The 56,202-nt window shown below is 72.4% G+C and carries 50 protein-coding genes (2 of these 50 cut by a window edge); 30 read left to right on the top strand and 20 right to left on the bottom strand.

All coding sequences use genetic code 11. The features are described 5' to 3' along the window. Positions 1-735 carry the 3' portion of an FtsK/SpoIIIE domain-containing protein gene (locus ACIQOE_RS18870; protein ID WP_401412448.1) on the top strand. It extends 3,666 nt beyond the left edge of the window, so only the last 735 of its 4,401 coding nucleotides appear in the window; its start codon lies beyond the left edge, outside the window; it ends in the stop codon at positions 733-735. Positions 736-800: 65 nt separating this feature from the next. Here the strand turns inward: ACIQOE_RS18870 and ACIQOE_RS18865 are convergent, their stop codons facing one another. Together ACIQOE_RS18865 and ACIQOE_RS18860 are read right to left on the bottom strand one after the other, a co-directional pair. Beyond that, positions 801-1,421, bottom strand: a complete 621-nt coding sequence (locus ACIQOE_RS18865; RefSeq protein ID WP_351322083.1) for a hypothetical protein — start codon at positions 1,419-1,421, stop codon at positions 801-803. A 31-nt stretch (positions 1,422-1,452) separates the two neighbouring features. Continuing rightward, on the bottom strand, positions 1,453-1,740 hold the full coding sequence (locus tag ACIQOE_RS18860; RefSeq protein ID WP_365556381.1) for a hypothetical protein: 288 nt from the start codon (positions 1,738-1,740) through the stop codon (positions 1,453-1,455). A 145-nt stretch (positions 1,741-1,885) separates the two neighbouring features. On the opposite strand from ACIQOE_RS18860, the gene ACIQOE_RS18855 reads away from it, so the two are divergent. From ACIQOE_RS18855 to ACIQOE_RS18845, 3 genes are all read left to right on the top strand, one after another. After that, entirely contained in the window at positions 1,886-2,566 is a 681-nt protein-coding gene (locus tag ACIQOE_RS18855) for a hypothetical protein (RefSeq protein WP_351322079.1), read from the top strand. A 245-nt stretch (positions 2,567-2,811) separates the two neighbouring features. Continuing rightward, positions 2,812-4,386, top strand: a complete 1,575-nt coding sequence (locus ACIQOE_RS18850; RefSeq protein ID WP_365556383.1) for an ABC transporter substrate-binding protein — start codon at positions 2,812-2,814, stop codon at positions 4,384-4,386. 689 nt (positions 4,387-5,075) lie between these two features. Continuing rightward, positions 5,076-5,723, top strand: coding sequence for a response regulator transcription factor (locus tag ACIQOE_RS18845; protein WP_351322075.1), 648 nt, complete (start codon positions 5,076-5,078; stop codon positions 5,721-5,723). 101 nt (positions 5,724-5,824) lie between these two features. On the opposite strand, the gene ACIQOE_RS18840 is transcribed toward ACIQOE_RS18845, so the two are convergent. After that, the gene (locus ACIQOE_RS18840) at positions 5,825-6,700 is read right to left on the bottom strand and encodes a hypothetical protein (RefSeq protein ID WP_401412445.1); all 876 of its coding nucleotides are present in this window, start codon (positions 6,698-6,700) and stop codon (positions 5,825-5,827) included. A 454-nt stretch (positions 6,701-7,154) separates the two neighbouring features. Here ACIQOE_RS18840 and ACIQOE_RS18835 point away from each other — a divergent pair, with 454 nt between their 5' ends. Then, positions 7,155-9,827, top strand: coding sequence for a SpoIIE family protein phosphatase (locus ACIQOE_RS18835; RefSeq protein ID WP_401412443.1), 2,673 nt, complete (start codon positions 7,155-7,157; stop codon positions 9,825-9,827). A 47-nt stretch (positions 9,828-9,874) separates the two neighbouring features. Here ACIQOE_RS18835 and ACIQOE_RS18830 read toward each other — a convergent pair whose 3' ends face one another. The 3 genes from ACIQOE_RS18830 to ACIQOE_RS18820 form a co-directional block, all read right to left on the bottom strand. Beyond that, entirely contained in the window at positions 9,875-12,190 is a 2,316-nt protein-coding gene (locus ACIQOE_RS18830; RefSeq protein WP_401412441.1) for an FtsX-like permease family protein, read from the bottom strand. Positions 12,191-12,265: 75 nt separating this feature from the next. After that, positions 12,266-13,015 carry an ABC transporter ATP-binding protein gene (locus ACIQOE_RS18825; RefSeq protein ID WP_351322067.1) on the bottom strand — a complete coding sequence of 250 codons (750 nt, stop codon included), beginning with the start codon at positions 13,013-13,015 and terminating at the stop codon, positions 12,266-12,268. Next, positions 13,012-13,527, bottom strand: a complete 516-nt coding sequence (locus ACIQOE_RS18820; RefSeq protein WP_351322065.1) for a PadR family transcriptional regulator — start codon at positions 13,525-13,527, stop codon at positions 13,012-13,014. The genes ACIQOE_RS18825 and ACIQOE_RS18820 overlap by 4 nt, the downstream gene beginning before the upstream one ends. 133 nt (positions 13,528-13,660) lie before the next feature. Between ACIQOE_RS18820 and ACIQOE_RS18815 the strand changes: the two genes are divergently transcribed. The 8 genes from ACIQOE_RS18815 to ACIQOE_RS18780 all read left to right on the top strand — a co-directional run bounded on the left by ACIQOE_RS18815 (position 13,661) and on the right by ACIQOE_RS18780 (position 25,801). Then, positions 13,661-14,938, top strand: a complete 1,278-nt coding sequence (locus tag ACIQOE_RS18815) for an ABC transporter substrate-binding protein (protein WP_401412438.1) — start codon at positions 13,661-13,663, stop codon at positions 14,936-14,938. Between the two features lie 196 nt (positions 14,939-15,134). Beyond that, positions 15,135-16,751, top strand: a complete 1,617-nt coding sequence (locus ACIQOE_RS18810) for a glycoside hydrolase family 13 protein (RefSeq protein WP_365556395.1) — start codon at positions 15,135-15,137, stop codon at positions 16,749-16,751. Positions 16,752-16,790: 39 nt separating this feature from the next. Further along, positions 16,791-18,119 (top strand): ABC transporter substrate-binding protein, encoded by a 1,329-nt coding sequence (locus ACIQOE_RS18805; protein WP_365556397.1) that lies wholly within the window; start codon positions 16,791-16,793, stop codon positions 18,117-18,119. 6 nt (positions 18,120-18,125) lie between these two features. Continuing rightward, on the top strand, positions 18,126-19,490 hold the full coding sequence (locus ACIQOE_RS18800) for a sugar ABC transporter permease (RefSeq protein ID WP_351322056.1): 1,365 nt from the start codon (positions 18,126-18,128) through the stop codon (positions 19,488-19,490). Then, positions 19,487-20,326, top strand: a complete 840-nt coding sequence (locus ACIQOE_RS18795) for a carbohydrate ABC transporter permease (protein WP_351322054.1) — start codon at positions 19,487-19,489, stop codon at positions 20,324-20,326. The genes ACIQOE_RS18800 and ACIQOE_RS18795 overlap by 4 nt, the downstream gene beginning before the upstream one ends. Positions 20,327-21,056: 730 nt before the next feature. Beyond that, the gene (gene wrbA / locus ACIQOE_RS18790; protein WP_351322052.1) at positions 21,057-21,674 is read left to right on the top strand and encodes an NAD(P)H:quinone oxidoreductase; all 618 of its coding nucleotides are present in this window, start codon (positions 21,057-21,059) and stop codon (positions 21,672-21,674) included. A gap of 261 nt (positions 21,675-21,935) precedes the next feature. After that, positions 21,936-24,959 carry an AfsR/SARP family transcriptional regulator gene (locus tag ACIQOE_RS18785; RefSeq protein WP_401412434.1) on the top strand — a complete coding sequence of 1,008 codons (3,024 nt, stop codon included), beginning with the start codon at positions 21,936-21,938 and terminating at the stop codon, positions 24,957-24,959. 278 nt (positions 24,960-25,237) lie between these two features. Beyond that, complete coding sequence (locus tag ACIQOE_RS18780) at positions 25,238-25,801, top strand: sigma-70 family RNA polymerase sigma factor (protein WP_351322048.1); 564 nt, start codon at positions 25,238-25,240, stop codon at positions 25,799-25,801. A 4-nt stretch (positions 25,802-25,805) separates the two neighbouring features. Here the strand turns inward: ACIQOE_RS18780 and ACIQOE_RS18775 are convergent, their stop codons facing one another. Both ACIQOE_RS18775 and ACIQOE_RS18770 read right to left on the bottom strand, forming a co-directional pair. Next, the gene (locus ACIQOE_RS18775) at positions 25,806-26,432 is read right to left on the bottom strand and encodes a response regulator transcription factor (RefSeq protein WP_351322046.1); all 627 of its coding nucleotides are present in this window, start codon (positions 26,430-26,432) and stop codon (positions 25,806-25,808) included. 178 nt (positions 26,433-26,610) lie between these two features. Beyond that, the gene (locus tag ACIQOE_RS18770; RefSeq protein WP_401412431.1) at positions 26,611-27,405 is read right to left on the bottom strand and encodes an SDR family NAD(P)-dependent oxidoreductase; all 795 of its coding nucleotides are present in this window, start codon (positions 27,403-27,405) and stop codon (positions 26,611-26,613) included. Between the two features lie 251 nt (positions 27,406-27,656). Here ACIQOE_RS18770 and ACIQOE_RS18765 point away from each other — a divergent pair, with 251 nt between their 5' ends. From ACIQOE_RS18765 to ACIQOE_RS18755, 3 genes are all read left to right on the top strand, one after another. Further along, positions 27,657-28,070 (top strand): hypothetical protein, encoded by a 414-nt coding sequence (locus tag ACIQOE_RS18765; protein ID WP_351322041.1) that lies wholly within the window; start codon positions 27,657-27,659, stop codon positions 28,068-28,070. Then, positions 28,021-28,458, top strand: a complete 438-nt coding sequence (locus ACIQOE_RS18760) for a hypothetical protein (protein ID WP_351322039.1) — start codon at positions 28,021-28,023, stop codon at positions 28,456-28,458. Before ACIQOE_RS18765 ends, ACIQOE_RS18760 begins: the two co-directional genes overlap by 50 nt. A 128-nt stretch (positions 28,459-28,586) precedes the next feature. Then, positions 28,587-28,949, top strand: coding sequence for a hypothetical protein (locus ACIQOE_RS18755; RefSeq protein ID WP_401412429.1), 363 nt, complete (start codon positions 28,587-28,589; stop codon positions 28,947-28,949). A gap of 67 nt (positions 28,950-29,016) precedes the next feature. Here ACIQOE_RS18755 and ACIQOE_RS18750 read toward each other — a convergent pair whose 3' ends face one another. From ACIQOE_RS18750 to ACIQOE_RS18735, 4 genes are all read right to left on the bottom strand, one after another. Beyond that, a complete protein-coding gene (locus ACIQOE_RS18750; protein WP_362645352.1) occupies positions 29,017-30,717 on the bottom strand; it encodes a methylmalonyl-CoA mutase family protein in 1,701 nt (566 codons plus the stop codon). Between the two features lie 75 nt (positions 30,718-30,792). Next, on the bottom strand, positions 30,793-31,131 hold the full coding sequence (locus tag ACIQOE_RS18745; RefSeq protein WP_351322033.1) for a DUF3817 domain-containing protein: 339 nt from the start codon (positions 31,129-31,131) through the stop codon (positions 30,793-30,795). A 43-nt stretch (positions 31,132-31,174) separates the two neighbouring features. Beyond that, on the bottom strand, positions 31,175-31,681 hold the full coding sequence (locus ACIQOE_RS18740) for a MarR family transcriptional regulator (RefSeq protein WP_351322031.1): 507 nt from the start codon (positions 31,679-31,681) through the stop codon (positions 31,175-31,177). 116 nt (positions 31,682-31,797) lie between these two features. Then, positions 31,798-33,000 (bottom strand): MFS transporter, encoded by a 1,203-nt coding sequence (locus ACIQOE_RS18735; RefSeq protein WP_351322029.1) that lies wholly within the window; start codon positions 32,998-33,000, stop codon positions 31,798-31,800. A gap of 103 nt (positions 33,001-33,103) precedes the next feature. Here ACIQOE_RS18735 and ACIQOE_RS18730 point away from each other — a divergent pair, with 103 nt between their 5' ends. After that, on the top strand, positions 33,104-34,093 hold the full coding sequence (locus ACIQOE_RS18730) for a DUF5937 family protein (RefSeq protein WP_351322027.1): 990 nt from the start codon (positions 33,104-33,106) through the stop codon (positions 34,091-34,093). 16 nt (positions 34,094-34,109) lie between these two features. Here the strand turns inward: ACIQOE_RS18730 and ACIQOE_RS18725 are convergent, their stop codons facing one another. Together ACIQOE_RS18725 and ACIQOE_RS18720 are read right to left on the bottom strand one after the other, a co-directional pair. Beyond that, positions 34,110-34,403 (bottom strand): MTH1187 family thiamine-binding protein, encoded by a 294-nt coding sequence (locus ACIQOE_RS18725; protein WP_399012838.1) that lies wholly within the window; start codon positions 34,401-34,403, stop codon positions 34,110-34,112. Continuing rightward, a complete protein-coding gene (locus ACIQOE_RS18720) occupies positions 34,400-34,744 on the bottom strand; it encodes a DUF3817 domain-containing protein (RefSeq protein ID WP_351322022.1) in 345 nt (114 codons plus the stop codon). Before ACIQOE_RS18720 ends, ACIQOE_RS18725 begins: the two co-directional genes overlap by 4 nt. A gap of 219 nt (positions 34,745-34,963) precedes the next feature. Here ACIQOE_RS18720 and ACIQOE_RS18715 point away from each other — a divergent pair, with 219 nt between their 5' ends. The 4 genes from ACIQOE_RS18715 to ACIQOE_RS18700 all read left to right on the top strand — a co-directional run bounded on the left by ACIQOE_RS18715 (position 34,964) and on the right by ACIQOE_RS18700 (position 37,611). Beyond that, positions 34,964-35,596 (top strand): AIM24 family protein, encoded by a 633-nt coding sequence (locus tag ACIQOE_RS18715; RefSeq protein WP_401412554.1) that lies wholly within the window; start codon positions 34,964-34,966, stop codon positions 35,594-35,596. Position 35,597: 1 nt separating this feature from the next. After that, on the top strand, positions 35,598-36,248 hold the full coding sequence (locus ACIQOE_RS18710) for an AIM24 family protein (RefSeq protein WP_351322018.1): 651 nt from the start codon (positions 35,598-35,600) through the stop codon (positions 36,246-36,248). Next, complete coding sequence (locus tag ACIQOE_RS18705; RefSeq protein ID WP_401412424.1) at positions 36,245-37,042, top strand: AIM24 family protein; 798 nt, start codon at positions 36,245-36,247, stop codon at positions 37,040-37,042. Before ACIQOE_RS18710 ends, ACIQOE_RS18705 begins: the two co-directional genes overlap by 4 nt. Before the next feature lie 92 nt (positions 37,043-37,134). After that, positions 37,135-37,611 carry a MarR family transcriptional regulator gene (locus ACIQOE_RS18700; RefSeq protein ID WP_351322014.1) on the top strand — a complete coding sequence of 159 codons (477 nt, stop codon included), beginning with the start codon at positions 37,135-37,137 and terminating at the stop codon, positions 37,609-37,611. A 66-nt stretch (positions 37,612-37,677) separates the two neighbouring features. On the opposite strand, the gene ACIQOE_RS18695 is transcribed toward ACIQOE_RS18700, so the two are convergent. The 3 genes from ACIQOE_RS18695 to ACIQOE_RS18685 form a co-directional block, all read right to left on the bottom strand. Further along, complete coding sequence (locus ACIQOE_RS18695; protein ID WP_401412422.1) at positions 37,678-38,880, bottom strand: MFS transporter; 1,203 nt, start codon at positions 38,878-38,880, stop codon at positions 37,678-37,680. Between the two features lie 153 nt (positions 38,881-39,033). Then, on the bottom strand, positions 39,034-39,990 hold the full coding sequence (meaB, locus tag ACIQOE_RS18690; RefSeq protein ID WP_401412420.1) for a methylmalonyl Co-A mutase-associated GTPase MeaB: 957 nt from the start codon (positions 39,988-39,990) through the stop codon (positions 39,034-39,036). A gap of 39 nt (positions 39,991-40,029) precedes the next feature. Beyond that, a complete protein-coding gene (locus tag ACIQOE_RS18685; RefSeq protein WP_362175727.1) occupies positions 40,030-41,235 on the bottom strand; it encodes an acetyl-CoA C-acetyltransferase in 1,206 nt (401 codons plus the stop codon). 149 nt (positions 41,236-41,384) lie between these two features. On the opposite strand from ACIQOE_RS18685, the gene mce reads away from it, so the two are divergent. From mce to ACIQOE_RS18650, 7 genes are all read left to right on the top strand, one after another. Beyond that, a complete protein-coding gene (gene mce, locus ACIQOE_RS18680; protein ID WP_401412417.1) occupies positions 41,385-41,825 on the top strand; it encodes a methylmalonyl-CoA epimerase in 441 nt (146 codons plus the stop codon). A 222-nt stretch (positions 41,826-42,047) separates the two neighbouring features. Next, the gene (scy, locus tag ACIQOE_RS18675) at positions 42,048-45,896 is read left to right on the top strand and encodes a polarized growth protein Scy (RefSeq protein ID WP_401412415.1); all 3,849 of its coding nucleotides are present in this window, start codon (positions 42,048-42,050) and stop codon (positions 45,894-45,896) included. A gap of 195 nt (positions 45,897-46,091) precedes the next feature. Next, complete coding sequence (locus tag ACIQOE_RS18670; RefSeq protein ID WP_351322001.1) at positions 46,092-47,027, top strand: cellulose-binding protein; 936 nt, start codon at positions 46,092-46,094, stop codon at positions 47,025-47,027. 174 nt (positions 47,028-47,201) lie between these two features. Next, a complete protein-coding gene (locus ACIQOE_RS18665) occupies positions 47,202-48,158 on the top strand; it encodes an ABC transporter ATP-binding protein (RefSeq protein WP_401412412.1) in 957 nt (318 codons plus the stop codon). Next, positions 48,158-48,934 carry an ABC transporter permease gene (locus ACIQOE_RS18660; protein ID WP_351936877.1) on the top strand — a complete coding sequence of 259 codons (777 nt, stop codon included), beginning with the start codon at positions 48,158-48,160 and terminating at the stop codon, positions 48,932-48,934. The genes ACIQOE_RS18665 and ACIQOE_RS18660 overlap by 1 nt, the downstream gene beginning before the upstream one ends. Before the next feature lie 120 nt (positions 48,935-49,054). Further along, the gene (locus ACIQOE_RS18655) at positions 49,055-50,275 is read left to right on the top strand and encodes an ABC transporter ATP-binding protein (protein WP_365556422.1); all 1,221 of its coding nucleotides are present in this window, start codon (positions 49,055-49,057) and stop codon (positions 50,273-50,275) included. Beyond that, positions 50,272-51,153: an ABC transporter permease gene (locus ACIQOE_RS18650; protein WP_351321993.1), complete on the top strand. Its 882-nt coding sequence runs from the start codon at positions 50,272-50,274 to the stop codon at positions 51,151-51,153. Before ACIQOE_RS18655 ends, ACIQOE_RS18650 begins: the two co-directional genes overlap by 4 nt. A gap of 13 nt (positions 51,154-51,166) precedes the next feature. Here the strand turns inward: ACIQOE_RS18650 and ACIQOE_RS18645 are convergent, their stop codons facing one another. After that, positions 51,167-51,508 (bottom strand): ATP/GTP-binding protein, encoded by a 342-nt coding sequence (locus ACIQOE_RS18645; protein WP_362645317.1) that lies wholly within the window; start codon positions 51,506-51,508, stop codon positions 51,167-51,169. Positions 51,509-51,730: 222 nt separating this feature from the next. On the opposite strand from ACIQOE_RS18645, the gene ACIQOE_RS18640 reads away from it, so the two are divergent. Next, on the top strand, positions 51,731-52,759 hold the full coding sequence (locus ACIQOE_RS18640; protein ID WP_365556425.1) for an LLM class flavin-dependent oxidoreductase: 1,029 nt from the start codon (positions 51,731-51,733) through the stop codon (positions 52,757-52,759). Between the two features lie 106 nt (positions 52,760-52,865). Here ACIQOE_RS18640 and ACIQOE_RS18635 read toward each other — a convergent pair whose 3' ends face one another. After that, on the bottom strand, positions 52,866-53,258 hold the full coding sequence (locus tag ACIQOE_RS18635) for an SCO5389 family protein (protein WP_351321987.1): 393 nt from the start codon (positions 53,256-53,258) through the stop codon (positions 52,866-52,868). Positions 53,259-53,596: 338 nt separating this feature from the next. Here ACIQOE_RS18635 and nucS point away from each other — a divergent pair, with 338 nt between their 5' ends. Further along, a complete protein-coding gene (gene nucS, locus ACIQOE_RS18630) occupies positions 53,597-54,268 on the top strand; it encodes an endonuclease NucS (protein WP_351321985.1) in 672 nt (223 codons plus the stop codon). A gap of 81 nt (positions 54,269-54,349) precedes the next feature. Here the strand turns inward: nucS and ACIQOE_RS18625 are convergent, their stop codons facing one another. Then, positions 54,350-56,202: the 3' portion of an ATP-binding protein gene (locus ACIQOE_RS18625; RefSeq protein ID WP_401412408.1), read on the bottom strand. 667 nt of this gene lie beyond the right edge of the window; the window shows 1,853 of its 2,520 coding nt (coding positions 668-2,520); the start codon falls outside the window, past its right edge — the gene reads right to left on this strand; the stop codon is at positions 54,350-54,352.

Here is a 56,202-nt window from a genome sequence, read left to right as displayed (position 1 = left end):
GAGGCCGACGTCCCCGCCGACCGGCGCGCGGTCAGGCTGGACGTGCTGCCCGACCGGATCAGCTACGCCGACGCGCTCGCCCTGCACACGGCCGCCGGGCCGATGCGGCCGCTGGTGGCCGTCGGCGGGGACACCCTCACCTCGCTCGGTCCCGACCTCACGGACGTGCCCACCTTCGTGATCGCCGGGCCGCCGCGCACCGGGCGCAGCTCCGCGCTGCTCACCGCGGCGGAGTCGCTGCTCGCGGCCGGTACGGGCCTGATCGTGCTGGCACCGCGCCGCTCACCGCTGCGCGGGCTCGGCGGACGGCCGGGCGTGGTCGCTGTGATCACCGACGCCGAGGTGCCGGCGGGCGAGTTCCGGCAGGCGCTGAACAACGTCTCCCAGGAGTACGGGGTGATCGTCGTCGACGACGCCGAACTCTTCATGGGGGCGGAGATCGACTCCGATCTCGCGGTGCTCGCCCGCGGCGGCGCAGGCACCGGCTGGGGCGTGCTCGCGGCCGGCAACGCCGAGTCGCTGTCGCTGAGCCTGGCCGGATGGATGGGCCAGGTCAAGCGCAACCGCACCGGCATGCTGCTCTCCCCGCAGGGGCTGAGCGACGGCGAGGTCATCGGCGTGAAGCTGACCCGCGGGGTGGTGGGCCAGGCCCCGCAGCCGGGGCGCGGCCTGCTGCACCTGGGGGACGGCGTGCTGCGGACCGTCCAGGTGCCGTATTTGGGCGCGGACGGGTAGCGCCGCGGGAGTCCGCAGGGGCGGCCGTCACGGCGACGGCCGCCCCTGCGGGGGACGGGGGACCGTCAGACCTGGACGCCGTCCTCGGTGAGGAACCGGAACGTGCTCGTGACGGCGTCGAAGAGGTCGTACACCTCGTTCCGCAGCGGCAGGTTGGGGCTGGCGAGGGTGACCACCAGGAAGTCCTCGGTGGTGCCGGGCACCGGCATCATCGTGTGCATCGTCAGCAGTTCGACGGAGACGTCCGCGGTCACCCGCGTCACCTCGGTGCCGGTCACCCGGGCCACCCGGCCGACGTGGGGCACCTCCGCCGAGGCGATCACCCGGTCCTTCGGCGCCGTGCCGGAGGCGGAGGAGACGCCCAGCTGCGCCGACAGCACGGGCAGCGTCATCTCCTGGCCCTCGGGCGTGGTGACGGCGAAGACCATGCCGTACGCCATGAACAGCCCGTCGGGGTACATGGTCGCCGTGCCCGCGGCCAGCAGCGCGCCGTGACGGCGGGCCGCGCGGGTCACCTCACGGCCCTGCCGGAACATGTCGTTGATCTCGGCCTTCCGCCGCGGATCGTCCGTCGAGGCGAGCGCCTCGGCGCGCAGGCGCGTCAGCTCCTCGCCGCCGAGGTCGATCTGGTCCCAGCCGTCGGGGACGTCCAGCAGGAATCGCCGTGCCGTGCTCGCCGTGCTCATCGCTCACCCTTCACCGTGTCCGTCGGGGCGGTCACTTGCCGCCGCCGAGATGCGCCACCGCGTCCTGGTCCGTCTTGGCCATGGAGTCGAGGATGTTGCCGATGGCGGACCTGATCCCCTCCACCTGCTTCTGGAGCTGGTGCTTCCCGTCCTCCCAGCGGTTCTCGAAGTTCTGGGCCGCGCCGCGGGACAGTTCGGGGCCGAAGGCCTTGTCGAAGTCGAACAGGCTGTGCCCGATGTCGATCTCGCTCTGGACGGTGCCCAGCATCTTCTGGGCCTCTTCGAGCTCGCTGACGGGGATGTAGACGTCGGACGCCACGGCCGGCTCCTGTTCCTGCACGACGACGGTCGGTTCTCCGGCAGGAACACGAGGCCGACGGGCGGAATCGTTCACCCGGAGGGCAGCCGGGAGAGATCCGGGCACCGCGTTGAACCCCGGACGGCCTCCGCGTCGTGTGTCTCGCATGAACTCGTTTCTCAGCGGCCCGCCGTCCCCCGGGGCCGCCAAGCGCCGCGTCACCGTCGCCGCCGCCCTCGCGGTGTGCGGCGTGGCGAGCCTGACCGCCTGTGGCAAGACGATCCAGATAGGCGACAGCAACGCCCCGTCCACGCCGGCCGCCGCCCCGGCCACCTCCGCGGCGCCCGCCACGACGGGTGCCCCCGCCCAGGGCGCCGGCAACTCGGCCCTGCAGGTGGTGGACTCCACGGCACGGGACGCGGGCCTCAACGGCACCGGCGGCACGGTGGTCGGCGCCGCCGTGCAGGAGGCGCCGCCGAAATGGGTGCAGCTGGCGGCGGTGACCTCCCCGCAGCTGTCGGCCCCGCACCTGATCAACATCAACCAGGCGGCGCTGTACCGGTTCGACGCCGACACGGCCTCCCCGTCCGCGTCGCACTGCGACGGCGCCTGCGCGGTGAAGTGGCCGCCGGTGACCATCCAGGAGGGCGGCAACGTCTACCTGGCGGGGGTGAACCCGAAGGAGGTCGGCGCGATCCGCAGGCAGGACGGCCAGGTCCAGGTCACGGTCGGCGGCCGGCCCGTCTACCGCTTCTCCGGCGACACCGCGGCGGGCGACCTCAACGGGCAGGGCGTGGACGGCAAATGGTTCGCGGTCGGCCCCACGGGCCAGAAGGCGGTGAACTGACCCGGGCGCCGCGGACCGCCGGGAATTCAGGCCGCCGCGCACCACCGTGCGGCGGCCGTTCCGGATTTCCCCGCCCGTGCTCCGCACGGCAGGTCGAATTCCGGTCCCCGCGCCCCTGACGCTGCCTGCGAGTCACCACTTGCTGCCCAAACGATCCTGCTCTCTCTCGGCACGGCAATTCGCCGTCCGGCGCCTGATAGAAACCCGATGCAAAAGGCGTCCCGGAGCAGAAGAAGGCATCTCAAGTGAGCAAGCGCAGCGGGTGGTCGATTCTGCCTGCCCTCATGGCACTGACGTCCGTCCTGTTGACCGGCTGCGGTTCCGGAGTCGGTTCTGACGACGGCTCCCGCGTGGTCGTCGGAATGTCCGACGACATTCTGGCCACCGACCCCGCGTCGGGCTATGACCCGGGTTCCTGGCTGCTGTTCAACAACGTATTCCAGTCGTTGCTCGGTTTCCCCAACGGAAGTGCGGAGCCGGAGCCCGACGCGGCCGACCGCTGTTCCTTTACCGATACCCGCAGCGAGGTCTATCGCTGCACCCTCAAGGAGGGCCTGCACTTCAGCAACGGTGACGCGCTCACCGCGCAGGACGTGAAATTCTCCTTCGACCGTCTGCGGAAGATCGACGATCCCGCGGGACCGGCGGTCATGTTCCAGTCCCTCGACCGGGTCGAGGTGCCGGACGACCGCACCGTGGTCTTCCGGCTCAACACGCCGGACGCCACCTTCCCGAGCAAGATCGCCTCGGGCGCCGGGTCCATCGTCGACCGGCACGAATACCCGGCGGACGCGCTGCGGCGGGACCACACGGTCGTCGGGTCCGGCCCGTACACGCTGGACTCCTTCGACGAGAAGCAGGCGGCCTTCTCGGTCAACGCCGCCTACCGGGGCACCGCGCAGGCGAAGAACGACGGCGTCACCCTGAAGTTCTTCCACGGCCGGCGGGGCGCGCTCAAGGACGCCCTGACCGGCGGATCCGTCGACGTCGCCTACCGCGGACTGAGCGCCCAGGACATCGCGGACCTGGACGAACACGGTTCCCGCGAGGACGCCGAGGTCGTCGAGGGCAACAGCGCCGAGGTCCAGGACCTGGTCTTCAACATGGACGACCCCGTCGCCGGCCGGCTCGGGGTGCGGCGGGCGATCGCCTATCTGATCGACCGCAACGCGCTGGTCGACCGCATCTACAAGGGCACGGCCATCCCGCTGTACTCGATCGTCCCGGCCGGCATCGTCGGCCACAACACCGCGTTCTTCGACCGCTACGGCGGCGAGCCCTCCCGCGCCAGGGCGGCCGCGGCGCTGCGGGCGGACGGCATCGACGACAAGGTGTCGCTCACCCTGTGGTCCACGCCCTCCCGCTACGGGCCGGCCACGGACGACGAGCTCCGGGCCATCGCCGACCAGCTGAACGCCAGCGGCCTGTTCGACGCCCGGATGAAGTCCGTCGCGTTCGGCAGGTACGAAAAGGACATCGCCGCCGGAAAATACGGCGTCTACGTCAAGGGATGGCTTCCCGACTATCCGGATCCGGACAACTTCACCGCACCGTTCTTCGGCGACGAGAACGTGCTCGGCAACCATTTCGAGAACACCACGATCACGCAGAAGCTCATTCCGCGCACGGCGACCGTGAGCAACCGCTCGGACACCGCCGCCGACTTCGGCGAGATCCAGGACATCGTCGCGGACCGCCTGCCGATGCTGCCGATCTGGCAGGCGAAGCAGTACGCGGTCATCCGGCACGACGTGGACGGATATGTGTACTGTCTCGACACGTCGACGGTCTTCCGGTTCTGGGAACTCTACAAGTCCTGACGCGACGCAGGTCAGTCGCCGCCTTCGGACGCCCCCGGGAGTTCACCGAGACTCCCGGGGGCGCCCGCGCGCCGGTCACCGGATTTGTTTCCCCGAGAACCGCCCCCGAGTCGTTCTCGGGGCCATTCACGGCGCCTGCGCATGCCCCGCCTCTCCCCGCGAGTGCCCTATTCGCGGGTCGATCGCGCAACGATGCCGCCTCAAAGGGCAACTCTCTTTATCTGACGCCTTCTTGTGCGTGGCGGCGGCCAATGGCAGTTGTATGGTCCCTCGGAACGAGCAAGCGGTGTCGCATGGAACGACGGTGAGCATGTACGGAAATGCTGCTGGTGCGGCAAGGCACCCGCGCGCCGGTGTGCGGAGGTCCGCGCGGGGTGACAGAACCGGGACTCCCGAAGTGTCCCGGTAGCCGTCACAGCCCGCCTCCGGCCGGGCGCGCGTCCCGAACCTTCGCCCGCCGCTCCGGCGGACATCCAGAACTGAAGATCACCAAGCCGTCACCACGGGGCGGCTGCCGGGCGTCCCGACCGAGCTCCCGAAGCGGATGCTGATCCAGCGTCGCGAGGGTGTGCCGATCATCCGGCCCCAGACGCCCGCCCGGCCGGCGGTTCCACGACGAACCCTTGGAACCCCCCACATCACGCGATCGTGCGCCGAGACCACGTCGCGCCGATCCTGGAGGACCTGCGTTGACCCACAAGGAGAAGTCTCCTGCCCTGATATCGATCGTCGTCCGGGCGGCCGATCCGGTGTCCTTGCAGGGTGCCGAGGTGCTCCTGCGCAGGTCGGAAGGGGCGATGCTGCTGCCGGCCGACCAGTTGGCGCGGGCCGACGTCGTCCTGGTCCTCGCCAACGAGGTGACCGAGGAGGCCATGTCCTGGATGGAGGAGGCCTCGGCCGTCTCCGTCAACCCCGAGATGCGGATCGTCCTGGTCGCCGACCGCATCAGCAGGCCGCGGCTGGCCCGCGCCGTCCGCCTCGGCCTGGTCAGCGTGCTGCCCCGCGCGCAGGCCGGCTTCCCGGAGATCACCCAGGCCGTGCTGAACAGCCGGGCGGGCGGGGCGCAGATGCCGGGGGAACTGCTCAGATCGCTGATCGAGGAGCTGCGTACGCTGCTGCGCGATCCGACGGGCGCGATCCTGCCGGGCGGTTTCGAGGGCCGGGAGGTGGAGGTGCTGCGGCTGCTGGCCGAGGGCCTCGACACGACCGAGATCGCGGCCAGGCTCAACTACTCCGAGCGCACCATCAAGAACATCATCTTCGCCGTCACCCGTCGGCTGAACCTGCGCAACCGCACGCACGCGGTGGCCTACGCCATGCGTATCGGCGCGCTGTGAGCCGTCCCCGGACGCGCTGATCCGGCCGGCGGGAGGGGGCTCGCTCTCCTGACGAAGACTTCCCCTGAAGAAAGGTTTCCCTCCCGCCGGCCCGACGGGTCTCAGCCGCCGACGCGCAGCACCGGGCCCGCCTCCACGATCCCGTCCTCCCCGGACGTCACGGGGACCGGCACGGCCGCCACGGGCCTGGTGACGGGCTCGGGGGGCGTCAGCAGATACGGCGGCAGCTCGCGCGTGACCAGCGGCCTCGGGGCGTCGCGCACGTCCTGGAGCGGGGTGACGTACAGGTTGAAGGCCACCGTCAGCAGGGCCAGGGACACCACGGCCGCGGCCGCCACCCCGAGGGCGGGGCCGCCGAGACCGGCACCGGCCGCGCCGCCCGCGCCCGCCGGGGCCACGGTCACCGCGGCGAGGTGCGTGTACTGCGCGGCGCACAGCAGCGCCGCCGCCAGGAACGGCGCCACCGCGCCCACGGGTCCGCCCGGCGGCGCGGGCCACAGCAGGGCCGCGGCCGCCGCGGCGGTCAGCGCGACGGCCGCCGACGTGACACCGAGGGAACGGCCGAACGCCACCGGCGGCGCGTCCAGCGCGGTCGTGCCCAGGAAGTACACCGCGGTGAGGCCGGCCGTCAGCACGGCCCCGCCCGCGACCGGCCCCGACCGGGACCGGGCGGTGTCCGCGAGGCCGAGACCGAACACCGCGGAGCCCGCGCAGACCAGGGCGGAGAACGCGGTGGGCAGCGCGTCGTGGCGCACCGTGGCACCGGACACGCCGTAGCCGAGCAGGGCGATCACGTTCGCGCCCCAGGTGCCGGCCGCGAGCGCCAGCACGGCGAGGCCGAGCCAGGTCCGCCCCGCCTCCGCCCTTCGCGCCCGGTGGCGGACCGTACAGGCCCGCACCTGGAAGGCGGCGGCGCACGCGGTCGTGTACGCGAGAACCGGGAACAGCAGATGTGTAGAGAGATGTTGGGGGCCCAAGGCCAGACTCCACTCCGAACGAACAGCGCATCGAGGCGATGGCGCGTGAGCCGTCCCCTCGCGTCATGGCGGGGAGGGGTCCGCAGGCCCGGGTGGTCGTCGTCTGTATCGGCCCAGCCGCAGATTCGATCCGGAGCTCCCGCAATCCGCCCAGGCCACACCCATTGTGTCGGGGTTCGCGCGCCCGGAGAACGGCGATCAGGTCAACAAGACTGCCCCTTGGGGAACTTCACCCGGCGCCGCCGCCCGTGCACGGCACGGGCCCCGCCCCCCGGAGCCGCCCGCGCGAGCCGTCCGCCGCACGGTCCCGGCGCAGGTCCGGGCCGCGTCCGCACCCCGCGCGCGGGGTCCTGCCGATGTGGCGGTCGCGCACCCCGTGATGCACACTGACGAAAAGGCGGAATCACCCGAATCGCGTACACATGCACACTGCACCCACTCGACCGGGAACGCCATGACCACGGCCCCGAACGACGGAAGTGCCGCGCCGCGGCGGCCGGCCGGACCCGCGTCCTCACCGGCGGCGGCCCTCCTGGACGGCGCCGGCGACGTCATCGGATGGTCCCGGGCGGCCGAGGCGCTGCTCGGCTACCCGGAGGGCGAGATCCTGGACCGCCCCGCCGACGCGCTGCTCGCCGGCGGCGACCGTGTGCCGCGGCCGGAGCACGGGGACTGGAGCGGGGTCGCGCGGGTCCGGCACCGCGCCGGACACGACCTGCGGCTCGGCCTGCGGGTCTGCGCGCTGGGCGGTGCCGCGGGCCGCGAGCACTGGCTGATGACCATGTTCGACCTGGACGAGGCCGTGCTGCCCGGCGTCAACCGGTCGCTGCTGGACGGCCTGCTCGCGCACCTGCCGATCGGCATGGCCGTCATGGACACGGAGCTGCGGTACACCTGGGTCAACGACGCCCTGGTGCGGGCGTCGGGGGTGTCCGACCGGCTGGGACGCACGCTCGGCGCGGTCTTCCCCTCCGAGCAGGCCGCCGCGGGCGAGGTCGCGATGCGCCGGGTCCTGGAGACGGGCACGCCGTGCATCGACTACGAGTACCGCGGGCCCATCCTGTCCGACCCGTCCGGCGAGCACATGTACGCGGCCTCCTTCTTCCGGCTGGAGGACGAGGACAACCGGCCGACCGGGCTGTGCTACCTGGTCCTCGACGTCACCGAACGGTGGCGCAGGCACCACCGCGAGCTGATGCTGGGCCGGGCCCGCGCGTGCGGCAAGCAGCTGGACCCGGTCCGGGCCGCGCAGGAGCTGGCGGAGATCTGCGTACCGGACTTCGCGGACCTGGTGAGCGTCGAACTCGCGGACGCGGTGATCGAGGGCGGTGAGATCCCCGCGGTCTCCGGGAGCGAGCCCGTCCGGCTGCGGCGGGCCGCGCACCTGGCCGCGGGCGAGGCATGCGTGAGCTTCCCCGGGAGTGCGAACGGGGCCGTGGAGTACGGCCCCCGCTCCCGGGCCGCCCGCTGCCTGACCGACGGCGAGGGCACCCTCGGCGCACCGGCGGACGTCCACCCCGACGCCGGGGCCGATGCCCGCGGACACCCCGGGACGACCGCCGCCGGCGACCCCCGCGGCACCGGGCCGGTGCGGACCGCGGCGGCCGGTACGGACGCCGACGACCGTGAGCATGCCGGTACCGCCGGCCCGGAATCCGCCGGTACCGCCGGTGGGGACCCCGACGGCCGGGATCACGCGGGTACCGCCGGTGCGGACGCCGACGTCCGCGAGCACGCCGGTACCGCCGGTACGGACACCGACGGCCCGGAGCACGCCGGTACCGCCGGTACGGACGCCGACAACCCGGAGCACGCCGGTGCCGCCGACGAGGACGCGTACCATCCGCCGATCACGGTTCCGCTCTGTGCCGGTGCCGCCTCGCTCGGGCTCGTCACCTTCCGGCGCCGCCGGGACCGGGACCCGTTCACCCCCGAAGACCTCGCCTTCGCCGAGGAGTTCGCGGTGCACGGGAGCGCCGCGCTGGCCGCCGCGCACCGCTTCGCGCAGGAACGCCGGATCTCGCTGTCGCTGCAGCGGAGCCTGCTGCCCGGACGGCTCGGCGGCGACGAGGCCGCCGAGATCGCCTGGCGCTACTTCCCCGCCTCGCAGGAGGCGGGCGTCGGCGGCGACTGGGTCGACGTGATCCCGCTCTCCGGCGCCCGGGTCGCGCTGGTGGTCGGGGACGTCGTCGGCCACGGCGTGGGCGCGGCGGCGGCCATGGGACGGCTGCGGGCCGCCGTGCACACCCTGGCCGCCATGGACCTGCCGCCCGATGAACTCCTCGCCCACCTCGACGACTTCGTGACCCGGATCCGCGCCGAGCAGCCCTGCGGCGCGGACGGCGCCGGCCTGCTGGGCACCCTGGGCGCGTCCTGCATGTACGCCGTATACGACCCCGTCGACCGGACCTGCACGCTGGCACGCGCCGCCCATCCGGCCCCGGTGATCGTGCGGCCGGACGGGACGGCCTTCGTGCCCGACCTCCCGGCCGGTTCGCCGCTGGGGATCGGCTCGGTACCGTTCGAGGCCGTCGAGATGGACTGCCCGGACGGCAGTCTGGTGGCCTTCTTCACCGACGGCCTGGTGGAGGACCGGCACAAGGACATGGAGGAGGGCGTCGCCCGGCTGCGCGCCCTGCTCGGCGACCCCGGCGCGCCCCTGGAACGGCTCTGCGACGACGCGGTCGACGCCCTGCTCTCGCGCCCGCTGCACGACGACGCCGCCCTGCTGCTCGCCCGCACCACCTCCTTCCCGGACTCCGACGTGGCGGTCTGGGAGATCCCCGGCGACCCCGCGGCCGTCCGCGAGGCGCGGGCCCTGGCCAACCGGCAGCTCGACGCGTGGGGCCTGGACGACCTGCGGTTCGCCACCGAACTCATCGTCAGCGAACTGGTCACCAACGCCATCCGCTACGGCACCGCCCCGATCCGGCTGCGCCTGATCCGCCACCACGTCCTCACCTGCGAGGTGCTCGACGGCAGCAGCACCTCGCCGCGGCTGCGCCACGCCAGGACGACGGACGAGGGGGGCCGGGGACTGTTCCTGGTGGCGCAGGCCTCGCGGCGCTGGGGCTACCGGTACACCGGCTCGGGCAAGTCCATCTGGGTGGAGCAGGAACTGCCCTGACGCCCGGCCCCGTCCCGGCCGCCCGGGGCGGCGGGTCCGCCGTGCGGTCAGGCCACCGCTGCCAGGGAGTCCGCCAGCCGGCGCCGGGCCGCGCGGGCCGCGGGCAGTGCCGCGAGGGCGGCCGCGCCCAGCATGGTGGCGGCGCCGGAGCCCAGCAGCAGCCACAGCGGCGGATCCTGCGCGATGCCCGCCCCGATGCCGCTGGAGCGGCCCTGCGCGTCGATCAGCCAGTGGGCGAGCGGGGCGCCGAGCGCGGCGGCGGCCGCGAACGCGGCCAGGGCGGTGCAGCCCATGGCCGTCATGGTGACCGCGGTGATCTGCCGCGGGGACAGGCCGACGGCCTTCCAGGCCAGCAGGTCGCGCTCGCCCTCGCGGACGGTCCCGCCGATCGCGGTGAGCACCTCGACGAGCCCGATGAGGGCCAGTACGAGGATCAGTCCCGCCACCACCCCGCGCAGCGGGGACAGCTCGTCGGCCGGGTTGGCCGCGGCGTGCACGTCCAGCCGGTCGTGGGCGGCAGCCGTCAGCCGTCCGGCGACGGTGTGCGGGTCGGCGCCGGCCACCAGGCGCACCTGGTAGAGGGTCGGGGCGAGCCGCGGATCGTTCTCGCGGAGGGTGTCGAGCGAGGTGGAGATGACCCGGCCGGCGTTCTCCGGTTCGATGCTGCGGCCGACGATGTGCAGGATCTGCGGCTGGTCGCCGACGGTCATCCGGACCCAGTCGCCGACGCGCACGTCCAGCAGGTCGAGCAGGCCCTGCCCGGCGACCGCCTCGTCGCTCTGGCGCGCCGCCCGGCCCTCGGCGAGGGCGTACGGGTAGGGGTCGTGCCGGGTGCCCAGGCCGCGCAGCGCGATCGTGGCGGTCTGCCCCGGCACCAGCGCGGCCACCTCGACGCCCGGGTAGGCGGCGGCGACCTGCGGATCGCGGGCCAGCAGGGCGCGGACCTCCCGGTCGCCGAGTCCCGAGTGGGTGTGCACGGTCAGGGCGGTGGGCACGCCGATCCGCTCCGGGCTGCTGTGGAAGCGGTCGAGGGTGGTCCAGGCGCTCATCGCCACCACGATCAGCAGCAGCGGCAGCGCCAGCCGGGCGACCGTGGCCAGCGAGCGGGCCGGCCGGGAGAAGGCGGTGTGCAGGCCGAGCACCAGGGGCGCCGGCACGTTGATCTCCAGGGCCCGCCGCAGCGGCGCGGCCAGCCGCCCGCCGGAGCCGCCCCGGACGGCGCGCGGTGCCCGGCCCCCGCGAGGGGCGGGCCGGGCGCCGGGCACCGGCGGGACACGGCCCGCGCGCCAGGCCGCGAGCCCCGTCGTCGCCGCGATGAACAGCACCGCTCCCGCCGGGACGGCCAGCTCCGTCAAGGTGTGGCCGGGCAGCACCCGCCACATCCGGACGGCGTCGCCCAGCCGGCCCGGGACCCGGCTGCCGAGCGCGTCCGTCAGCGCGACGGCGGCGACGGCACCGGCCAGGGCGTACGCGATGTGCTGCGAGAGGAAGACCCGGACCACCTGGCTCGGGGTGAAGCCGACGGCCTTCAGGACGGATATGTCGCGCAGGTGCCCGCGGATGCGGGTGGCGATCGCCCCGTGCACGGCGAACCCGGCGGCCACCAGCGCGCCGAGGCCGAACAGCCCCAGCACCTGGCCCAGCAGCCGGTTGTCGCCCTGGGCCTCGGCGCGGGCCTGCTGCCAGGTGGAGACCTCGCCGATGGCGCCCGAGCCCAGCACGGTGACGGCGCGCTGCACCGCGTAGTCCGTCTCGGCGGGATCGGTCAGCCGCAGTCCGACGATCTGGCCGGTCGGGCGGTGCACGGCGGCGGGCAGCGCCCAGACGAGACCGGGCTGCTCACCCGGGCGGTAGCGGGCCTCGGCGGTGTCGGCGATCCCCGCCACGGTGAGCGTTCCGCCGCCGTCCGGCAGCGCGAGCGTGTCGCCGGGGCCGGCCAGCAGGGCGCGGGCCAGGCGGCTCTCCAGGACCACGCCGTCGGGTGCGGCGGTATCCAGCCAGTGCCCGGCGGTGAGCAGCGGACGGCCCACCGAGGGGAGCGCGGAGGTGGCCCGCAGCTCCACGGTGGCGCGGGTGCCGCGGGCGCCGAGGGTGGTCACGGCGGTGGCGTACGGCCCGGCCACCCCCTCGACCCCGGCCACGGCCCTGAGTCTGCCGAGGTCGGTGGAGGTGCCGGTGTGGATCCACACGTGTGCGCCGCGGGTCTGGGAGAAGACCCGCTGCCAGGGGTTGGTGGCGTAGCCGAACAGCGCGGCGGCCAGCAGCAGCGACACCACCACTCCGGCGGTGGCGAGCACGAGGAAGAGCGCCTCGCCGCGGTGCGCGCGCAGGTCGGAGTGTGCCCAGCGCAAGGTGGCGCGCATGAGATCCAGCCCTTCCGGTGGGTCCGAGAGATCGGTGCGGGTCGGGGTGCGGCCGTACGGCGGTCCGCGGGCTCGTCAGTCCTTGAGCTCCAGCACCCCGGAGGTGCCGGGCCGGCGCGCCGGGGCGGTGTCGAGCTGCGCGTCGTCGGCGATCCTGCCGTCGAAGAAGCTGATGACCCGGCCGGCCGCGCTCGCCAGCCGGGCGTCATGGGTGACCAGCACGATCGTCTGCCCCCGCTGGTGGAAGCGGGTGAGCAGCCGCATCACCTCGCGGGTGCCCTTGCTGTCCAGGCTGCCGGCGGGCTCGTCGGCCAGCAGCAGCGGCGGGTGGTTGACCAGGGCCCGCGCCAGGGCGACCCGCTGCTGCTCGCCGCCCGACAGCTCGCCGGGCATGCTGCGTTCCTTGCCGGCGATGCCCAACTCGGCCAGCAGCGCCTCCCGCTCGGCGCGGGCCCGGCGGGGCGGCACGCCGGCGAGGAGGGCCGGGAGCTCCACGTTGTCGGCGACGGACAGGTTGGAGACGAGGTTGAAGAACTGGAAGACGATGCCGATGCGGCGCCTGCGCTCCACCGCCCAGCGGGTCTCCCGCCAGGCGTCGGTGCGTTCGCCGCCCAGCCAGATGCTGCCGCTGTCGGGCTGCTGGAGCCCGCCGAGCAGGTGCAGCAGCGTGGACTTGCCCGCCCCGGAGGGGCCGGTGATCGCCACGAACTCGCCCTGGCGCACGCACAGATCGACCCCGCGGACGGCGTGTGCCGGACCGCTCTCGCCGTGGTGCGTCCTGACCAGGCCCGCGGCGCGCAGCACGGGAGCGGGGCCGTCGCTCACTCCAGGTCCTCCAGCTCTTCCTGGCACCTTTCCAGCCAGTCGAGGTCTGCCTGAAGGTGCAGCATCGCACCCTCGATCAGGAGGTGCGCGATGCGGTTGTCCCGGTCTTCCGCGGCGGCCAGCTTCGACAGGTCGCGCATCGAGTTGAGGTACTGCCGCCGCTGCTTGTTGATCAGCGCGATCTGGTCGGCGATGCCGGTCCGCGGGGCGAGGGCCAGCTTCATGAAGAAGTCGTCCCGCACCCGTGGTTCGTCCTCGGGCCTGTCGAACCAGGCGCGGAGCTCGTCCTGCCCGGTCGCGGTGAGGCGGTACACCTTCTTGTTGGGCCGGCTGGACTGTTCGATGTCCTCGCCCTCGATCAGTCCCTGCTTCTCGAGGCGGCCGAGGGTCACGTAGATCTGGCCGACGTTCGGCTGAGGGTACGCGGAGCCCAGCAGTTGCTCAAGGCCCTGCTTGAGCTCGTACCCGTGGGCAGGTCCCCGGGCCAGGAGGGCAAGGAGGGGCAGCCGCACTACCGTCGTCCTCCTGTCCTCGTAAAGTGTCCCAGGATCTAGTATCGCCCATACCTAACGGGTATACATGGCCTTCGAGCCGTGGTGACACCGCCGGCGGCCACCGACGACGCCGGCGCACAGGGAGGAACCTATGCGGTGGCTCAGGGCCGCGGGTAGGTGCCTCCTCGTCCTGGGCGTCGTCCTGACCGGGTGCGTCTCGTCGAACGGGCCGTCCGCCGACGGCGCGGGCGCCGGGGACGGCCGGGGACCGCTCACGCTGGCCACCGCCGGGGACCTCACCGGATACCTGGGCACCGTGCTGGACGGGTGGAACCGCACCCATCCGGGCGAGCGGGTGACGCTCGTCGAGCTGCCCGACTCCGCCGACGAGACCCATGCGCAGATGGTCACCGACCTGCGCGGCGGCGACCGCAGCCGGTTCGACGTCCTGAACATCGACGTCACCTGGACCGCCGAGTTCGCGGCCGCGGGATGGATCCGCCCGCTGGATCCCGGGCGCTTCCCGCTCGACTCCTTCCTGCGGCCGGTCGTGGACACCGCGACCTACGACGGCCGGCTCTACGCGGTGCCCTACGTCACCAACGCCGGACTGCTGCTGTACCGCAAGGACGTCCTCGCGAAGGAGGGCGTGCCGCCGCCGCGGACCTGGGCCGAGCTGGAACGGGACGCGAAGACCATCGCGCCGAAGTACGGACTGGACGGCTACGCGGGCCAGTTCCTGCCCTACGAGGGCCTGACGGTGAACGCCGCCGAGGCCGTCTACTCGGCGGGCGGCACCATCCTCGGCGACGAGGGCGACCGGGTCACGGTGAACTCCGCGGCGGCCCGGGAGGGCATCGACTTCCTGGCCCGCGGCGTACGGGAGGGCTGGATCCCGAAGCAGGCCCTGTCGTACAAGGAGGAGGAGTCCAAGCAGGCCTTCCAGGACGGCCGGCTGCTCTTCCTGCGCAACTGGTCCTACGCGTACGCCGTCGCCTCGGCCCCCGGCTCCCCGGTCGCCGGAAAGATCGGGGCCGTACGGCTGCCGGGCCCCGACGGGCTGGGCACCAGCGTGCTCGGCGGCTCCGACCTGGCCGTCAACTCCCATGCGCGGCACCCCGATTCGGCCGCCCGTCTGATCGCCTACCTGACCAGTGAGCGGGTCCAGCGCCAGGTGCTCACGCTCGGCGCGCTGCCGCCCGTACGCGCCGCCCTGTACGAGGATCCGGCGCTGGTACGGCGCTTCCCCTACCTGCCCACGCTGCGCGCGAGCGTGCTGTCCGCGGCGCCGCGGCCCAAGAGCCCGCGGTACGGCCAGGTGAGCCTGGTGGTGCAGGCGGTCGTGCGCGACGCGATGACCGGGCACGAGACGCCCGAGGCGGCGGTCCGGCGGCTGGCCCGCGAACTCGCCGCGGTGCCGCAGCGCTAGAGCGCCCCGCCTGGTCCTCCTAGTTACTTGTTAGGTAACGCCCAGGTCTCACCTGTCTCCCTTTCGAGCTGAATTATCCCTATAAACAACCCCTGTAGGCGCACCAGTTGCCCGCTTCTCGTTGACACGTCCCAGACACGCTTACTTAACATGCATGCATAACCACCAGGCACCAGAGACAGGCAATGGGTTGAACATGCACCGTTGGTGGCGCGACGCGGTCATCTACCAGGTGTACGTCCGCAGCTTCCTGGACAGCACCGGAGACGGCATCGGCGACCTCGCCGGGGTCCGCGCCGGACTGCCCTACCTGAAGAAGCTCGGCGTCGACGGGATCTGGCTGAGCCCCTTCTACCCCTCGCCGCAGCACGACCACGGCTACGACGTCGCCGACTACCGCGACGTCGACCCGGTCTTCGGCGACCTCGACGAGTTCGACCGGCTCATGGCGGCGGCCCGCCGGCTCGGCATCCGCGTGCTGCTCGACATCGTGCCCAACCACTGCTCCTCGCACCACCCGTGGTTCCGGAAGGCACTCGCCGCGCCGCCCGGCAGCCCCGAGCGCGCCCGCTTCCACTTCGCCGACGGCCGCGGACCCGACGGCGCCGAACCGCCCAACAACTGGCACGCCATGTTCGGCGGCCCCGCCTGGACCCGGATCACCGAGTCCGACGGCCGGCCCGGCCAGTGGTACCTGCACATGTTCACGCCCGACCAGCCCGACTGGAACTGGCGCGACCCCGAGATCGCCGCCGAGTTCGACCGCGTCCTGCGCTTCTGGCTGGACCGGGGCGTCGACGGCTTCCGCATCGACGTCGCCGCCGGCCTCTACAAGCACCCGGAACTGCCCGACTCCGACGACCCGGAGGCCGACGCCCGCACCCGCGACTCGGTCAACCCGCTCGCCTGGAACCAGCCCGAGGTGCACGACGTCTGGCGGCACTGGCGGTCGGTCTGCGAGGAGTACGCGGCCCGCGACGGCTCCGAACGCCTCCTCGTCGGCGAGGTCTCCGTCCCCACCGCCCGCGAACACGCCCGCTACGTCCGCCCCGACGAACTCCACCAGGCGTTCTTCTTCGACCTGCTCAGCGCCCCCTGGGACGCCGACGCCTTCCGCAAGGTCATCGCCGAGGCCATGCAGGACATCGCCGGCACCGGCTCCACGGTCACCTGGGTCCTCAACAACCACGACCAGGTCCGCACGGTCACCCGCTACGGCGAACCCACCCCCGAGGGCAGCGGCCTCGGCCCGGCCCGCGCCCGCGCCGCCGCGCTGCTGATGCTGGCGCTGCCCGGAGCCGCGTACATCTACCAGGGCGAGGAGCTGGGCCTGCCCGAGGTCGTCGACCTGCCCGACGACGTCCTCACCGACCCCATCTTCCGCCGCACCGGCAGCCGCGCCCGCATCCGCGACGGCTGCCGGGTGCCGCTGCCCTGGTCCGGACAGGCGTCCCCGTTCGGCTTCACCCCAGGAGCCGAGAGCGCCAAGCCCTGGCTCCCGCAGCCCGACTACTTCGCCGAGTACGCCACCGACCGCGCCCTCGCCGACACCCGCTCCTTCTGGCACCTGTACCGCGACGGACTCCAACTGCGCGCCGCGCTTGACCAGTTGGGCGAGGGCGAGCTGCGCTGGCTGGACAGCCCGCCCGACGTGCTCGCCTTCGTCCGCGGCGACGGCCTGGTCTGCGCCGTCAACTTCGGTACGTCACCGACCCCCGCGCCGGTCCCCGGCACCCCGCTCCTGGCCAGCGGCCCCTGTCCGGCCGGGATCCTCCCCGGCTCGACCGCCGCCTGGTGGATCAACGACCTCTGAACACCCAGCAGTCGACAGCACCCGAAGGGAACATCAACGATGATGCGACGCCGTACGACCCTGCTCACCAGCTGCACCGCCCTCGTCCTCACGCTCGGCGCCACCGCCTGCGGCAGCGGCGACCCCGTCTCCGCGGGCGGCGGCGACAAGGCGCTCAGCGGCCAGACCGTCACCGTGGCCGGCGTCTGGTCCGGCACCGAGCAGAAGAACTTCCAGAAGGTCCTGGACGCGTTCGGCGCCAAGACCGGCGCCAAGACCCAGTTCGTCTCCACCGGCGACAACGTCTCCACCGTCGTCGGCAGCAAGATCGAGGGCGGCAACGCGCCCGACGTGGTCATGGTCCCGCAGGTCGGCGTCCTCCAGCAGTTCGCCAAGGAGGGCTGGCTCACCCCGCTGTCGGCCACCGCAGAGAAGTCCGTCGACGCCGGCTACGCCCCCGTCTGGAAGAACTACGGCAGCGTCGACGGCACCCTCTACGGCCTCTACTTCAAGGCCGCCCACAAGTCGACCGTCTGGTACAGCCCCGACGCGTTCAGCCAGGCCGGCGTCACCCCGCCCGCCTCCTACGACGACATGCTCAAGGTCGGCCACACCCTCTCCGACTCCGGCCTCGCGGCCTTCTCGGTCGGCGGCCAGGACGGCTGGACCCTGACCGACTGGTTCGAGAACATCTACCTCTCCCAGGCCGGACCCGAGAAGTACGACGCCCTCGCCGCCCACAAGCTGCAGTGGACCGACCCCTCCGTGGTCGCCGCGCTCACCACCCTCGGCAAGCTGTTCAAGGACAAGGAACTCGTCGCGGGCGGCCAGAAGGAAGCGCTGAACACCGACTTCCCGAGCTCCGTGGAGAAGGTCTTCGGACCCAAGCCCGACGCGGGCATGGTCTACGAGGGCGACTTCGTCGCCGGCGTCGCCCACGACCAGTTCGGCAGGACCATCGGCAAGGACGCGGACTTCTTCCCCTTCCCCGCCGTCGGCACCGGCAAGGCGCCGGTCGTCAGCGGCGGCGACGCGGCCGTCGTCCTCAAGGACGGCAAGAACGCCAAGGCCGGCATGAAGCTCCTCGAATACCTCGCCACCCCCGAGGCCTCCGCCGTGTGGGCCAAGGCCGGCGGCTACCTCTCCCCGAACAAGGACCTCCCGCTCGACTCCTACGCCGACGACGTCACCCGCGCCACCGCCAAGTCCCTCGTCGACGCCGGCGACTCGGTCCGCTTCGACATGTCCGACCAGGCTCCCGCGGCCTTCGGCGGCACCAAGGGCGCCGGCGAGTGGAAGCTCCTCCAGGACTTCCTGCGCGACCCCTCCGACCCCAAGGCGACCGCCGCGAAGCTCGAAGCGGCCGCCGCCAAGGCCTACAAGGGCTGACCGGCCATGACCGCCACCCTGGTCGAGGAGACGACGAGCCCGCCGCGGGCCGGCGCCGCCGAAAGGGCCCGCCGCACCCGGCGGCGGGCCCGGACCGTCGCCCTGCTGTTCGTCCTGCCCGCGCTGCTCCTGCTGGGCGCCCTCGTCGTCTACCCCGTGCTGTTCTCCGTCGGCCGCAGCTTCTTCGACGCCTCCGGCGACCGCTTCGTCGGCGCCGACAACTACACCGAGATGTTCCGCGACCCGGCCACCCTCAAGGCCGTACGCAACACCGCGATCTGGGTCGTCGTCGCGCCGACCCTGCTGACCGGCCTCGGCCTGGTCCTGGCCGTCCTGGTGGAGAAGGTCCGCTGGGCGACCGCCTTCAAGCTGCTGCTGTTCATGCCGATGGCCGTGTCCTTCCTCGCCGCGGGCATCGTCTTCCGCCTCGCCTACGACGAGGACCCCTCCAAGGGCGTCCTCAACGCGGCCGTCGTCGGCGTCCACGACGCGTTCAAGGGATCATCCGAGTACCCGACGGCACGGGCCCGCGACGGTCACGGCGTCACCGCGGACCGGGACGGCTCGTACCGCACGGGCCGGCCGGTGTCACCGGGCACCGCCGTGGACTTCGGCATGGTGGGCGTCGCCCCCGGCGACGTCCCCGGCGACGCGCGCCCGGCCTACCGGGCCGCACAGCGCCCCGCGGCGGCCGGCGAGGTCAGCGGGGTCGTCTACCTGGACTTCACCCCCGGCGGGGGAGGACGCCAGGGCACGGTCGACCGCGCGGAGAGCGGGCTGCCGAGGATGCGCGTCGAGGCGGTCGCCGCGGACGGCACCACCGCCGGTACGGCGACCACGGCCGCCGACGGCTCCTACCGCTTCACCGGCCTCGAGGCGGGCACCTACACCCTCCGCCTCCCCGCCTCGAACTTCGCCCAGCCCTACCAGGGCGTCTCCTGGCTCGGCCCGGCCCTGGTGACCCCGGCCATCATCGGCGCCTACCTGTGGATCTGGACCGGCTTCGCGATGGTCCTGATCGGCGCGGGCCTCGCGGCGCTGCCGCGCGACGCCCTGGAGGCGGCGCGGATGGACGGCGCCAACGAGTGGCAGATCTTCCGGCGCATCACGGTCCCGCTGCTGGCACCCGTGCTGACCGTGGTCTTCGTGACGCTGGTCATCAACGTGATGAAGGTCTTCGACCTCGTCTACATCATCGCGCCGGGACCGGTGCAGGAGGACGCGACCGTGCTGGCCACGCAGATGTGGCTGGTGTCGTTCGGCGGCGGCAACAACCAGGGCCTGGGCAGCGCGCTCGGCGTGCTCCTGCTGCTGCTCGTCGTCCCGGCGATGGCCTTCAACGTCCGCCGCTTCCGAAGGAGTCAGCGATGAACGCGATCCGCCGCGGCCTCGGCAACGGCCTGGTGCAGGCCTTCCTGGTGGTGATCGGCCTGGTGTGGCTCACCCCGCTGGCCGGCCTGCTCCTGTCGTCCCTGCGATCGGCGCAGGACACGGCGAAGGGCGGCTGGTGGACGGTGTTCTCCAGCCCCGGGCAGCTGTCCTTCGACAACTACACGGCACTGCTGAAGAACTCCGGCATGACGCGGTCGCTGTGGAACACGGTGCTCATCTCGGTGCCTGCGACGGTCCTGGTGGTGGTCATCGCGGCCCTCGCCGGTTACGCCTTCGCGTGGCTGGACTTCCCCGGCCGGGACGGCATCTTCCTGGTGGTGGTCGCCCTCTTGGTCGTCCCGGTCCAGATCGGCCTCCTGCCGGTGGCCAAACTCTTCGGTGAACTGGGCCTGTTCGGCACGATCCCGGGCGTGGTCCTCTTCCACGTGGCCTACGGCCTGCCGTTCGCGGTGTTCCTGCTGCGGAACTACTTCGCGGAGATGCCGAAGGAGATGCTGGAGGCGGCCCGCATGGACGGCGGCAGCGAGTGGCGCATCTTCGTCCAGCTGGTCCTCCCGGTGGGCCGCCCGGCCATCGCCAGCCTCGCCATCTTCCAGTTCCTCTGGGTCTGGAACGACATGCTGGTCGCCCTCCTCTTCGCGGACAGCTCCTCCCAGCCCCTGACGGTGGAACTCCAGTCCCAGATACGCCAGTTCGGCAGCAACATCGACGTCCTGGCGCCGGGGGCGTTCGTGTCACTGGTGGTACCGGTGGTGGTCTTCTTCGCCTTCCAGAAGCATTTTGTGCAGGGGGTGATGGCGGGGTCGGTGAAGTAGCGGCCGCACCGACGCCGAACAGCCGGCCCTGGATGCCAGGGCCGGCTGTTCGGCGTTGCGTCAAGAAGGTGTCGGGGCCGCCGTCCGGACCCGGCCGGTTCCCTGTCATGAGCGGCGGCGGACAGGGAACCGGCCGGGGGCGAGGGGCGGGGTCCGCGGCGGTACCACCTGGGGGGTGGCCGCCCCGGCACTGCCCGCCCTCGCGCGCTGCCGTCGGGGCACGGCAGCGGCACCCGGAGACGAGACCGGTCCCGGCCCCCACCAGGACCGGGACCGGCCTCCGCGGAGCACGTGCCCGCCGCCCCCACGGCGGCCTGGCACGTGACGTCCGCGGGCCGCCGTCCCAGGGAAGGGGAGGACGGCCGCCCGCACCCCACCGCTGACGGGACGCAACGGGCGGGGACGCGCCGGATGCGCGTGGCCGGTCCTGACCACCGGCCGGCGCGACGAGCGTCGCAGCCGCCGTCGCCGCGCGGCAAGCGCGAGCCGATCAAGGTGCCCCAAGAGGCACCGGCGCCCGACCGGTCAGGCAGTCGCCGGCGGGAGCGTCCGATGCCGCAGGGGCCGTCCCGGTGTGGGGTGACTCACATGATTTAACATTCAACGACCACCTCGTTTAATGTTCAACGAGTGTCCGATGTGCGGGCACGGAATCACAAGATTGCGACCTGCCATGGGCATCTTCAGCCGCAGCCGAACGAACGACTCCCAGGAAACGGAGAACACCACCGTGAGCACCCCGATCAAGGTAGCTGTCGTCTACTACTCCTCCACCGGCACGATCGCCGAGGTCGCCCGGGAGATGGCGCAGTACGCCGAGAAGGCCGGTGCCGAGGTGCGTCTGCTCAAGGCGGCCGAGCTGGCCCCGCAGGCGGCCATCGACTCCAACCCCGCCTGGGCCGCGAACGCCCTCGCCACCGCCGGCCTCCCCGAGGCCACCGCGGACGACATCGAGTGGGCCGACGCCGTGATCTTCGGCTCCCCCACCCGCTTCGGCAACATCGCCTCGCAGCTCAAGCAGTTCATCGACACCCTCGGCGGCCTCTGGGCGCAGGGCAAGCTCGCGAACAAGGTCTACAGCGGCTTCACCTCGTCCGCCACCGTGCACGGCGGCCAGGAGTCCACCCTCCTCGCCCTGTACACCTCCTTCCACCACTTCGGCGGCATCGTGGTCGCCCCGGGATACACCCACGCCTCGAAGTTCGCCGACGGCAACCCGTACGGCACCTCGCACGTCGACGCGCAGGGCAACAACCCGGTGGACGACACGACCCGTGAGGCCGCCCGCGTGCAGGCCGAGCGCGTCGTCCACATCGCGACCGCCCTGAAGGCCGGCCTCTCCGTCTGAGTCCGCCCTGCCGCCGGCCACCGCGCCGGCGCCCGGTACCGGCCCGTCCACGCGCGATCCGACCCGCCCGTGGACGGGCCGCCGCGTGCGCGGCCGGCGACACCGCGAGAAGCGATTCCGGCGATCGAAGCCGGCGACCGGATATTCCGGCCCGGCCCGGCCGGCGGCGAATTCCGCTGCCCTTTCAGGCATTTACGCTGCCTGAAGGCGATATCCGCAGCACATGCCGTGGGCTCCGCGGGCCAATAGAATCGACCGACCATGCGCTTTCAGATCCTCGGGCCCGTCCGGCTCTGGCGGGACTCCACCGATGTGAGACTGGGCCCTCCCAAACAGCGGGCCCTGCTGGCCCTGCTGCTGGCGCACACAGGACAGCCGGTGCCGCTGCACGAGATCGTGGACGCGCTGTGGCACGCGGATCCCCCGGCGACGGCGGCCAACGTGGTGCACCGCCACGTCGCCGCCCTGCGCAGGCTGCTCGAACCCGAGCTGGTCTCCGGCACCGCCTCCAGCCGCCTGGTCCGCGCCGCGGGCGGCTACGCCCTCCGGGTCACCGGTGACGAACTGGACCTGCTGCGGTTCCGGGCGCTGTGCGAGGACGCCAGGGACGCGGCCCGGCGGGCGGACCGGGCACGGGCCGTGGAGTCGCTGGTCGAGGCGCTGGACCTGTGGCGGGGGCCCTCGGCGTCCGGGATCCCTCCCGAGGTGCGTGCCCTGCCGGTCTTCACGGCCATCGACGACGAGCACGTCGTCGCCGTGAAGGAGGCCGCCGGGCATCTGCCCACCGCCGGTGCCGCACTGACCGAACGCGTCCTGGTCACGCTCCGCCAGGCCGCCGCCCACCATCCGTTCGACGAGGCGCTGCAAGCCCGGCTCGTCGAGCTGCTGGCCGCCGCGGGCCGCCAGGCGGAGGCGCTGGAGACGTACCGGACGGTACGCGCACGCCTCGCCGAGGAGATCGGCCTCGACCCGGGCCCCGAACTCCGCGCGGCCCACCGCGCCGCGCTGGAGCAGGCACGGGATGCGGCTCAGGATCCGGCACCGGCACCGGCACCGGCACGGACGGAGCCACCGGATCGGCGCTCGCCAGTGGCCTCGGCGCCGGACGGTCGGACAGCCGCATACGTCCCGCCCTCACCGGCCGCCGCCTCCCCCGCGACCGCCACCCCGACCGGCACCGGCGGCACCGCCGTCACCGCCGTCACCGCCGTCACCGACCCAGCCGCTCCCCCCGCCGCCGGCCCGGTCACCGGCTCCGTCGCCGACGCCGCCCCCGAGCCCGCGCATCCCGCTCAACTCCCGCGCGATCTCGGCTCCTTCGCGGGCCGTCAGGCCGAGCTGGAGCGGCTGGACGCGCTCGTGCCGGGGGCCGGTGAGGCCGCGCAGGCCGTCGTCATCAGCGGGATGGCCGGCGTCGGCAAGACCACCCTCGCCGTGCACTGGGCCAACCGCCTCGCCCCCGGCTTCCCCGACGGGCAGGTCTACGTGGACCTGCGCGGCTTCCATCTGAGCGGGGCGGCGATGAGCGGGGCCGAGGCGCTGCGCGCGCTGCTCGACGCCTTCGGCGTGCCCGTCGGCCGCATCCCCGCGGAGCTGGGCGCGCAGGCCGCGGCCTACCGCCGGCTGCTGGCCGGCCGGCGCGTCCTCGTCGTCCTGGACAACGCCCTCGACTCCGAGCAGGTGCGTCCGCTGCTGCCGGCGCCGGACGGCTGCCTGGCCGTCGTCACCAGCCGTCACCAGCTCCAGGGGCTGATGGCCGTCGAGGGCGCGCACGCGCTCGCCCTGCGGCAGCCGGACGAGGACGAGGCCCGCGCGCTCCTCGGCCGGCGGCTCGGCGAGGACCGCGTCGCCCGCGAGGAGGAGGCGGCCGCCGAGATCATCGGCCTGTGCGAGCGGCTGCCGCTGGCGCTGGCCATCGTGAGCGCCCGCGCCGCGCTCAACCCCGGGTATCCGCTGGCCTCCATCGCCGGTGAGCTGCGGGCGGGCCACGGCAGTCTCGACGCGTTCTCCGGGGAGCCGCCCCTGGCCGACGTGCGGTGTGTCTTCTCCTGGTCGTACCGGGCGCTGACGCCCGAGGCGGCCCGGCTGTTCCGGCTGCTCGCCCTGCACCCGGGTCCCGACTGCTCCGTGGCCGCCGCGGCCGGACTGGCCGCCGTCCGGCCACGTCAGGTGCGCGCCCAGCTGACCGAGCTGGTCAGGGCGCACCTGCTGGTCGAGAACGAGCCCGGCCGGTACTCCCTGCACGGCCTGCTGCGCGCCTACGCCGCGGAACTCGTCGAGGAGCTCGACTCCCGCCAGGACGCGGACGCGGCGCACACCCGGCTGCTCGACCACTACCTGCACAGCGCGCACGCGGCGGAGGCCGCCCTGGCCCCGCACCGGGAGCGGATCCTGCTGCCCCGTCCGGCCGCGCACACGCTGCCCGAACGGTTCCCCGACCAGCGGGCCGCGGCCGACTGGTTCGACCGTGAACGCGCGGTGCTGCTGGCCGCCGTCGAGCAGGACGTCCGCCGCGGGGACGGCGGCTACGGCTGGCGGCTGGCCGCCGTGCTGGAGCTGTACCTGGACCGCAACGGACGCTGGCAGCAGCAGCGGACCGTCCAGACGGCCGCCATCACCGCGGCGCAGCGCGGGGGCGACCTGACGGGCCAGGCGCACGGTCACCGGGCGCTCGGCTTCGCGCTGAGCCGGCTGGGGCAGTGGGACGGGGCCGACGAACACCTGCACCGCGCCCTCCAGTTGTCCGAGGAGCTGCGCGACACGTGCGGCCAGGCCCGGGTGCACCGGTACTGGGCGTTCGTCGCCAACCGGCACGGGAGGCACGCCGACGCGCTGGACCACTACCGGCAGGCGCTGGAGCTGTACCGCGCCGCCGGTCACCTCAACGCCGAGGGAAGCGTGCACAACGAGGTGGGCTGGACGTACCTGTTGCTGGGCGCGTACGACAAGGCCCTCGAGGAGTGCGGCCGTTCGCTCGCCGTGCACCGCAAGACCGGCGATCCCAACGGCGAGGCGGCGGCCTGGGACAGCCTGGGCGTCGCCCACCTGCGGCTGGGACGGCTCGACCGGGCGCTCGACGGCTTCCGGCACGCACTCGCCCTGTACCGGCGGATCCGGGACTCCTATCTGGAGGCCGACACGCTCACCCACATCGCCGACACGCATCTGGCGGCGGGGCGGACGGAGAGCGCCGCCACGGCGCTCGGGCAGGCGCTGGAGATCCTGGAGGGCATCGGCCACCCGGACGCCGAGGGTGTCCGGGGCAGGCTCCGCGAACTGGGCTGAACCCCAGGCCGGCGCGGACCGTGTATCACCTGGCGGCGCGCCGTGCGGCGGTACCGGCGGGGTCGTGGGGGCCGGCCTGGGCGCGCGCTTCCTTTGGCGTGCGGCCGGTCAGGAATCCGTCAGTTTTCCGGCGGCACCGGCTGCCTACGATCGCGCGGAAACAGGCACGCAAACGCGTCGTGCCCGTCGGCGACGAGCCTCGAACCGGTTCGCCCGGCGCTCCGACTCCGCCCGTGCGCACCGCGCCGGAGGGCGGAACCCTGCCCCACGGGATAGACATGACTTGCGCCCTCGCGCCGGCCGGGCCTCCGACGGCACCCCGCGAACACCTTCTGCGGGCCCTGGCGGCCGACCACACCAAACCGCTGCTGGCCTACGTCGAACGCATGCTGCGGGACCGCCACACGGCGGAGGACATCGTGCAGGAGACCCTGATCCGGGCCTGGCACCACGCGGAGCGGCTCTACGAGAACGAGGGATCGGTGCACGGCTGGCTGCTGACCGTGGCCCGCAATCTGACCATCGACCGGATACGCAGCGCCTATCACCGTCATGAGTCCCCGGGCTCGGAGTATCCGGGCCCGGAGTTCGCGGGGGTGCTGGAGGGCGACCACGCCGACGCGGTGGCGGCCTCGGTGGACGCCGTGTCGCTGCTGCGGCATCTCTCCCGGGAGCACCGGGAGGTGCTGGTGCACACGTACCTCAACGACAGGACCGTGCAGGAGACCGCCAGGATCCTCGGTGTCCCCGCGGGCACCGTCAAGTCGCGGCAGCACTACGCGCTTCGGCAGCTGCGGCTCCGGGCGCACGCGCGGGCGGCCGCGGACGCGCGGGCCGCCTGAGCCCTCACAGCAGGCCGTTCTGCAGGGCGAAGGCGACGGCGTGGACGCGGTTGCGCAGGCCGTGGCGCGCGATGATCTCGTGGATGATGTATTTGACGGTTCGTTCCGAGTAGTGGAGAGCTGCGGCGATCTCCGTCGTGCTGAAACCGGCGGCCAGTTGCCGCAGCACCGCCAGTTCCCTGGTGGTGAGGGACGACGACTCGTCGTCGGCGCCGACACCCTGGTCGCTCCACTGCCGGGTGCGGATCTGCTCCAGCAGCGATCCCAGCAGCGACTGCGGCAGCGACGCCGCGCCGCGGGCCACCGCGCACAGCATCTCGGTGATGTCGGCGAGGGTGGTCCGCTCGCGGGACATGAAGGCCACGAGGCCGAGCCCGACCACGCGGACGAGCTGTTCGGCGGTGGGCCGGTTGGCCACGAGGACGAGCCGGGGCGCCCCGGCCGGGTCCTCCGGGCAGTACCGCTTCAGCACCGCGAACGTCCTCTCGCCGAGGTCGTCCGTGATGAGCAGCAGGACGTCGGGGCGTTCCTCGGCGTCCGCGGGCAGTACGCGTACACGGTCGTCGGCGATGAGATGTGCTTCGACGCCCTGCGCAGTCAGTCTGTCTTCTGCCAGGACGGTCACCTGCATGGGTCGCGACGGTTCAGAGCCGCTCACCTGGCGTCCTTTCCTGATTCCTGGTTCCGGATGGTGCTCGATTCGTGGGGACGGGCGGGGCCGCTCACACCGTCCCGCCCGGAGGCCGCACGGCCTCGTGGCCGGTACGGCGTCCGGGTGGGACGGTGCGCGGGTGCTTTGCCGGGTGGTGTCAGAGGGTCTTGATCTGTCCGCCGTCGATGACGATCTCGGCGCCGGTGATGTTGGCGGCGAGGGGGGAGGCGAGGTAGAGGGTGAGGTCGGCGACCTCGTTGGCTTCGGTGATGCGGCCGGAGGTGATGCCCATGCTCTGCGGCACGACGGTGTCGAGGGCTTCCTGGGCGGTGGTGCCGGCGGCCGCGGCGGTGGCGTCGGCGAAGCCGCCGGGTGCCGTCCAGAACGGGGTGCGGACGGGTCCGGGGGCGATGGCGTTGACGCGGACGCCCTGCGGGGCGAACTCCTCGGAGAGGGCCTTGTTGAGGTTGGTGAGCGCGGCCTTGGCCGCGGAGTAGTCCACGACCATCGGGAAGGGCAGCCGGGCGTTGATCGAGCCGATGTTGACGATGGCGGCGTCGCCCGCGGCGATCAGGTGCGGCAGCGCGGCGCGGCTGGCACGGACGGCGCTGAAGAAGGTCAGGCCGAAGACGTTCAGCCAGTCCTCGTCGCTCACCTTCAGGAACGACTCGCGCGGCTTGGTGGCGCCCACGTTGTTGACCAGGACGTCGATCCGGCCATGACGCTCCACGGCCGCACGGACCAGGGCCTCGGGACCCTCGGGGGTGGACAGGTCGACGGCCACGACGGTGACGTCGTGCTCGGCGGCCAGGGCGTCCAGCTCGGGGGTCGACGTACGGCTGCCGGCCACGACCTTGGCGCCCTCGCGGACCAGGCCCTCCACGACGGAGAGGCCGATGCCCTTGCTGGCTCCGGTGACGACGGCGACCTTGCCCTTGAGGTGCAGTTCCATGACAGTCCCTTTCTGGAATGATCAATACACAATCGGGTCGCACATCCGCGCTTCCCTCATGGGCAGAGCCTAGCAGTCTTTCTTGATTGTTCAATCCAGAACTAAAGTGGCTTCGGTCACCCCTTCGGGCAGACCTTGCGCCCCCTCGGTCCGACCGCCCCCGGCACCGCCCGCCGAACGGGCAACTCACCGCTCGGCGCCGCTCGTTCACCATTTGACGGCGGCGCGTCACTCCTACTTAACATGTAGGTATGCATCCCGCGCACCCCGTACCGATCCGGTACAAGACCGAAGAGAAGATCCGCCATCTGCTGGCCTGGGCGGCGGGCTGGAGCGGCGGCTCCCGGGGCGAGAGCCTGTGGTCGTACTCCCTCGGCCTCGGCGGTTCGCACGCCCTGCTCAGCGGGTGGCTGAAGAACCCGAGGCTCCTCGCCGCCCTCACCCCTCAGGAGCAGGATCTGCTGAGCGAGGCCCGCCGCAGGTCCGGCCGCCGGGCGGTCCGCCACGCTGGCGACGGAGCGCCGCCGGTCACCGCCGCCGCCGTCCGCTACGTTGCTGGCAACAGCGCACCGCCCACGGACGGCCCTCGGTGCGCGAGCACAGAAGGAACGCACCATGAGCCGCCCCGAAGGCAACGGCATCCTCACCACCGAGCCCGTGCATGACCTCTACCTGTCCCTGCTGCTGACGATGGTCGACGGCGGCCAGGGCGTCACCAGCATGACCATCACCCTGGGCACCCCCAGCGGTGTGATCAGCGGCGATCTCGTCTCCCGGGAGACCTGGAAGTCCCTGTGGACGGAGACCATCCTCACGAAGGCCAACACCAGCGCGGGCACGATGGGCCTCTTCCCCGACACCGTCGACCGGATGCTGGAGCAGGTGCGGGAGGAGGTCGGCGGGCACGACGAGTCCGCGGCCGAGGTGCCGCGCTTCGTGCACCTGAAGGACACCACCCTCTTCGTCCCCGGCGCCACCCCGATCACCCTTCCGTTCTGGCGCGGCCGCCTGGACGCGGTCACCGGCTGGACCCTCGGCAAACTCGGCGTCTGACCCGCCGCCGCACGGGCAACAACTCTGCCCGTCCGGCCCAACTCCCCCTCGTCGTAAGGAAGTCGGGCCCTGCGGTCGAACAAGCTGACGTCCGCAAGGTTCCTGCGTCAGCGAGGGTTGGAAGACCGATGAAGTCCATGTTCAGATCACGCGTTCGCGCGGCCGCCACCGTCGGTGCCGCGGTGGGCGCCCTCACCCTGGGACTGGCGGGGTCCGCGTCCGCCTCCTCGGTCCCGGCCTGGCAGCTCCAGGTCTGCTCCCAGAGCATCTTCCAGACGAACGTCTACTGGGGCAACGGCGGCTTCATGGGCGTGCCCGCCGGCCAGTGCCAGACCGCCTACTGGCAGCGCACCAGCGCCTCCGTGTACATGGTCCACGTCGACGCCTACGTGAACGGCGGCGGATACATCGCGAGCGCCGACGTCAACGTGGCCCAGGGAGCAGGACTGGCCACCGGCGGCGTCACCGCCCCGTACCTCTGGTCCTTCTGAGGGAAGCCCCCGGAGGGCGGCGGCACCGGGCCGTCGCCCTCCGGGAGCACCCACGGGTGACCGCGGCTCAGAAGCCCGCCGGCTCCGTGTACACGCCCCACTCCTCGCGGAGCACACCGCAGATCTCGCCCAGGGTCGCCTCGGCGCGTACGGCGTCGAGCATCGGCCCGATCATGTTGGCCCCGGAGCGGGCGGCGCCGAGCATCGCGTCCAGGGCGGAGCGGACCGCGCCCTCGTCGCGTGCGGTCCTGCGCGCGTCCAGCACCCGGACCTGCTCGCGCTCCACCTCGTGCGAGACCCGCAGGATCTCCAGGTCCCCGGTGACGGACCCGGTGTGCACGTTGACGCCGACGACCCGCTTGTCGCCCTTCTCCAGGGACTGCTGGTACTGGAAGGCCGACTCGGCGATCTCCCCGGTGAACCAGCCGTCCTCGATGCCCCGCAGGATCCCGGAGGTGACCGGTCCGATCGGGTGCCGCCCGTCCGGGTGGGCGCGCAGGCCGCGCTCCTTGATCTGGTCGAAGATCTTCTCGGCGTCGGCCTCGATCCGGTCGGTCAGCTGCTCGACGTACCAGGAACCGCCCAGCGGGTCCGCCACGTTGGCGACGCCGGTCTCCTCCATGAGCACCTGCTGGGTGCGCAGCGCGATCTCCGCGGCCTGCTCGCTGGGCAGCGCGAGGGTCTCGTCGAGGGCGTTGGTGTGCAGCGAGTTGGTGCCGCCGAGCACCGCGGCGAGCGCCTCGACGGCCGTGCGGACCACGTTGTTGTACGGCTGCTGGGCGGTCAGCGAGACGCCCGCGGTCTGGGTGTGGAAGCGCAGCCACTGCGACTTCTCCGACCGGGACCCGTACACGTCCCGCATCCAGCGGGCCCAGATCCGGCGGGCCGCGCGGAACTTGGCGATCTCCTCGAAGAAGTCGACGTGCGCGTCGAAGAAGAAGGAGAGTCCGGGTGCGAAGACGTCGACGTCCAGGCCGCGGCTGAGGCCCAGCTCGACGTATCCGAAGCCGTCCGCGAGCGTGTACGCCAGCTCCTGCGCGGCCGTCGCACCGGCCTCGCGGATGTGGTAGCCGGAGACGGACAGCGGCTTGTAGGCGGGGATGCCGGCCGCGCAGTACTCCATCAGGTCGCCGATGAGGCGCAGATGGGGCTCGGGCTGGAACAGCCACTCCTTCTGGGCGATGTACTCCTTGAAGATGTCCGTCTGGAGCGTGCCGTTGAGCACCGCCGGGTCGACGCCCTGCCGTTCGGCGGCGACGAGGTACATGCAGAAGACGGGGACGGCCGGGCCGCTGATCGTCATCGAGGTCGTGACGTCACCGAGCGGGATGTCCTTGAACAGGACCTCCATGTCGGCGGCGGAGTCGATGGCCACCCCGCAGTGCCCGACCTCGCCGAGCGAGCGCGGGTCGTCGGAGTCGCGGCCCATGAGGGTCGGCATGTCGAAGGCCACCGAAAGACCCCCGCCGCCGTTGGCGAGGATCATCTTGTAGCGCTCGTTGGTCTGCTCGGCGTTGCCGAACCCGGCGAACTGGCGAATGGTCCAGGTCCGCCCCCGGTAGCCGGTCGGGTACAGCCCGCGCGTGAAGGGGTACTCCCCCGGCCAGCCGATCCGCTCGAATCCCTCGTACGTGTCACCCGGCCGGGGCCCGTACACCGGCTCCACCGGGTCACCGGAGAGCGTCGTGAAGTCCGCGTCCCGCTTGCGGGCCGCGTCGTAGCGGGCCTGCCAGCGTAGGCGGCCCTCCGTGATGGCGTCAGCGTCCATACCCCCGAATTTACTAGGACGTCCTAGTAAAAGTCGATGGGGGACCGCCGTACGGGTGTCCGTACGGCGGTGGGATCAGGCCTTGGCGACGACCGGGGTGCCCTCGGTGACCTTGGCCTCCAGCTCGCGGCTGACCTTGCGCTCCACGAAGAACGCCGCGGTCGGGACGGTGCCCGCGAGCAGCACCCACAGCTGCTTGCCGACCGGCCACTTCGCCTTGGAGCCCAGGTCGAAGGCGAAGACCAGGTAGACGACGTAGAGCCAGCCGTGCGCGATGGCGACGACCCGCGTGACGTCGGCCGCGCCGTCGATGTCCAGCCCGTACTTGGCGATCATGCTCAGACACAGCAGCACCAGCAGCACACCGGTGACGTAGGCCAGGACGCGGTAGCGGGTCAGCACGCTCTTTTTCATGGGGACGAGCGTAACGACCCGTTCCGGGAGATCTTGTCCCGGGTCACTCGTCGAAGTCGTGTGCCGACACCCGCAGCGGACGCAGCATCGCGAAGATCTCCGCGCACTCCTCGGAGTCGTACGCCCCGAGCCCGAAGTCCATCGCCATCAGGTCCCGGGTGGCCGCCTCGACCACCTCGCGGCCCTTCTCGGTGATCGTGGCGAGCGTGCCGCGCCCGTCGTTGGGGTTGGGCCGCTTGGCCACCAGACCGGAGCGCACCAGCCGGTCGACGGTGTTCGTCACGGAGGTCGGGTGCACCATCAGCCGCTCACCGATCTTCGACATCGGCAGCTCACCGGCCTTGGAGAAGGTCAGCAGCACCAGCGCCTCGTAGCGCGCGAAGGTCAGCCCGTACGGCTTGACCACCGCGTCGACCTCGGCCAGCAGGATCTGCTGGGCCCGCATGATCGACGTGATCGCGGCCATCGACGGCACGTTTCCCCAGCGCTGCTTCCAGAGGTCGTCGGCACGGGCGATGGGGTCGAAGGGGAGACTGAGAGGCTTCGGCACGCCACCGACCCTACCGGCCGGTCATATACCGGTCAGCCGTGTCTCGGCTTTCGGTCACCTCCGCGGCCACAGCGCGGTCACACCGGGGCCGCCGCCCGCCGGCACGGGCCTCTCGGCTACGGCACCGGCCCCGCCGACCGCCGGGCCGCCACCGCGAGAGCGCAGCAGCACAGCACGCCCGCCACCCCGGCGCCCGCCACGGTCGCCCGCACCCCCACGGCCTCCGCCGCCACACCCGCCAGCGCCATCCCGACGCCCTGCAGGGTCATCAGCCCGGCGCTGAGCACCGTCATGGCCCGGCCGCGCAGCTCCTCGGGCACGGCCCGCACGAACCACTGGTCCAGGCCCAGCGTGTACGCCGACCCGGCCCCCGCCACCAGCAGGAGCAGCAGCGACACGGCGAGGGACGGGTGCAGGGCGTAGCCCAGGTACGGGAGCAGGGTGAGGCAGACCAGCGGAAGGGCGATCCGCTCCCGGGCCGCCGGGCCGAGCCGGGCACCGGCGTACAGCTCGCCGGCGACCGTGCCGACCGGCAGCGCGCACATCAGCAGGCCGAGCCCCGGGGAGCCGGTGCCGAGCGCGTCGGCGTACGGCGCGGCGAGCGCCTCCGGGACGACGGCGAACATGGCCGGGATCCAGAAGAGGAGGAGCAGGACGCGGACGCGGCGGTCGGCCAGCAGCTGCCGGGTGCCGCCGCGCTCCCGGGTCCGGACGCGGGCCGGACGGCGCCGGGTGCCGAGGCGCAGCAGCGCCGCCGAGGCGAGGAAGGTGCCGACGGTGATCACCAGGGCGTGCCGCGGGGTGAGGACGGCGAGCAGCAGTCCGCCGAGGCCGTAGCCGACCAGCAGGGCGCTCTGCGCGACGATCCGCAGCAGCGAGCGGCCGAGCACGAACAGGTCGCCGCCGCCGAGGATGTCGGACAGGGTCGCCATCCGGGTGCCGGCGAACACCGGCGAGACGACGGCGAGCGCGCAGCGCAGCCCGAGCAGGACCCCGATCCCGGTGCCGGGAACCGCCATCACCGCCACGCACCCCGCGCACACCAGGTCGCACACCACCAGCACGCGGCGGGCCGGGAACCGGTCGGCGACCGGGGCCAGCAGGGTGCCGCCGATCAGGTAGGGCAGAAAGCCCAGCGCGAAGGTCAGGGCGCTGAGCAGCGGCGATCCGGTGAGGTCGTAGACCAGCACGGACAGCGCGATCTCACTGACGATCACACCGAGCATGGACAGCACATGGGCGGCGAAGACGGCACGGAACTCGGGTACGGCGAGGACCCGGCCGTAGCCGGCGGGTCTCTCCAGGGCAGGCGCGGACATGGAGGGCAGCGTGCCCGCACCGGGGCCGTGCGCTTAGAGTTTCGGCACCAGCCGAATCTTCCGCCCCTCCCGCAGCCGCCGCTCCCCCGCCCAGGACCCCGCCATGCCCTCCCACCTGCACTTCGACGAGGACGACTTCCTCCGCTGCCGGTTCGCCGTGTCCCCGCTCTGGGAGACGCAGGAGGCGGTGCGGACCCTGCGGCGGCCGGACCGGCAGGGCTATCACGCGCCCTGGCTGCGGCGGATCAGCGCGGTGGCCGCCGGGCTCGACCTGGCCCCGCTGTGGCTGCTGATGCCCCGCCGCGGCCACTCGCCGGACTGGCTGGTGCCGCCGCCGACCGGTCCTGCCGCCTCCTTCGAGGAGGAACTGGCCGCCCTGCGCGCGGTGGACCCGCAGACGGCCCGCGCGGACACCGCGCGCTCGCTCGCGGACACGCCGGGCGCGCTGGAGTCGGCGACCGGCCGGGCCTGGCTCGCCGATCCGGCGCGCATGGTCAGGGAGCTGACCCGGGCGCTGGAGGCGGCCTGGCGGGTCCTGGTGGCCCCGGACTGGCCCCGGCTGCGCGCCCTGCTGGAGGCGGACATCGCCTTCCACTCCCGGCGGCTGGCGGAGGTGGGCCTGGGCGGGCTGCTGCCGGAGATCCACCGCCGGTGCGGCTGGCGGTCCGGGACGCTGACGGTGGCCTCGCCCGGCGCGTACGAACGGCGCCTGGGCGGGCAGGGCCTGGTGCTGATGCCGAGCGTGTTCACCTGGCCGGACCTGGTCAGCACCTTCGACCCGCCGGCCCTGCCGACGCTGGTCTACCCGGCCCGTGGCATCGGCGGCCTGTGGACCGACCCGGCCGAGGACACGCCCGGCGCGCTGGTACGGCTGCTCGGCCGGGGCCGCGCCACGGTCCTGACCGCCCTCGCCGAACCGGCCACCACCACCGCCCTCGCCCACCGGCTGCGGCTGGCCCCGTCCTCGGTCTCGGCGCACCTGGCGGCCCTGCGCGACGCGGGCCTGCTGACCTCACGCCGCTACGGCCACCAGGTGCTGTACGAGCGGACTCCCCTGGGCATCGCGCTGGCCTCGGGGGCTCCGGGCGGCTGACCTCAGCCGCCGCCGGTCACCGCGCGAGGTGCCGCTCGACCGTCTCCACCTTGCTGGTGAGGCCGTCGGTGACACCGGGGCGGATGTCCGCCTTCAGGACCAGGGAGACACGCGGGGCGCGTTCCTCGACGGCGGCGACCGCACGCCTGACGACGTCCATGACTTCGTCCCAGTCGCCCTCGATCGAGGTGAACATGGCGTCGGTGCGGTGGGGCAGCCCGGACGCGCGGACCACCCGGACGGCGTCGGCGACGTACTCCCCGACCTCCTCGCCGACGCCCAGCGGCGTCACGGAAAAGGCGACGATCATGCGTTCACGGTTCCTTCCTTGCGGGCACGGGCGGCGATGACCTCGTCCTCGGCGGCGCGCTTCAGCTTGCGCTCCGCGAAGAAGCCGCCGGTCGGCAGGACCGAGAGGACGAAGTAGAGGAGTCCGGTGCCCAGCGACCACTTGGCGCGGTTCCAGGCGTCGGCCCAGAAGATCACGTACAGGATGAACAGGACGCCGTGGACCGCGCCCATCACGGGCACCGCGTTGAAGTCCGTGGTCCGCTTCAGCACCGAGCAGAGCAGGAGGATCAGGAAGGAGACGGCCTCCGGGGCGGAGACCAGGCGCAGTCGGCGGATGGCGGTGGCGGTCTTGATGTCCACGAGTCACCTTCGGTGGGAGAGACGTCCACTCTTTGTGAACGCGAGCACAAACGTCCGCCCATTGTGGCAAAGCAGCCGCACGGGCCGGGCGCGGGGGTGGGCGGGCGGGGACGGCGAGGAAGGGGTGCGGCGCAGGCCCCTAGGGGGAGGATCCGGGACGAAGTCCACCCCGGGGACCTGTCGGTGGGGTCGCGGGGCGGCTACCTTCGCAGCGTGGCGATGTTCCGACTCCAGGGCAGCAAGGTGCTCGCCGTCGAGATGACCGGGGACGCCGTGAAGGCGAAGAACGGCTCGATGGTGGCGTACGACGGGCAGATGGCGTTCAAGAAACTGAGCGGCGGCGGCGAGGGGATCCGGGGGATGGTGACCCGGAGGCTCACCGGCGAGCAGATGACGGTGATGGAGGTGAAAGGGCACGGGACGTGCTGGTTCGCGGACCGGGCGTCCGAGATCAACCTGGTCGGCCTGCAGGGCGACAAGCTGTACGTCGAGTCGAGCAACCTGCTCGCCACCGACGCCGGCCTGCGCACCGGCACGAGCTTCACCGGCCTGCGCGGCGCCTCCCAGGGCAACGGGCTGTTCACGACCACCGTCGAGGGCCACGGCCAGGCGGCGATCATGTCGGACGGCCCCGCGGTGGTGCTCCGGGTCAGCGCGCAGTACCCGCTGACCGTGGACCCCGGTGCCTACATCGCCCACCAGGGCAGCCTCCGCCAGTCCTTCCAGTCGGGTGTGACCTTCCGCACCTTCCTCGGCGAGGGCGGCGGCGAGGCCTTCCAGATCCGGTTCGAGGGGGACGGCCTGGTGTACGTACAGCCGAGCGAGCGGAACACGATCGCGGGGGACGTGTGAGATGGCCCTGCGCGAGGTGAACTCCAAGATGGTCGAGGCGACCGTCGTGCCCGGACAGCGGCTGTACAGCCAGCGCGGGGCGATGCTCGCCTACAAGGGCGAGGTCTCCTTCACGCCCAACATCCAGGGTGGCCAGGGCGGAGTGATGTCCATGATCGGCCGCCGGGTCGCGGGCGAGGCCACTCCGCTGATGACCGTCGAGGGCAGCGGCACGGTCTTCTTCGGGCACGGCGGCCACCACGTCCAGGTCATCACCCTCTCCGGCGACACCCTCTACGTCGAGGCGGACCGGCTGCTCGCCTTCGAGGGGACGCTCCAGCAGGGCACGATGTTCATGGGCTCCCAGGGCGGCGTGATGGGCCTGGTGCGCGGCCAGGTCACCGGCCAGGGCCTGTTCACGACCACCCTCACGGGCCGCGGCGCGGTCGCCGTGATGGCCCACGGCGGCGTCTTCGAGATCCCGGTCACCCCGCAGCGCCCGGTCCACGTCGACCCGCAGGCCTACGTCGCCCACCACGGCGACATCCGCAACAAGCTGTCGGCCGCGCTCGGCTGGCGGGAGATGGTGGGCCGCGGCTCCGGCGAGGCGTTCCAGCTGGAGCTCAGCGGGAACGGCACGGTGTACGTCCAGGCGTCGGAGGAGAAGCTGTGAGCGCATACGGTGCCGCCGGGCCGGTGGTGCACGACCCCATGACCCTTCCCGTCGACGACAACGTGAACAAGTACACCTTCTGCGTGGAGCTCAAGAGCAGCCAGTGGTTCCTGCAGAAGGGGAAGATGATCGCCTACTACGGCTCGATCGACTTCAACGGCGTCGGACACGGCCGTCTGGACCGCCTGGTGCGCACTTCCTTCCATTCGCCTCTGCACGCGAGCGACTGGGTGGTGGCGGAGGGCTCGGGCAAGATGCTCCTCGCCGACCGGGCCTTCGACGTGAATTCGTACGATCTGGACGAGGGCAACCTGACCATTCGCTCTGGCAACCTGCTCGCTTTTCAGCCAAGTCTCGCGCTCAAACAGTCGATCGTGCCGGGTTTTCTGACCCTTATCGGAACCGGGAAGTTTGTGGCCGCGTCCAACGGTCCGGTGGTGTTCATGGAACCCCCGATCCGGGTGGATCCGCAGGCACTCGTGGGATGGGCCGACTGCCCCTCCCCGTGCCACCACTACGACCACGGGTACATGACCGGGGTCATGGGCGGTCTACGTGCGATGACGGGCCTCGGCGGGGCCTCCGGGGAGGAGCACCAGTTCGAGTTCGTGGGGGCCGGCACGGTCCTGCTCCAGTCCACCGAGACGCTGATGGCGGAGCAGGCCACGGGAGCGGTTCCACAGGAGCCCGGAGTACCCGGCGCGAGCGGGCCTTTCACAGGTCGTTCACAGCCGCAGGGGGCACCGCGCCTTCCCGGACAGCTGGGAGACCTGCAACGTCGCTTCGGGCTGTGAGCGGTAGTCTGCGGAGTGTGACATCGAACGCGTGCGCGCAGTCACACCACCCTCACTAGTTCGCCTTTCAACATTTTAGGTAGACTTCATACATGGAGACCGAGACGGCCACGCGCTGGCTGACCGATGCGGAGCAGTGCGCCTGGCGCACCCACCTGGAGGTCAACAGGCTGTTGACGTACCAGCTCGAAAAGGATCTGCAGCCGTTCGGCTTGACCATGAACGACTACGAGATCCTGGTGAATCTGTCCGAGTCCGAGGACTACCGGCTGCGGATGAGCGACCTCGCGGCGGCGACGCTCCAGTCCAAGAGCCGGCTCTCGCACCAGATCACCCGTATGGAGAACGCGAACCTGGTACGCCGCGAGAACTGCGAGTCCGACCGCCGCGGACTGTTCGCCGTGCTCACCGAGCACGGCATGGAGATGATGAAGAAGGTGGCGCCACATCATGTCGCCTCCGTGCGGCGGCACTTCATCGACCTGCTGTCGCCGGAGGCACTGATAGAGCTCGACAAGGGCCTCAAGCCGATCGCCGAACACCTGCGCGGCCAACGCGGCCGCCCGTAGGGGCGAACGGCACCTGACGGCGGCGGACGAGGGTTCAGGTCTCGTCCGCCGCCCCCTTTCCGGGGTCTATGACCTGTCCACCGCGCGCACCAGCACGGCGCAGACCAGGGCCACGGCTCCCGCCAGGGCGAAGCAGAGTCCCACCGGCAGGTGCCCGAGCGCCAGTCCCGCGCCCACCGCGCCGACCGAACTTCCGGCGTTCACGGCCGCGTTCACCCACGCCCCGGCCCGGTTGCGCGCGGACTCGGCCGCCGACTCGTCGGCCAGCAGGTACGCGGTGGTCAGGGCCGGTGCCACGAAGACACCCGCCACCGTCAGCGCCAGGACGAGCGTCCAGACGCCGGTGGCCGCGCCGGCGAGCGCCAGGGCCGCCCCGAGGGCCGCCGTCAGCCGGGCGAGCCGTCCGGCGGCCGGGCGGCGCCACTCCACCGCCCCGTGCAGCAGCCCGCCCGCCGCACTGCCCACCGAGAGCGCCCCCAGGATCCAGGGGACCGCCTGCGCGCCGTACGACCGCTGTCCGGCGAAGGCCGTCACCAGCAGGTCGGCACCGCTCAGCGCGAGGCCCAGACCGGCTGCCGCGGCCACCGGAGCCGCCGGAAAGGCTCCACCGGCGGCACCGCCGGACGCCCGCTTCCCGGGGGTCACACCGCGCACCGCGGGTGAGGTCACGAACGCGCAGGTGCCGGCCGCCATGAGCAGCGCGCTCAGCAGCAGTCCGGCCGGCGGCGGCCCGAAGCGCAGCAGCAGCCCGACGAGCGCCGGGCCGGACACGAAGAGCAGTTCCTCGGCGACCCCGTCCAGGCTGTAGGCCCGCCGCCGCAGCGCCGGGTCCTCGACGAGGCGGCCCCACGCGGCCCGCATGGCGGGACCGAGCGGCGGCGCGACACAGCCGGCGAGGGCGGCGGCCGCGAGCAGCGCCGGCGGGGCTCCCGGGTGCCAGGTCAGGGCCGCCAGCAGGCAGAGCACGGCGCTGTAGGCGGCGGCCATGGGCGGCAGCGCGCGCCGCGGGCCGTACCGGTCCACCAGGGCCGCCCGGACCGGCATCAGGACGACGGCCGAGCCGCCGAACACTGCCATCACCACCCCGGACCAGGCGTACGAGCCGGCCGCCCGGGTCACGGAGAGCAGGACGGACAGGGAGACGGTGCCGTAGGCGAGGCGGGCCGCGAGGGCGGCGAGGAAGGTGCGGCGCGCGTGCGGGACGCGCAGAACGGCGGCGTAGGAGGGCCGCGGGATGGACGAAGGGCGCGACGGGGTCAGCGCGGACATGGATGGGTTCCTCGTGGCGGAGGCGGAAGGGGGGCACCTGGGCGCGCCACGGCACGGAGTGGTCACGTGCCGGTGGCGGCGCCGGGTGCGCTCCTACGCCAGGGAGAGGAACATGCCGGTCAAGTTAGCAGCGGCCGCGGGGCGCGGCCACGGTCATTTCTCCGTCAGCCCCGCCACCAGTTCGTCCGCGGCTCGGTAGGGGTCCAGTTCGCCGGTGACGATGCGTTCCGCGAGCGCGCCGATCTGGCGGTCGCCGTGCAGGTCGCCGATGCGTGCGCGCAGGGCCGTCACGGCGATGGTCTCGACCTCGCGGGCGGCGCGGGCCAGCCGGCGTTCGGCCAGGACGCCCCGCTCCTCCATCCAGGCGCGGTGCTTCTCCAGGGCCTCGACCAGTTCGTCGATGCCCTCGGCGCGGGCGGCGACGGTCCTGACGATGGGCGGGCGCCAGTCGCCGGGGCCGCGGGACTCGCCGAGCCCGAGCATGTGGTTCAGCTCGCGGGCGGTGGCGTCGGCGCCGTCCCGGTCGGCCTTGTTGACCACGTACACGTCGCCGATCTCCAGGATCCCGGCCTTGGCCGCCTGGATGCCGTCGCCCATCCCCGGAGCCAGCAGGACGACGGAGGTGTCCGCCTGGGAGGCGATCTCCACCTCCGACTGGCCGACGCCGACCGTCTCGACGATGACGACGTCGCAGCCCGCCGCGTCCAGGACCCGGATCGCCTGCGGGGCGGCCCAGGCGAGACCGCCGAGGTGGCCCCGGGTGGCCATGGAGCGGATGTAGACGCCGGGGTCCGAGGCGTGGTCGGACATCCGGACGCGGTCGCCGAGCAGGGCGCCCCCGGAGAACGGCGAGGAGGGGTCGACGGCCAGCACGCCGACCCGTTTGCCCTGTTTGCGATAGGCGGTCACCAGGGCCGAGGTCGAGGTGGACTTGCCGACCCCGGGAGAGCCGGTCAGGCCGACGACGTACGCGTTGCCCGTCAGCGGCGCGAGGGCCGCCATGACCTCCCTGAGCTGCGGGGACGCCCCCTCCACCAGTGAGATCAGCCGGGCCACCGCACGCGGCCGGCCCTCCCTGGCCTGGGCCACCAGTGAGGAGACGTCCTGCATCACAGCTCCGTTCGCTTCCGTTCGCTCAGAGAAAGGTGCTCAGGCCTTCGGTACCCGCACGATCAGCGCGTCACCCTGGCCGCCGCCACCGCACAGGGCGGCCGCGCCGACGCCGCCGCCGCGCCGCCTGAGCTCCAGCGCGAGGTGCAGCACGAGGCGGGCGCCGGACATGCCGATGGGGTGGCCGAGCGCGATGGCACCGCCGTTGACGTTCACCGTTTCGGTGGACACCCCGAGGTCCTTCATTGACTGGACGGCGACCGCCGCGAAGGCCTCGTTGATCTCGATGAGGTCCAGGTCGCCGACGCCCAGGCCCTCCTTCTTCAGGGCGTGCCGGATGGCGTTGGAGGGCTGCGACTGCAGGGAGTTGTCCGGTCCCGCGACGTTGCCGTGGGCGCCGATCTCCGCGAGCCACTCCAGGCCCAGTTCCTCTGCCTTGGCCTTGCTCATCACGACCACGGCGGCCGCGCCGTCGGAGATCTGCGAGGAGGAGCCGGCGGTGATCGTGCCGTCGCGGGTGAAGGCCGGGCGGAGGCGGCCGAGGGACTCGGCCGTGGTGTCGCCGCGGATGCCCTCGTCCTTGCTGAAGACGACCGGCTCGCCCTTGCGCTGCGGGATCTCCACCGGGGTGATCTCGGCCTCGAAGACGCCGTTCTTCTGCGCGGCGGCGGCCCGCTGGTGGGACAGGGCGGCGACGGCGTCCTGCTCCTCGCGGCCGAGGCCGAGGCGGGTGTTGTGCTTCTCGGTCGACTCGCCCATCGGGATGTTCTCCCAGGCGTCGGTCAGGCCGTCGTACGCCATCGCGTCGAGCATCTCGATGGAGCCGTACTTGAAGCCCTCGCGGGACTTGGGGAGCAGGTGCGGGGCGTTGGTCATGGACTCCTGGCCGCCCGCGACCACGATGTCGAACTCGCCGGCGCGGATCAGCTGGTCGGCCAGGGCGATGGCGTCGAGGCCGGAGAGGCAGACCTTGTTGATCGTGAGCGCCGGGACGCTCATCGGGATGCCGGCCTTCACCGCGGCCTGGCGGGCCGGGATCTGGCCCGCGCCGGCCTGGAGCACCTGCCCCATGATCACGTACTGGACCTGGTCGCCGCCGATCCCGGCGCGGTCGAGGGCGGCCTTGATCGCGAAGCCGCCCAGGTCGGCTCCGGAGAAGGACTTCAGCGAGCCCAGCAGCCGTCCCATGGGCGTGCGCGCGCCCGCGACGATCACTGAGGTGGTTCCGGCGGTTCCAGAAGTCATGAGCTGCGAATCCCCTTACCGGCTGCACTGCCGAGGAGTGAACGAGGGTTTACTTCGAATGTATTGCGTGGCACTCCGTGCCGTCATCGGGCCGTCAGTGTGATCGCTGGCACGTTGCGTAACCATCGCGGTGGCGCTGCACTGAATCCATGCTGACGCGAATCGACCACATCGGGATCGCCTGCCACGACCTCGACACGACCGTCGAGTTCTACCGGGCCACGTACGGCTTCGAGGTGTTCCACACCGAGGTCAACGAGGAGCAGGGCGTGCGGGAGGCCATGCTCAAGATCAACGAGACGTCCGACGGAGGCGCCTGCTACCTGCAGCTTCTGGAGCCGACCCGGGAGGACTCGGCGGTCGGCAAGTGGCTCGCGAAGAACGGCGAGGGGGTGCACCACATCGCCTTCGGTACGGCCGATGTCGACGGTGACGCCGCGGACATCCGTGACAAGGGCGTACGCGTTCTGTACGAGGAGCCACGGACCGGCTCCATGGGGTCGCGGATCACCTTCCTGCATCCGAAGGATTGCCACGGTGTACTGACAGAACTGGTCACTTCGGCGGCTGTTGAGTCACCTGAGCACTGACCCTCGTACATATGGGCCGGTAGGGTTGGGGGCGGTCGTCCCTTCGCACGTTCGCAGGGCCGGGGCGGCCGCATGCCGGGGTCCGGGTTTCGGGGGACGAGCGTCGGGGCAGCAGCCCGTGCTCCGCCGTTGATCTGACACCATTCCCCGGGAGCCCCGTTCGGCGGATGAACGGAGCTCGTTCGGAGAAGGTTGCGACCAGGGGACGGATGGGACCGCGCAGTGCGGGGCTACGAGAGCCAGGAGCGAGAGCCGGCGGCTGACGTCGACCACCTCTCTCGGTTCGAGGCCGAGATGAAGCGGCTGAAGACCGAGCGGGAAAAGGCGATCCAGCATGCCGAGGACCTCGGCTACCAGGTCGAGGTGCTGCGCGCCAAGTTGCACGAGGCGCGGCGCACCATCATGTCCCGGCCCGCTTTCGACGGCGGTGACATCGGCTACCACGCCGAGCAGCTGCTGCGGAACGCCCAGGTGCAGGCCGACCAGATCCGCCAGGAGGCGGAGCGGGTGGCCGCGGAGGCGCGGGCACAGACCCAGCGCATCCTCCAGGAGCACGCCGAGCAGGCCGCGCGGCTCCAGGCCGAGCTGCACCAGGAGGCGGTGACCCGCCGCCAGCAGCTGGACCAGGAGCTGGCCGAGCGCCGGCAGACCGTCGAGTCGCACGTCAACGAGAACGTGGCGTGGGCCGAGCAGCTGCGGGCCCGGACCGAGTCCCAGGCCCGCCGGCTGCTCGACGAGTCGCGGACCGAGGCCGAGCAGGCCATGGCGACCGCCCGCGCCGAGGCCGAGCGGCTGGCCACCGAGGCCCGCCAGCGGGTGACCAGCGACGCCGAGGCGGCCCGCGCGGAGGCCGAGCAGTTGCTGCTGCGCGCCCGCCGGGACGCCGAGCGGCTGCTGAACGCCGCGTCCACGCAGGCCCAGGAGGCCACCGACCACGCCGAGCAGCTGCGCACGTCGACCGCGACGGAGTCGGACACCGCCCGCCGGCAGGCCGGTGAGCTGAGCCGGGCCGCCGAGCAGCGGATGGCCGAGGCCGAGGAGGCGCTGCGCAAGGCGCAGTCCGAGGCCGAGAAGCTGGTCACCGAGGCCGAGGCGAACGCCACGAAGGCCCTCTCCAGCGCCGAGGCCACCAACACTCAGCGCACCCAGACCGCCAAGGAGCAGGTCGCCCGGCTGGTCAGCGAGGCCACCAAGGAGGCCGAGGCCACCAAGGCGAGCGCCGAGCAGGTCGTCGCGGACGCGCGCGCCGAGGCCGAGAAGATCATCGCGGAGGCCTCCGAGAAGGCCCGCACCCTGACCGCCGAGGAGAGCGCCTCCCAGCTGTCGAAGGCCGCCAAGACCGCCGAGGACGTCCTGAACAAGGCGGCCGAGGAGGCCAAGCGCACCACGAAGGCCGCCGCCGAGGAGGCCGAGCGGATCCGCACCGAGGCGGAGACCGAGGCGGACCGGCTGCGGGCCGAGGCGCACGACATCGCCGAACAGCTCAAGGGCACGGCCAAGGACGACACCAAGGAGTACCGCGCCAAGACGGTCGAGCTGCAGGAGGAGGCCCGCAGGCTGCGCGGCGAGGCCGAGCAGCTGCGTTCGGAGGCGGTCGCCGAGGGCGAGTCGATCCGCGCCGAGGCCCGCCGCGAGGCCGTGCAGAAGATCGAGGAGGGCGCCAGGTCCGCCGAGGAGCTGCTGGCCAAGGCCAAGGCCGACGCGGACGAGCTGCGGCAGTCCGCCACCACGGACAGCGAGAAGGTCCGCACCGAGGCCATCGAGCGCGCCACCACGCTGCGCCGGCAGGCCGAGGAGACGCTGGAGCGCACCCGTCAGGAGGCCGACCGGCACCGCACCGAGGTGCAGGAGCAGTCCGATGCCCTCAAGGAGGACGCCGAGCGGGCCGCGCGGGAGCTGCGCGAGGAGACCGAGCGGGGCGTGGAGTCCCGGCGCGCGGAGGCCGCCGAGGAGCTGACCCGGCTGCACACCGAGGCCGAGGAGCGGTTCGCCGGCGCGGAGCAGGCGCTCGCCGAGGCCCGCGAGGAGGCGGGCCGGATCCGCCGCGAGGCGGGCGAGGAGACCGACCGGCTGCGGTCCGAGGCGGCCGAACGCATCCGCGCGCTCCAGCAGCAGGCCGAGACGGAGGCCCAGCGGCTGCGTGACGAGGCCGCGTCCGACGCGTCCGCGTCCCGCGCCGAGGGCGAGTCCGTCGCCGTACGGCTGCGGTCCGAGGCGGCGGCCGAGGCGGAGCGGCTCAAGCAGGAGGCCCAGGACACCGCCGACCGGGTCCGCGCCGAGGCGCAGGCGGCGGCCGAACGGCTGTCCACCGAGGCGTCCGAGACGCTGGCCGCCGCGCAGGAGGAGGCGACCCGGCGGCGCCGGGAGGCCGAGGAACTGCTCGGTTCGGCCCGCCAGGAGGCCGACCAGGAGCGTGAGCGGGCCCGCGAGCAGAGCGAGGACCTGCTGGCCCAGGCGCGCAACCGGGTCGAGGAGGCGCAGGCCGAGGCCGTACGGCTGGTCGAGGAGGCGGAGCGGCGGGCCACCGAGATGGTGTCGGCCGCCGAGCTCCACGCCCAGCAGGTGCGGGACTCGGTGTCCGGGCTGCACGAGCAGGCCCAGGAGGAGATCGCCGGGCTGCGTTCGGCCGCCGAGCACGCCGCGGACCGCGCGCGCCGGGAGGCCGAGGAGGAGGCGGACCGGGTCCGCGCGGACGCCTACGCCGAGCGCGAGCGGGCCGGCGAGGACGCCGGCCGGATCCGCCGCGAGGCCGCCGAGGCGTCACAGGCCGCGGAGGCGCTGGCCGAGCGGACCGTGACCGACGCCGTGACGGAGGCGGAGCGGCTGCGGACCGAGACGGCCGCGCACGCCCAGCGGGTGCGCACCGAGGCCTCCGACACCACCGCGCAGGCCGAGCAGGACGCCACCCGCGCGCGGGCCGAGGCGAGGGAGGACGCCAACCGGATCCGTTCGGACGCGGCCACCCAGGCCGACACCCTCATCACCGAGGCCCGCAACGAGGCCGAGCGGCTGCAGAACGAGACCGTCAGCGAGGCCGACCGCGTCCGCGCGGACGCCATCGCCAAGGCGGAGAAGCTGATCGCGGACGCCTCCGCGGACGCGGAGCGGCTGCGGGCCGAGGCCGCCGAGACGGTCGGCTCCGCCCAGCTGCACGCCGAGCGGACCCGGGTCGACGCCGAGCGGCTCAAGGCCGACGCGGAGGCGGCGGTCGAGCGGCTGCTCAACTCGTCCCGCGAGGAGGCCGAGCGGACGCTCGACGAGGCCCGCAAGGACGCCAACAAGCGGCGTCAGGACGTGGCCGAGCAGGTCGACACGCTCATCAACGAGACGGCCGCGGAGGCCGACAAGCTGCTCACCGAGGCGCAGCAGCAGGCGCACCAGACCACCGCCGACGCCGAGGCGCAGGCCGACAGCATGGTGGGCGCGTCCCGCAAGGAGGCCGACCGGCTGGTGGCCGAGGCCACGGTCGAGGGCAACTCGCTGGTCGAGAAGGCCCGCACGGACGCGGACGAACTCCTCGTGGGCGCCCGCCGGGACGCCACCGCCATAAGGGAGCGGGCGGAGGAGCTGCGCGACCGCATCACCGGCGAGATCGAGGAGCTGCACGAGCGGGCCCGCCGCGAGGCCGCCGAGACCATGAAGTCCACCGGCGACCGCTGTGACGCGCTCATCAAGGCCGCCGAGGAGCAGCTGTCCAAGGCCCAGGCCAAGGCGAAGGACCTGGTGTCGGAGGCCAACTCGGAGGCGGGCAAGGTGCGGATCGCCGCCGTCAAGAAGGCGGAGGGGCTGCTCAAGGAGGCCGAGCAGAAGAAGGCCGCGCTGGTCCGCGAGGCCGAGGAGCTGAAGGCCGAGGCGGTCCGCGAGGCCCGGGCCACGGTCGACGCCGGCAAGCGCGAGCTGGAGATCCTGGAGCGCCGCCGGGAGAACATCAACGGTGAGATCTCGCGTGTCCAGGACGTCCTGGAGGCCTTGGAGTCCTTCGAGACCCCCGGGGCCGGCAAGGACGGCGGAGTCAAGGCGGGCACCAGCGTGGGGGCCCCCCGATCGGGTGGCAAGTCGTCAGAAGGTTAGAGGTCTGTGTCGATTCTGTAGTCTTCTGGGGCTTTTGACCGAACATTTGACAGAGCCTTTGGCAAGCGATCTCACAGCTAGCCACCCAAAAGGGGTGTCATTCTCCAGATCAAACACGTATCCGCTCGATGACACACCGCTTCGGCCCCTAGGATTCCACCTATCACCTCACCGGTCTCACTCGACAGGAACCCCATGAGCGACACTTCCCCCTACGGCTTCGAGCTTGTGCGGCGTGGGTACGACCGCGCTCAGGTGGACGAACGGATCTCCAAGCTCGTCTCCGACCGTGACAGCGCTCTCGCCCGCATCACCGCTCTGGAAAAGCGCATCGAGGAGCTCCACCTCGAGACGCAGAACGCCCAGGCCCAGGTAACCGACGCAGAGCCGTCGTACGCCGGCCTCGGCGCGCGTGTCGAGAAGATCCTTCGCCTCGCCGAGGAAGAGGCCAAGGACCTGCGCGAGGAGGCCCGCCGGGCTGCCGAGCAGCACCGCGAGCTCGCCGAGTCGGCGGCCCAGCAGGTGCGCAACGACGCAGAATCGTTCGCTGCGGAGCGCAAGGCGAAGTCCGAGGACGAGGGCGTCCGGATCGTCGAGAAGGCCAAGAGCGACGCGTCGCAGCTGCGTTCCGAGGCCCAGAAGGACGCGCAGTCCAAGCGTGAGGAGGCGGACGCGCTCTTCGAGGAGACCCGCGCGAAGGCCGCCCAGGCCGCCGCCGACTTCGAGACGAACCTCGCCAAGCGGCGTGAGCAGTCCGAGCGCGACCTGGCCTCGCGTCAGCAGAAGGCCGAGAAGCGTCTCGCCGAGATCGAGCACCGGGCGGAGCAGCTGCGCCTGGAGGCGGAGAAGCTGCGCACCGACGCGGAGCGCCGTGCGCGTCAGACCGTCGAGACGGCTCAGCGTCAGGCCGAGGACATCGTCGCGGACGCGAACGCCAAGGCCGACCGGATCCGCTCGGAGTCCGAGCGTGAGCTGGCCGCGCTGACCAACCGCCGCGACAGCATCAACGCCCAGCTGACCAACGTCCGCGAGATGCTGGCCACGCTGACGGGGGCTGCGGTCGCCGCCGCGAGCAGCCCGGTGGAGGACGAGCCGGTCACCCGCGGGGTCCCGGCGCAGCAGTCCCGGTAAGCGTTAGCGACATCAAAGGCCCGCGTCCCCCTCGGGGATGCGGGCCTTCGTCGTGCGGCTGCCGGCGGTCCGTGGTTGCTCGCGCAGTTCCCCGCGCCCCTGAAGGGGCGCGGCACCGCGCGTGAGCCGGTCGCTCAGGTGGCAGCCCCTGGGGCCCGGTCATAGCGTGGCCGCATGATCGAGCTGGAGGGACTGACCAAGCGTTACGGCGACACGACCGCGGTCGACGATCTCACCTTCGCCGTGCGGCCCGGCATCGTGACCGGATTCCTCGGGCCCAACGGCGCCGGGAAGTCCACCACCATGCGGATGATCCTCGGACTCGACCATCCCACGGCCGGCCACGTGCGGATCGACGGCAAGCGGTACGAGCAGCTCAAGGACCCGCTGACGTACATGGGGGCGCTGCTGGACGCGAAGGCCGTGCACGGCGGGCGCAGCGCCTTCAACCACCTGCTGTGCCTCGCGCAGAGCAACGGGATCGCGAAGACCAGGGTGGCCGAGGTCCTGGACACCGTCGGGCTGACCGCGGTGGCACGGAAGAAGGCCAAGGGGTTCTCGCTGGGCATGGGGCAGCGGCTCGGGATCGCCGGGGCGCTGCTCGGCGACCCGCGGATCCTGATGTTCGACGAGCCGGTGAACGGGCTCGACCCGGAAGGGATCCACTGGATCCGGACCCTGATGAAGACGCTGGCCGCCCAGGGGCGGACCGTGTTCGTCTCCTCACACCTGATGAGCGAGATGGCGCTGACCGCCGACCACCTCGTCGTCATCGGGCAGGGGCGGCTGCTCGCCGACACCTCGATGGCGGACTTCATCCGCACGAACTCGCGGTCGTACGTCCGGATCCGCTCCCCCCAGCACGAGCGGCTGCTCGACGTGCTGCACGGCGCCGGGATCACCGTCGTGGAGACGGGCACCGGGGCGCTGGAGGTGGAGGGCGCGAAGGCCGAGCCGATCGGGGAGCTGGCCGCGCAGCACGGCATCGTGCTGCACGAGCTGAGCATCCAGCAGGCGTCGTTGGAGGAGGCGTTCATGCAGTTGACGGCGGAGTCCGTGGAGTACCACGCGCGCACCGACCCGGCCCCGGTGCCGCGGTCCTGGGGTGCCGGCTGGGACAAGGGGGCGTGATGGCGGTCGTCGCTCAGGTCGTGCGGTCCGAGTGGACCAAGATCCGGTCGGTCTCCTCGACCGTGTGGACGCTGTCGCTGGCCGTGGTCGTCAGCGTGGCGCTCGGCACGCTGCTGTCCGCGCTGGCGAACAGCCACTTCTCCGACATGCCCGCGCGGGAACGGGTCTCCTTCGACCCGACGAACATCAGCTTCGCCGGGCTGACCCTCGGACAGCTCGCGATGATCGTGTTCGGCGTGCTGGTGGTGTCGAACGAGTACAGCACCGGCATGATCCGCACCTCGCTGGCCGCCGTGCCGCAGCGCGCCACCTTCCTCTTCAGCAAGATCGCGGTGGCGGCCGGCCTGGCGCTGGCCGTCGGCCTGCTGACCAGCTTCGCCGCGTTCTTCCTCGGGCAGGCGATGCTGGGCTCGCACCGGGCCCACCTCGGCGACACCGGCGTGCTGCGCGCGGTCATCGGCGGCGGGCTCTACATGACGCTCATCGCGGTGTTCTCCATGGGCGTGGCCACGATGCTGCGCTCGCCGCTGCTCTCCCTCGGCATCCTGATGCCGTTCTTCTTCCTGATCTCCAACATCCTCGGCAACGTCGACGCGACGAAGAAGATCGGCCGGTTCCTGCCGGACCAGGCGGGCAGCCACATCATGGAGGTGGTCCCGAGGGCCGGCGACGACGTCCCGTACGGGCCCTGGGGCGGCCTCGGGATCATGGGGCTGTGGGTGGTCGCCGCGCTCATCGGCGGGTACGCGCTGCTGAAGCGGCGGGATGCGCAGTGACCGGACCGATACGGACCGGCTTTGCCAGCTCTTGATGGGAACCGTCAGCGTCCCGATATCCTCCTAACCCTTACGGGGGCGTCTGCCCTGCTGTCCTGATCCTTTCGATGGGTGCGGAGCATGATCGAGGCTGTCGGCCTGACCAAGCGCTACGGCGACAAGACCGCCGTCTACAACCTTTCCTTCCAGGTACGGCCCGGCGCCGTCACCGGCTTCCTCGGGCCCAACGGCTCGGGCAAGTCGACGACCATGCGGATGATCCTGGGTCTGGACAACCCGACCGCCGGCTCGGTGACGATCGGCGGCTACCCCTACCGCCGGCTGCCCAACGCCGCCCGCCAGGTCGGCGCGCTGCTCGACGCGAAGGCGGTGCACGGCGGCCGCTCGGCCCGCAACCACCTGCTCTCCCTGGCCCAGCTGTCCGCCATCCCGGCCCGCCGGGTCGACGAGGTGCTCGGGGTCGTCGGTCTCCAGGACGTGGCCGGAAGACGCTCCAAGGGCTTCTCGCTCGGCATGGGCCAGCGCCTCGGCATCGCCGCCGCGCTGCTCGGCGACCCGCAGGTGCTGCTCTTCGACGAGCCGGTCAACGGCCTCGACCCGGAGGGCATCCTCTGGGTGCGCAACCTGATGAAGTCGCTCGCCGCGGAGGGCCGCACGGTCTTCGTCTCCTCCCACCTGATGAGCGAGATGGCGCTGACCGCCGACCACCTCATCGTCATCGGGCGCGGCCAGCTGCTCGCCGACATGAGCGTGACGGACTTCATCTCGGCCAACTCCGCCGACTTCGCGCGGGTCCGCACCCCGGACACCGAGCCGCAGCTGCGGGAGAAGCTCGGCTCGGCGCTGACCGAGGCCGGCGGCCATGTCCTGCCCGAGCAGGACGGGGCGCTGCGGGTGACCGGCCTGCCGCTGCCGCGGATCAGCGACCTCGCGCACGAGGCGGACGTCCGGCTGTGGGAGCTCTCGCCGCACCAGGCGTCGCTGGAGGAGGCGTACATGCGGATGACGCAGGGCGCCGTGGACTACCGCTCCACCGCCGACCAGAAGACCGGTTTCCAGCAGCCGCTGCCGCCCGGCGCGCAGCCGCCGATGCCGGTGCCGGGCCAGGGCCAGCCGGGCTGGTACGCCCCGCCGCCGCCCCACCAGGGCGGTACGCCGTTCGGGCAGCCGTACGGCGCGCAGGGGGCGCCCGCGGGCGCGTACGGCGCCCCTCAGGCCCCCTACGGGGCTCCGCAGGCCGCTCCCAACCCCTACGCGGCCCCGGCGCCCGCCGCTCCGGCCCAGCCCGCGCCCGCCGCTCCCGCCCCCGCCGACCTGACCAAGCCCGAGGACGCCCGATGAGCACCCACCAGCCCCCGATGCCGCAGGCAGCCCCGGCCGCGCCCGACCGGCAGCCGGCGCCCGGCGCTCCGTACTCCGGCTACACCTCGCCGATCCCGGTGGTGCGCACCCACCTCGGGCACGCCATCGCCTCCGAGTGGACCAAGATCCGTTCGGTGCGGTCGACGATCTGGACGATCGGCGTCTTCGTGCTCCTGGTGGTCGGCATCGGCCTGCTCGCCGGCGCGGTGGTGAGCAACTCGGCCTCGACCGACGACCTGTCCGGCGAGAGCGCGCTGTCGCTCGGCTTCTTCGGCCTGCTGCTGGGCAGCATGTGCATCATCACGCTGGGCGTGCTGACCACGGCCTCCGAGTACGGCACCGGCATGATCCGCACGACGATGGTGGCCTGCCCCTCCCGGGCGCGCGTGCTCGCGGCGAAGGCGATCGTCTTCTTCGGGGTGGCGTTCGTGATCACCCTCGCGACCAGCGCGTTCGTCGCCATGACGCAGGTGTCGATGCTGAGCGACGTGGCGCGGACGCCGACCGGCGCGGAATGGCTGAAGGGCACCGTCGGCGTCAGCCTCTACATCGCGCTGCTGGGCCTGCTCTCGCTGGTCATCGGCTCGATCATCCGGCACTCGGCCGGCGCCATCACCATCATGATCGGCGCGGTGCTCGCCCCGCTGGTGATCGCGCTGTTCATGTTCTCGCAGTCGCTGGAGAAGGTGCGCACCGCCCTGTTCGAGTACTCGATCCCGAACCAGCTGAGCGTCTTCTACTCCAACTCCCTGAGCGATTCCGGGCCTTCGGGCTGGGACCCGCTGTGGATCATCCTGCTCGCCACGGCCGTCGCCTTCGGCGCCGCCTACCTGCTGCTGGAGAAGCGGGACGTGTGAGTCCGCCCCCGCTCTAGAACTTCGGCGCGTTCCTGGACCGCTGCACCCGTGTGGTGCGGCGGTCCTTCGCGTTCCAGCAGGCCTTGTGCCAGTGCCGGCGCTCGTCGACGCCCGAGTGCTCCGGCCAGGCCACGACGTGCGGGACACCGGAGGGGATCACCTGGTCGCAGCCGGGGCAGCGGTAGGTCTTGCCGACCGCGCTGGCGCCCGCCACGTGCCGCACGCTCCACTCCTCGCCCTGCCAGCTCTCGCTGGACTGCCAGCCGCCGTAACGGTCCGAGGGGTCGTCCTCGGCGCTCCGTCCGGAGGAGGAGGCTCCGTTCGGGCCCTTGACTCGGTTGCGACGCGGGGACACGGGACACCTCTCGGGGCTATACAGGAAGCAAGGGCTGTGTCCAGCCTACGACGCACGCACGCGGGTACGCGTAGGGCACCAACCCCCACAAGTCCCCCGCCAGGGCGACCCATTCTCCAGACAATCCGCAAATCTCTTCGCCAGGCCGTGTCCTCGGCACGTGTCAGACGGTTATGCCGGGTGGGGGAGCTCCGGGTAGGAGCCAGGAAAGCAGGAAAAGCGATGCGCGTAGGAAGTTTTGTGCTGGCCGCCCAGTTCCCGGGCCAGGGCCAGGGGGAAGCGCTGCACCGGGCGGTGCGCACGGCGGAGGTGGCCGAGGAGGCCGGCCTGGACGCGGTCTGGCTGGCCGAACACCACTTCGTGCCGTACGGCACCTGCCCGTCCGCGGTGACGCTGGCGGCCCTGCTGCTGGGCCGCACCAGGCGCCTGCGGGTCGGCACGGCGGTGAGCGTACTGCCCACCGTCCATCCGGTGGCGCTCGGCGAACAGGCCGCGCTGCTGCACGTGACGAGCGGCGGCCGCTTCACGCTCGGCGTGGGCCGGGGCGGGCCGTGGGTGGATCTGGAGGTGTTCGGGGCCGGTCTCGACGCCTATGACCACGGCTTCCCGGAATCACTCGAACTGCTGATGCGGTGGCTGCGCGAGCCGGCCGTGTCGGCCTCCGGGCCGCGCTTCTCGTTCCGTGAAGTCCCGGTCGTACCACGCCCGTCGGAGGCGCTGACGGACACGCCGGGACCGGAGGTGGTGGTCGCCTGCACCTCTCCCGCGAGCGTCCGGCTGGCCGCCGAGCGAGGGCTGCCGATGCTGCTCGGGATGCACGTCGGGGACGAGGAGAAGGCCGAGATGGTCGCGCTGTGGCGGCAGCACGCGCGGACGGCCGGACGGCCCGCCGAGGAGATCCTCGGCGCGGCCCATGTCTCGGCCGGCGTCTGCCAGATCGCCGACCGGCGCACCGACGCCGTGGAGACGCTGACGAAGGCGATGCCGGGCTGGCTCAAGCAGGGCCTGGAGGCCCATGTGACGGTGGACGGCCGGTTCCGTTCCATGCGCGACCCGCTCGCCTACACCGAACTGCTCTGCGGACTGCACCCGGTGGGGACCCCGCGGCTGTGCGCCGACCGGCTCGCGGCGACCTCCGAACGGACCGGCATCTCCCGGTTCGCCCTGCTGACCGAGGGCTCGGGAGACCTGGCCGCCACGGAGGAGAACGTACGACGGCTGGGTGCCGAGGTACTGCCCCATCTCCGGTGACCTCACAGCCGTGCGGGGAGCTTGCCGCCCCAGTGACTTATTGCACCTCCCGCGTGTGGAGCGGCAAGCAAGCGGCTCACTGCGTCAGCAGTACAGGAGTTCCGCGTCAGCAGTCCCGGAGTTCCGGGGACTGGTTCAGCAGCTGGTTGCGTACGGACGTGAAGCGGGCCAGCGTCGCGTCCACCGAGGCGTCCAGCGGGAACACCGCTACTCGGTGGCAGTTCTGGAAGGCCAGCCGCACACCGAAGTGCCGCTGCAGGGCGCCGCGTATGGCGTCACTCGCGAGCGCACGCAGCAGCTGACCGCGTGCCTGCTCGTCCGGCGGGGGCGTCTGGTTGTCGGCGAACTCTCCGCCGTCCACCTTCAGCTGGGCCACCAGGGAGCTGATCATCTCCCATGCGTAGGGCAGGGAGGTCCGGACGCAGTCGACGAAATCTGCTTCGTCGACCTCGCCTCGCTCGGCCTGTTCGAGTAGGGCCGGTGAGACGTCGAGCGACATGGGTTCTCCTCTCGCACCCCCGGACAGCGGGGGTTGCCGGACAGGTAGGGGAGTTCGCGATACCGAACACGCTGAGTACACATACAGCGACCTCCCGTTCACTACGGTAGGCAACGGACGGTGACGCCACCAGGAGATTGCGTATATGCGACGGTCCCTTTAGGCACACAATCGGCCAGAGTTGAACAGGGGTGTGCAGGCGACTCGTCAGGACCGGTCGCGGACGCCTCCGGAAGGCCGGATCCAGGACGCGCGGGACAGCGGGTCGGAGCGGGCGGCGGCGGGAGACCGGTGGGCGAATCGCGTGGAGGGCGGGGCGTCGAGTAGCGTTGCCGACCATGCGTCTCGTCATCGCCCGGTGCTCCGTCGACTACGCCGGCCGGCTCACCGCCCACCTTCCCTCGGCCCCCCGTCTGATCCTGGTCAAGGCGGACGGCAGCGTCTCGATCCACGCGGACGACCGCGCCTACAAGCCCCTCAACTGGATGTCGCCGCCGTGCACCCTCAAGGAGGGGACGGGCGACGAGGCAGGCGTGTGGACCGTCGTCAACAAGGCCGGCGAGAAGCTCATCATCACGATGGAGGAGGTCCTGCACGACTCCTCGCACGAGCTGGGCGTGGATCCGGGCCTGATCAAGGACGGCGTGGAAGCGCACCTGCAGGAGCTGCTGGCCGACCGCATCGAGACGCTCGGCGAGGGCTACAGCCTCATCCGCCGCGAGTACATGACGGCGATCGGGCCGGTGGACATCCTGTGCCGGGACGCCGCCGGCGGGACCGTCGCCGTCGAGATCAAGCGCCGCGGCGAGATCGACGGCGTGGAACAGCTCACCCGCTACCTGGAGCTGCTGAACCGCGACCCCCATCTCGCGCCCGTGCGCGGGGTCTTCGCGGCCCAGGAGATCAAGCCCCAGGCCCGCGTCCTGGCCACCGACCGCGGCATCGGCTGCACGATCCTGGACTACGACGCGCTGCGCGGCCTGGAGGACGACAAGCTGCGGCTGTTCTGAGCGCCCGCGCCGGACAGGCCGCGGACACCGAACACGGCCGAGGGCCGGTCTCCGGGCGGGAGACCGGCCCTCGGCCGTGGTTCAGATGACCGTTCCGGCGGACGTTCCCGGGCTGACGGCCTCCGGCGCGCTCGACGTGACGAACGTCGGGGTGCCGGAGGTCGGACCGCTGGCCGAGTCGGTCGTGCTGGGCGTGCTCTCGCTCGGCGGCGGCGAGTCCGAGGGCGTGCCCGTCGGCGGCTCGGACGAGGGGCCCGAGGGCGGCGGGCTGCTCGGCGGCTTCGTGGGCGGGCTCGACGACGGCTTCGTCGGCTTCACCGACGGCTTGCCGGAGGTCTCCCCGCCGCCGGTGGAACTCTTCGTCCCCGACGGCGATTGCGACGGCGTCTTCGTGTCCGACGGCTGCGTCGGGTCGTCCGACGTGCCGAGCGTGCCGTCGGGCCCGGGATCCGTCGGCCTGGTCGACGTCATGCCGGTGTCGCCCGCGCCCGGCGACTGCTGGGGATCGGCGTCCAGACCGCCGTCGCCCGCGCCCACGCCCGCCGAGGGGTTGACGCTCACGTTGTCGGCCGGGTTGTCGGCGTTGTCGTGGGAGGTCATGCCGAGCCCCACCACCGTGCCGAGGACCCCGGTGAGCAGGACGCCCGCGCCCACCGCCACCAGGTTGCGGCGGGCCATCCGCATGATCCCGCCGCCGCCCTGGGCCGCCGCCGGATGCTCCGGGGCCCGGCGGGTGACCAGCGTGTCCGAGATCGGGGAGTGGACGGCCGGGAACGGCGTCGTGACACCGCCCGCTGGGGACGTCGACTCCTCCTGGCGCGCCTCGGAGACCTCGTCGCCCATCATCGCGGCGAGACCGGGAATGACCTCTCCCGAGAGGTCGGCGACCAGCGCCAGCGCGCGGCGGCCGGCCGTCGTGCCCCGCTTGTCGGAGAGCGCGCCGCGCAGGCCGATGGAGGCCTCCAGTTCGGCGCGGGCCCGGTCCAGCTGGTCGGCGCAGAGCGCGAGGACTCCCAATTCGTGATGGAAATAGGCTTGTTCACCTACCTCGCCGGAGAGCCGGGCGGCCTCCGCACCGGCGCGCAGCGCACGTTCCCAGGCACTCCAGCGCAGTCCGGCCGCGAACGCGGGCGCGGCCGTGCGGGCCAGCCCTGCCGCCGCGGACTCCTCGTCCCCGGCCGGCGGCACGGTGGCCGGGACCAGGACCGCCAGGGCGGCGAGGATCGCGTCCGCCTCGGCGCTCACCCGGTCCGGGGTGACCGAGGGGTGTCCGGCCCACCAGGTGTAGTGGTGGCCCGCGGCGAGGGCCTGGGCCTCGATGTCGTCGGCGTACCCGGCGGCCTCCAGCTGCTGCAGGACGCCCGCCGCGAGCCGGTAGCGGGAGCCGACCGGGGAGACCAGTCCGCAGCCCGCCAGTTCGCCGAGGGCGGCGTCCGCGTGGGTGTCGCCGACCAGGGCGGGCAGGTGGGCCTGGTGGGGGACCTCGCCGCCGAGGGCGACCGCGAGGCGCAGGGTGGCGCGGGCGGAGGCGCTGAGCCGGGCGGCGAGCAGCGGGGCGGGCGCGGCGGCCTCGCCGAGGGACGGCAGCGGGACCTCGTCGGCCGCCTCGGCGTCGAAGGACGCGTCGGCCGGCAGCTCGGGCAGGTCCGCCAGGTCGGAGGCGAAGACGCCGAACTCGTCGACGGCGTCGGTGCTGACCCGCAGCTGGTCGCGCTGGCGCAGCAGCGCACCGGCCTGGACGAACCGCAGCGGCAGTCCCTCCGACTCGAACCAGAGGTCGCCGGCCCAGTTGGCCTCCTCCTCGGTGAGCACCCGGCCGACCGCGCGTTCCAGGATGTCCACTCCCCCGGCCCGCTCCAGGCCGCTGAGGAAGACCTCCTCGACGGCCGAGTCGGCGGCGGGCGCCGGCACGTCCGGGGTGGCGCCGATCAGGA

The sequence above is a fragment of the Streptomyces sp. NPDC091282 genome (assembly GCF_044757385.1).
GTDB lineage: Bacteria > Actinomycetota > Actinomycetes > Streptomycetales > Streptomycetaceae > Streptomyces > Streptomyces gramineus.
The sequence above is the reverse complement of the archived record's forward strand: the minus strand, read 5'-3'. Positions and strand labels throughout refer to the sequence as shown.

Bases quoted from the DNA above. Each gene is read 5' to 3' on its own strand.
- ACIQOE_RS18655 (WP_365556422.1), top strand. From the start codon at position 49,055: ATGATCGAGGCTGTCGGCCTGACCAAGCGCTACGGCGACAAGACCGCC.
- ACIQOE_RS18780 (WP_351322048.1), top strand. From the start codon at position 25,238: ATGACTTGCGCCCTCGCGCCGGCCGGGCCTCCGACGGCACCCCGCGAA.
- ACIQOE_RS18700 (WP_351322014.1), top strand. From the start codon at position 37,135: ATGGAGACCGAGACGGCCACGCGCTGGCTGACCGATGCGGAGCAGTGC.
- ACIQOE_RS18800 (WP_351322056.1), top strand. From the start codon at position 18,126: ATGACCGCCACCCTGGTCGAGGAGACGACGAGCCCGCCGCGGGCCGGC.
- ACIQOE_RS18715 (WP_401412554.1), top strand. From the start codon at position 34,964: ATGTTCCGACTCCAGGGCAGCAAGGTGCTCGCCGTCGAGATGACCGGG.
- ACIQOE_RS18830 (WP_401412441.1), bottom strand. From the start codon at position 12,190: ATGCGCGCCACCTTGCGCTGGGCACACTCCGACCTGCGCGCGCACCGC.
- ACIQOE_RS18795 (WP_351322054.1), top strand. From the start codon at position 19,487: ATGAACGCGATCCGCCGCGGCCTCGGCAACGGCCTGGTGCAGGCCTTC.
- ACIQOE_RS18835 (WP_401412443.1), top strand. From the start codon at position 7,155: ATGACCACGGCCCCGAACGACGGAAGTGCCGCGCCGCGGCGGCCGGCC.
- ACIQOE_RS18745 (WP_351322033.1), bottom strand. From the start codon at position 31,131: ATGAAAAAGAGCGTGCTGACCCGCTACCGCGTCCTGGCCTACGTCACC.
- mce (WP_401412417.1), top strand. From the start codon at position 41,385: ATGCTGACGCGAATCGACCACATCGGGATCGCCTGCCACGACCTCGAC.
- ACIQOE_RS18695 (WP_401412422.1), bottom strand. From the start codon at position 38,880: ATGTCCGCGCTGACCCCGTCGCGCCCTTCGTCCATCCCGCGGCCCTCC.
- ACIQOE_RS18640 (WP_365556425.1), top strand. From the start codon at position 51,731: ATGCGCGTAGGAAGTTTTGTGCTGGCCGCCCAGTTCCCGGGCCAGGGC.
- ACIQOE_RS18775 (WP_351322046.1), bottom strand. From the start codon at position 26,432: ATGCAGGTGACCGTCCTGGCAGAAGACAGACTGACTGCGCAGGGCGTC.
- nucS (WP_351321985.1), top strand. From the start codon at position 53,597: ATGCGTCTCGTCATCGCCCGGTGCTCCGTCGACTACGCCGGCCGGCTC.
- ACIQOE_RS18810 (WP_365556395.1), top strand. From the start codon at position 15,135: ATGCACCGTTGGTGGCGCGACGCGGTCATCTACCAGGTGTACGTCCGC.
- ACIQOE_RS18805 (WP_365556397.1), top strand. From the start codon at position 16,791: ATGATGCGACGCCGTACGACCCTGCTCACCAGCTGCACCGCCCTCGTC.
- meaB (WP_401412420.1), bottom strand. From the start codon at position 39,990: ATGCAGGACGTCTCCTCACTGGTGGCCCAGGCCAGGGAGGGCCGGCCG.
- ACIQOE_RS18735 (WP_351322029.1), bottom strand. From the start codon at position 33,000: ATGTCCGCGCCTGCCCTGGAGAGACCCGCCGGCTACGGCCGGGTCCTC.
- ACIQOE_RS18760 (WP_351322039.1), top strand. From the start codon at position 28,021: ATGAGCCGCCCCGAAGGCAACGGCATCCTCACCACCGAGCCCGTGCAT.
- ACIQOE_RS18730 (WP_351322027.1), top strand. From the start codon at position 33,104: ATGCCCTCCCACCTGCACTTCGACGAGGACGACTTCCTCCGCTGCCGG.
- ACIQOE_RS18755 (WP_401412429.1), top strand. From the start codon at position 28,587: ATGAAGTCCATGTTCAGATCACGCGTTCGCGCGGCCGCCACCGTCGGT.
- ACIQOE_RS18660 (WP_351936877.1), top strand. From the start codon at position 48,158: ATGGCGGTCGTCGCTCAGGTCGTGCGGTCCGAGTGGACCAAGATCCGG.
- ACIQOE_RS18710 (WP_351322018.1), top strand. From the start codon at position 35,598: ATGGCCCTGCGCGAGGTGAACTCCAAGATGGTCGAGGCGACCGTCGTG.
- ACIQOE_RS18635 (WP_351321987.1), bottom strand. From the start codon at position 53,258: ATGTCGCTCGACGTCTCACCGGCCCTACTCGAACAGGCCGAGCGAGGC.
- ACIQOE_RS18765 (WP_351322041.1), top strand. From the start codon at position 27,657: ATGCATCCCGCGCACCCCGTACCGATCCGGTACAAGACCGAAGAGAAG.
- ACIQOE_RS18855 (WP_351322079.1), top strand. From the start codon at position 1,886: ATGAACTCGTTTCTCAGCGGCCCGCCGTCCCCCGGGGCCGCCAAGCGC.
- ACIQOE_RS18725 (WP_399012838.1), bottom strand. From the start codon at position 34,403: ATGATCGTCGCCTTTTCCGTGACGCCGCTGGGCGTCGGCGAGGAGGTC.
- ACIQOE_RS18685 (WP_362175727.1), bottom strand. From the start codon at position 41,235: ATGACTTCTGGAACCGCCGGAACCACCTCAGTGATCGTCGCGGGCGCG.
- ACIQOE_RS18665 (WP_401412412.1), top strand. From the start codon at position 47,202: ATGATCGAGCTGGAGGGACTGACCAAGCGTTACGGCGACACGACCGCG.
- ACIQOE_RS18650 (WP_351321993.1), top strand. From the start codon at position 50,272: ATGAGCACCCACCAGCCCCCGATGCCGCAGGCAGCCCCGGCCGCGCCC.
- ACIQOE_RS18785 (WP_401412434.1), top strand. From the start codon at position 21,936: ATGCGCTTTCAGATCCTCGGGCCCGTCCGGCTCTGGCGGGACTCCACC.
- ACIQOE_RS18670 (WP_351322001.1), top strand. From the start codon at position 46,092: ATGAGCGACACTTCCCCCTACGGCTTCGAGCTTGTGCGGCGTGGGTAC.
- ACIQOE_RS18750 (WP_362645352.1), bottom strand. From the start codon at position 30,717: ATGGACGCTGACGCCATCACGGAGGGCCGCCTACGCTGGCAGGCCCGC.
- ACIQOE_RS18770 (WP_401412431.1), bottom strand. From the start codon at position 27,405: ATGGAACTGCACCTCAAGGGCAAGGTCGCCGTCGTCACCGGAGCCAGC.
- ACIQOE_RS18865 (WP_351322083.1), bottom strand. From the start codon at position 1,421: ATGAGCACGGCGAGCACGGCACGGCGATTCCTGCTGGACGTCCCCGAC.
- ACIQOE_RS18815 (WP_401412438.1), top strand. From the start codon at position 13,661: ATGCGGTGGCTCAGGGCCGCGGGTAGGTGCCTCCTCGTCCTGGGCGTC.